The following is a 57,671-nucleotide window of genomic DNA, read 5'->3' as shown; positions in this document are numbered from 1 at the left end:
ACCTTGGGCTCATCACGGGCAGTGAACTAGCGGATCAGGTTCGTCGGATCTCTGATGTCACACGCGTTCCTCTGATTGCGGATGCCGACACAGGCTTCGGGGGCGTGCTCAACGTACGTCGGACCGTGCGTGACTACATCCGCGCGGGCGCGGCTGCCATCCAGCTCGAAGACCAGGTATCGCCGAAGCGTTGCGGGCACATGGACGACAAGCAAGTCACTGATGTCACGGAAATGGTCGAGAAGATTCATATGGCGGTGGATGCGCGCGGTGATGTCCCGCTCCAGATCATCGCGCGAACCGATGCCCGCGCCACCCACAACATGGATGAAGCCTTGCGCCGTGGTGAACGCTACCTGCGCGCCGGTGCCGATATCCTGTTCGTCGAGGCGCCGCAGACGGAGGAGGAGATGGCGCGGATATGCGACACCTTCCGCGGCGAAAAGCTGCTGGCCAACATGGTCGAAGGCGGTAAAACGCCCTACCTTTCTCCGGCCACCCTTCAGCAGATTGGCTATGCCATCGCCATCTATCCAGCGACACTTCTTTTCTCGGCCACGTACGCCATTGGGCGAACGCTGAGCCAGTTGTGCGAGGGCAGGATCGACACCGCGACTCTTGCCTCCTTCTCTCAATTCAATGAGCAGATGGGGTTGCAGGACTACTTCGCCGCGACCGATCGCATCCAATCCAACGCGCGGGAGCACGCGCTGTGACGACCCTGTTCTCGCGACTCTGGGATTCCCACCGCGTAGCGTCGCGGGCGGACGGGTGCGACCTGTTGTACGTAGATCGCCACGTCCTGCATGAGGTCACGAGCGCCCAGGCGTTCGATCAGCTTCAAATGGCGGGCCGCCGAGTGCGCGCTCCGGGTCGGCATATCGCCGTGCCGGATCATTCGGTACCCACCTTGCAAGGCCCCTCTGCTTCTGGCGGTGAAGCAGTCGACACGCTGGCCGCCAACGCAGCGGCTGCCGGCATTCCGTATTTCCCATTGCATAGCAGCCGGCATGGCATTGTCCATGTCACAGCTCCGGAACAAGGCTTTGTCGTGCCAGGCTGCACGGTGGTCTGCGGAGACTCCCATACGGCCACGCTGGGCGCATTCGGTGCACTTGCCTTCGGTATCGGTACCTCAGAGGTCGAGCATGTCCTTGCAACGCAGAGCCTCTGGGTACGGCGACCGCGCACGCTTGGCATTGAGGTGACGGGCAGCCTTGGACAGGCCGTTTATGCCAAGGACCTGGCGCTGCATATCATCGCGAAAATCGGCACAGCGGGCGCAGTCGGCTGCGCGATCGAATACTTCGGCAGCACAGTGCGTGCCCTGACAATGGAAGGTCGAATGACACTGTGCAATATGTCAATCGAAGCCGGGGGACGGTTCGGTATGGTAGCGCCTGACGAAGTCACGGTGTCCTGGTTGCGGGAGCACGCGGCGGGGCTGCGGAACGTAGCGTCCGAAAGCGTTACACAGACGTGGCTGTCCTTAAAAACAGATTCATGGCACCACTTCGACGCCAGAGTCCGCATCGACGGCAGCGCCATTGAACCCACCCTCACGTGGGGCACGACTCCTGCGGACGCGACCACAATTAGCGGCCGCGCCGGAGACCCGGATACCGCCGACTCGCGAGCCGAGCGTGACCGGATACAGGCCGCGCTGGACTACATGGGCCTGAAAGCCGGTCAGGCGGTCCAAGGTGTGCCCATCGACGTAGCATTCATTGGATCCTGCACGAATTCGCGTATCGAGGACTTGCGCGCAGCGGCTGCCATCGTCGCCGGTCGACGCGTGGCACGCAATGTGCGTGCTCTGGTTGTTCCCGGCTCCGCCGCCGTGAAGCACCAGGCCGAGAAGGAGGGCCTGGCCGACATCTTTGTCGGCGCTGGCTTCGAGTGGCGTGGCCCGGGCTGCTCGATGTGCGTAGCAATGAACGGCGATCACCTGCAGCCGGGTCAACGTTGCGCATCGTCCTCGAACCGAAACTTTGAGAACCGCCAGGGCAGTGGCGGCCGGACACACTTGCTAAGTCCAGCCGCCGTTGCCGCTTCGGCGATCGCCGGATATTTGACCGACCCGCGAGAGTTCCTACATGCCTGAGCCCATTTATGCAGCAGCCGGTCCTGCCCTGCTGCTTGCTCGCGATGACGTTGATACCGACGCCATCTATCCGTCCCGCTTCCTGGGCACGACCAAGCGCACGGGTCTGGGCGCGGCCCTCTTTGCGGACTGGCGGACAGCCCAGGTTGAGGAATTTCTTCGCTTCGAAAGCACGCCATGCATCCACGCCACGGTACTGGTGGCGGGCAAGAACTTCGGCTGCGGCTCCTCACGTGAGCATGCCGTGTGGGCTTTGGCCGATTGCGGTGTGCGTGCCATCGTTGCACTTTCGTTCGGGGATATCTTTTATTCCAACTGCCTGCGCAACGGAATCATTCCCGCAACCGTCGCACCCTTGGAGTACCGCGCAATTGTCGACGCATTGGCGGCCACTGAAACCACCGACATTGGCATTGACGTGCGCCAGCGCCTGGTGAAGCTGGCCGACGGCGCTCGCCTGCCCTTCCAGTTGGAAGCGGGCGACGCCGAACGCCTGCTCAGCGGCACCGACGAGATCGCGGCCACCTTGGCACTGCACCAGCACCTCTGTGCCTATGAACGAAGGACAGCGACGGAAACGCCATGGCTTGCCCCATGGCAGGAGACAACCTGATGCCACGCCCGGATTGCGCCGGCCCCAACTTCGCGCCACGCTATCTGATTGCCGATCCTGGGTCGGGCCACGTTCAGTTCCTGGCTCGGCGAAGGATATCAATAGGAAAATTTAGAGTTTTGCACCACGCACCAAATTGGTTCAACCCAAACCACCTCAAAGTAGGAGATTCCAATGACAGACACATCGCGCATTCTTGCCAAATCTGAAAGCTACTTCGCTAACCGCGACGATATTGCGCCAGAACAGATCGCTGCAGTCGAGGGCGTCAAGGAACAAGGCCACGTCGAAGTTCGCAAGATGCTCGTGGGCGACGACATGGTGTTCCTTCACGTCTACCGCAAGAAGGGCTTAGTTGATCCAGTCCACAAACACATGGATCACGAATCAATCGGATATCTGATCTCCGGCCGCCTGCGACTCATCATCGGTGGCAAGGAGTTTATCGCCGAGCCTGGCGCATCGTGGCTCCATCCGGTTGGCGTGGAGCACTTTAGCGAGGCACTGGAGGACTGCGAGCAGGTCGAGATCAAGTCCCCTCCGCGCAAAACGTGGGTCACACCGGAGCAACTCGAAGCTTCGTCGAAAGAATAGTCAGCCAATACGAGGGCGCCCCTTTCGCTACGACATGCCGCTCGCAGCGCGGGCCCGCGCCACCCATCACCAAGGAGATCAATAATGGCAACATGGACCAGCCTGCGCGAGCATAGTCTGACCCGCGAAAACCTTGAGGCGCTGCTTAATAATGAGATTCCAGCGATCCGCATCAAAGGTTTCGCAACCCCGGAGGAGTGTATTGCCTTCACCCAGTCCGCCAAGCGGGGGAACATTAAGTACTACAACGTCGCCAAGCGGATCGGCTACATCGGCATGGCCCAGTACGAGTATCGCTGGGACCGACCAAAGTCAGACTATTTTGACGCGGTCAAAGTTGCGAATGCCGATCTGGCTGAGGTTACAGCACGTGCATTCGATCCCGTGCAGCGGCTGATCGATATGTTGTCTTCTGTCTACGACCACAAGGTCGGAGCCGCCCAAGAGCCTGGCATGGGCCACTATTTTGCCGGCATCATCCGTCTGGCATCGGAAGGCGTGGACCTGCATGCGGATTACGCCCCCTTCAACACACCTGACTATTCAATTCGCGATATCGACGCACAACTCGGGTGGAATTTTTTTTCCGAGCAGCCGAAATTCGGCGGCATCACGACCGTGCACAACGCGCCGTGGACACCAGAGCACGTCGAGGGTGAAATTCCGAAGAGTTACGGACTCTCTCACGACATTGTGACTGGTGCGCCGGCTTTCGAGTACGCCCCCACAGCTGGCGATGTAGTCATCTTTAATACCCGCAACCCGCATGAGATAAGCGCAGGTATTCCCGAGCCCGGGGTGGATCGAGTCTCCATCGGCTCCTTTATCGGCCGCATGCCGGATCGTTCTCTCGCAATGTGGGCATGACCATGATCGTCGAGGAACGCACCTACACCCTCCATCCGGGAAAGACTCGTGACTTCCTGATGTTGGTGGAAGTCGAGGGCTTGCCGATTCAGGAGCGCTACCTGGGAAGTCCGCTTGCGTACTTCACCACTGAGACTGGCACGTTAAATGGCGTGGTGCACCTATGGCAGTTCTGCACCATGGGCGACCGGGAGGAAAAGCGGGCACAACTCGCGCAAGATCATAGGTGGATTGAGTTTACCGCCAAGGTGTTGCCGCTGATTGCGCGAATGGAGAACCGGCTGCTGATGCCCACCCGCTTCTCCCGGATCGGCAACGCGCAAGCCTGAGATGTTCTGATTACTACAACCAAGACGGATGGCGCCGCAAATAGTTCGGTGCCCGAACCACGAAGGATACTGACGCCATGACAACAACACGAGAGGCCACGCCTGCCGATGTAGCACCGGCTGTCGGGGAGGAAGCAGACGCTGCGCTGTACAGGACTGTCGCGTGGAAACTCATTCCGATCCTGTTCATAAGCTACGCAATGGCTTACCTGGATCGGGTCAATGTCGGCTTTGCGAAGCTGCAGATGCTAGGCGACCTTGGATTCAGCGAGACGGTATACGGCTTAGGTGCCGGGATCTTCTTCCTTGGCTATTTCATCTTTGAGGTGCCAAGCAACCTGGTTTTGCACAGGGTAGGGGCGCGTCGTTGGATCGCACGGATCATGATCACCTGGGGTCTCCTTTCCACGGCGATGATGTTCGTGAAGACCCCGACTGCGTTTTACGTGCTGCGATTCTTGCTTGGTGCCGCAGAGGCAGGATTCTTCCCAGGGATCGTGCTGTACCTGACATACTGGATTCCACCGAGCCGCATCGGCAAGCCCTTATCGCTATTCTTCATTGCCGTGCCTGTAGCTGGAGTGGTAGGCGGTCCTTTGTCCGGGTGGACTTTGCAGGCATTTCACGATTTCGGCAGTTGGCGTGGGTGGCAGTGGATGTTCTTGATTGAAGGCGTGCCAACGATCTTGCTGGGTCTCTTCGTCCTTTTCATCCTGCGCGACCGTATCGAAGATGCCCAATGGCTTACCCAGCCACAGAAGCAACGCTTGCTCCTCAATCTCACCGCAGAACACACAGAACAGATTGGTCACTCGGTGCGCGATGCATTCACCTTGCCAATGGTGTGGCTGATGTGCCTGATCGAACTGTGCATCGGCATGGGTATCTATGGGATGGGCTTTTGGATGCCAACGCTAATTCGTGAGGCAGGTATCAAAGGGGTGCTCGACATCGGCCTCTTTAGCGCCATTCCATATGGAGCCGCCATTGTCGCGATGGTTTGGGTAGCACGCGTGGCCGACGTGCGGCGAGATCGAAAAACGTTCCTGGCGATGTCCGCACTGGTGGGTGCCATTGCCCTGACCCTCAGTATGACTTACAGCAACCAGACCTTTTTCGCGATCGCCATGCTCACCGTCGCAACCGCCGCTATCCTGACAGCCTTCGCGCAGTTCTGGCGCTTGCCCACGCTTTTGCTCGGCGGAAAGGCCGCCGCTGCGGGTATTGCCGTCATCAGTTCGGTGGCTAACTTGTCGGGATTTGTTAGTCCGTACTTGGTCGGCTGGCTACGTGACACCACCGGCAGCGGCGCAGTCGGTATGTACCTGACGGCCGGCAGCCTGGCATTGGCTGCAGTGATTGTGATGGCTATCCCAGGCCGTTTGGTGAACCGCTAACTCCGCCCCACCAGCCACAGCGCCCTAGGGCGAAGCGCCGGCGGCACGCGCCCCACCACAAGTTTCGTGCGATGCCCGATGCCGAATGGCATTCGGGACGGGCCTCTGCGCGCGTCGATTTCCAGAAAACCGCAACCCGAAATCCCTAAGAGAGAACAACTGTGCTCCACGCCAAGCTGAAACCTTTCGCTGCTGCCGTCACGTCGCTGGCCTTGATCACGTGGGCGAGCAACGCCGAGGCAGATGTACTGCTGTACGGCCTGATCGATACCGGCGTCGCCTACGTCAATGACGTCGGCGGTCATTCCAATGTGCGCGAACAAGCAGGGGGTACCGCAGCCAGCCGCTTCGGCCTGCGCGGCAATGAAGACCTCGGCACGGGCTGGCGCGCGGTGTTCGCGCTCGAAGGAGGTGTCAATACAGATGATGGCACGCTCGGTCAAAGCTCTGCATCTGCCATGCGTATCTTCGGTCGGCAGGCATGGGTTGGCCTGTCGTCAAGCAACGCTGGCACGCTGACTTTCGGGCGCCAGTACGACTTCATGTTCGACATGAACCGATATGGGAGTAATCGATACCTCGGCGCCTACTATTTAAGACCGCTGACAGCTGGCGCATTTATCGGCGCCAACGGTAGCTCCACCGACATTGATCGCCTTGGCGGAGGTCGCGTGGATAATTCCGTCAAGTATCAGACGCCAAACTGGGGCGGTTTCACAGCCGGCGCCATGTACGGGCTCGGCGAGCAACCCGGTCAGCCTTCGGCGGGTCGCACCGTGAGCGCCACCGCGCAGTTCGATCGGGGCGACATGGCTGCACAAGGCACCTACACGATGCGCCAGGATCCGGTAACGGGCGGGAAGTATACCGTCGTCGGCGCTGGCCTTGCTTGGGACGTTACAACGGCGCTTACCTTCAATGCACTCTATACACGGAGCGAGTGGAATCTGACGACCGACAGGGTCGACGTCTATGACGTTGGCTTGCGTTATCAGGTAACTGCACCGCTTAGCCTCGGCATTGGTTATGCAAGGTATCAGCCCAATCACGGCGCTGCCAACGCCATTTTGATGGGGAAGCGCGACCAGATTGGCGCCAGCGCTCAGTACGCCTTTAGCAAACGCACCAGCGTGTACGCGTTGTACACGCTCCAATACGCTCATGACGGTGGCGCGCAGCTGTACTTCCTTTCCCCAACCGCCCTGTCTGCCCATACGCAAAGCGTCGTGCACATCGGCATCCGCCACGTATTCTGAATGCGCCGGGAAACCGGCATCCTCGACGGACCCGGCCCCGGCACGCACTCTACTGAACTGAACGGTACAGACGGTGCTGGCGGCCTTGGGGTTACCCACAATTTTTGGAGAGCGAGCCGGCGCTGCAAGCAATGGCATCAGCGCAAGCAGAGCAACGAGACGCGCAAGTCCAGGACCGACCCCGATGCCAAGCTGTACTGCAAGGGCAAGACCGCCAGCGAACTGCGCTGCAAGCGTAGAACAAAGGAAGAGTGTCACCGTTACGAGAGTGAACCAAAACGTGGGAGGCCATTTCCGTTGACTTGACCGCCGTCATAGACGGCATGACCGCGCCGTACCCGATGGGATACGGTGCGTGGAATCCGAGAGCCCATCCAGCCCGCCCGGCGCGCTGACCGTATCAGCTATGCTGGCGACGTTGCCAACCGATCGGAGTTGCTATGCGACTGATCATCGAGGCCCGCCTGGAGGGTGGGAAAACGGGTGAGACTGAAGCAACGATCGTTGCTGTGGTGGAACGAAAGGACCGGAGCGTCGCCGACCTGGGACTTACACTTGCCGAAGGTCGCGCCTTGCTTGCTGAGGTTCAATCGTTACTGGTGTCGGAGCAGACTGCCGGGTGGATGGAGGGCCAATTGGCTTGCGATCGTTGTGGCTCGATGCTGGCGCATAAGGACGCACGGTCGATCGTGCTGCGAATCGTGTTTGGCAAGGTCGACGTGCCGAGTCCGAGGCTGTGGGCGTGCAACTGCGCGGCGAAGCAAGGACAACCGCGCCGCTCAGTGAGTCCGCTGTGCAAGGCCGTTCACCAGCGTGTGACGCCGGAATTGGAGTACCTGCAGGCCAAATGGGCTGCCCATCTACCCTACCGTCAGGCCACTGAGCTGCTTCGAGAGGTCCTTCCGCTGGACAAAGGGATTTCCTTCGGTAGTACTCGCCGTCGGATCCTCGCCATCGGGAGGGCGCTGGACGCGCAGATCGAGCGCGATATCGTGTCTGGACCCAAAGCGGTCAGCGGAGAGCAGATTCGCGAATCGACCACCGTCGGCTGCGTGAGCGTCGACTCGGCTTGGCTGAGCTTCAGCAGCAGCTGTTGAAGAACGTCATTCGTGCGAGCGGCGCTCATCATTCATGGGAGCGTAGCTTTTTCGGCTCAACATTCATGCGAGCATAGTTTTCTCAATGCGAAACAATGTCCCGGTGGGGCAGTGCGTGCGCTCTTCGAAGCAGCTGACTGAAATTGCCAATCTTGTAATGACACCAGTGCCAGGTCGTTTCGACCGTGCCGGGATGCTGCATGCACATTGAAAAACTCGGATCCAGCCACTGGCGCCTCCAGAATGGCGAGCAAACATCTGAAGGATTCAGGATCAGACAGGGATAGCAATACCGTAAGCGACGTCGGTCATGGACCCACCCGATGGGCGTCTGCATGGCGACCAAGCGATCCACGCTTACGTGTGTGAGCTGTGAGAGACGCTCCAAGGTCTCAAGGGGCACAGGCGGAAACAGTAGCCATTTCCAATATGTTAGGGCTGGCATCGGGCCGATGTCGGCGTGCGACCAAAGCTGCTCGACCGTTATGGAGTACTTCCCGGCGATTCGTCCAAGCCAGCCCCCAAATGCCTCGCCGTCACACGGGCGCGGAGCAATAGGCCATGGCTTCGACCGGCTATAGCACGCTGTTCCGGGCGTGTTCGATGTGAGCGACATCGATCATTTCCTTTCCATCGCGGATCGCAAGCGCGGTTGCAGAATTCAATAGCCGCGAAACCTCACCAGTCAGACCTCCGCTCGCCGCCAGAACCGCTGCGACGACTTCTCGCCTCGACAGGTTTGAGGGCCGTCGCAAAGGAAGTATGCGCTCGAATGCCGCCAGTAGTCCTCGGAAAGCTTCCGACTCTTGCCACCGAGGCATCTCGAAGCGCGCAAAGCGACTGCTCATTTGGGAATCTGTTTGAAGTGCAATCTCTGCATCGTGCGTTCCCACAAGGACAATCGACATCTGGAGATCGTTGGCGAGAAACTTGAGCAGATTCAGTGAGGCGCGCTGCTCGCGATAATTTCCCGACAAGAGGTGATGAACTTCATCGACAACCAGCATGCGCGATGAAACTTTCCGAAGCAACCCGCGACTCAGCTGCTCCAGCACGTTTAGTCTCGCTGATGCATTGAACGGCGCTCCAAGCTCGAACAGGAGCGATGTGTAGAAGCGGTTCTGGTCGGGCGTAGGTGGCATCTGCATGGACACCACCGTTCGGCGCTCCACGCCTGCTATCTCGTCAAATTCTGGAGGATGGCGCCGTGCGAATTTCGCGATAACCTGCGTCTTTCCGATGTTCGATTCCCCAAACAGCAGCAAGCATGGCATCCGCTGCCGTGGCGGAATCTTCACCAACCTGTCCAGGAGTTCGAACGCCTGGGTGGCTCGGGGATAGTCGATCCATCGATCTCGAGCCAGGGCAAGAATGCGAACATTGTCGTCGCTCCTTGCTAAAGAGCGGACATCCGGCAGAAGGTGTGTCAAGGAAGCACCCATGGCCTGCTCACAGTTGCTCTACGTGATAGATGGGCGCCGGCTTGCTGTAGTCCACGTCCGGCGTGGGCGATGACGCATCGGGGGCTTTCGTCTGCTGACTGGATTGCCCGCGTGCCGGAAACGGTGAAGTCTCCCCTGCCCTTCCGCGTCTGTCTGCAGATCTCCGCTTTGTTGTTGCCCCTTCTATGATGCTGCGTTGCGCAGCGATCGCGCTGAATATCGCAGACTCCGTGACGTGGGATTTCCCCTGCGAGCGGAGATACTTCAGTGCTGCCTTTTGCTCCCACAGAGAGATCCGGCCACGACGCAAGTCGGCAAAGCTCGCCTCAACGTATTCCTTGCCATCAGCACTGACGAAGATTCTCGATAGGTCCTCTGGATGGTATCGCACCACAAGGCGACGATTGGCCGCGCGCCAGGCGGTGAAGATCGGATGCCAATAGTGCAAATAGAACAGCGACAAGCCGTCATCCTGGATGGTGCGCCGCTTCATCGGTAGGAACTGAATGAGGAAGCGAAGTTCTTCGGCAGCCGAGTCGGGGAGAAGCCAGGGCTTCGATGCTTCAGACAACGTCAACCACGCGGAGTATGGTGTCGCGCCGCCGAGGCCTCGATGACCACTGTGATGGTAGGTCTGTCCGATTTCATACATCAACCATTGCTCGAACTCTGGGAGGGTAAGTGCGGCCTCCGCTTCTGGCTTACGAGCTTTTCGTCCTTTCGTCGACGAACCCGTCGAGCCTGGCAGACTGTGCACTTTCTCCATGATGGTACGGTTCAATCTTTCTATATGGCCCCCGAAGTAGGGGCGGCCAGGCGGGCGATACATCAGCTCGATTCCGTACTGATTACATCCCGCTCGCAGTGCCTTACTTTTAAACTCGGCCGCGTTGTCGAGATGCAATGCCTTGGGTACGCCATGCATCGGCCAATCTACCATGACGTCCCGGCTCGCCAACCAAGGGGCCTTGGGCAGGACCACCCGCGTAAGAAGCAGAGCTACCGTCGCCGCGTTGGGGCGGTCGAAACCGACGTAGATTGCCACGACCGACCGTGTGGCCACGTCGATTGCCAATGTAAGCCATGGTCTGCCGATCGTGCGGCGAAACACCTCATCGACCAGCATGATGTCGGCAAGAGTGTGGTCGATCTGCACAATATCCAACGGGTGCCGCGCCACAAGGTGGCCCGGCGCTGCGCCCGAAAGCTTCATGCATTCTTTGTCACGGTAGTCGGCCCATCGACGGGATATCGTTGGCCGGGAAGGCGGTGTGGCGCCAACAGCGGCGCACCGCATGTGAACCTCTCGGCAAATCTCATTATGGGGATGGGCCAGATGCTTCTGGCGCGGAAGCCAATCGGATAAGACTTCCTGAACGATTGCCTCCACTTCATCCGAGAGCATGTACTGCCCTCGACGTGGACCAGACGGCGACGGTAACAGTGACTCTGTCACCGGGTCTTCCAGAAAGCGTCGGCGCAACCGGTACACTGAAGAAGAGTGCAAGCCTAATAGCTGCCCGGCAAGAGCTGCCTGCTTGCGGGTAAGTGGCGCCTGGCCGAGGGGGCGGAAAATTTGCGCCGCTGCCAGTTCGCGCTTGTCGGGCTCCTTTTTCATGGAAGGCCCCGGACGCTCGCACACCTAAAGTTGTGACTCTGGTCAATCGACACCGAGACTCGAGAAGTCCCATCAGATCAGGGCGCTGCTAGGCTCTACCTCGCTAGGTGTGTTGCCATTCCCACGGAAAGTTGTGTTCCGGGGAAGCGATTTCACCTAATGTTGTGTCTAGTTGGAGCGGGATGGAGGGCCGTAGAGTGCGCGCGAGATTACGTCTGCGAGCCCGAACCGTTGCTGCTGATGCGTCAGACGTCGAGATCAACTTGGCGACTTGGCCCGCGGTCGACGATCAAGCCTTGCCGGAGGCTCAGCGTGCCAGCTTCCGCGCACGCGTTTGCGCGGTGCGGCTTTATTTGGATGGCGCTAGTGGCAGGGACATAAGGACCAATGCGGGAATCAGCCGCGCCCAGGTGTACCGCCTGATCACTGAGCGTTGCCTTGCACCGCATCCTGACGGACAAATCTACGGCTGGCGCGGATTGTTGCCGCACGCACGCGTCCGGCCTTACACGCGTACTGCTCCTATTGCAGTGAATCCCTGGGGCGGCGGTGCAGCCGGAGCGCTTCAAGCCGTGTTCCGAAGCGCTGCAGGTCAAGGCCTGGAAGCTGAGTTTCGCCACCAGATCCTTGGTCATCGAAAGACGCTCGAGTCGACCCGACAACCTCGGGCAGTGCTCTACCGCTGGTTCCTTAACGCGTTGCGGGAACGAGGCTTCGAGCAGCGCGGTGAATGGCCGTTCAACGTTGCGAAGCAAGGTTACAAGGCCATATGCCGTTTCATCGCCGACGTCATTGCGGCCGCGCCGTTACGGACCCGTAGCGCATTACTTGGAGGCCCGGAGGCTGAGCGCAAGACACGCACCGGCGATGGGACACGCCGTCCAGCATTGCGGCTGTTCGAGCGAGTTGAATGCGATGCGCACAAGCTCGACGCGCGCATGGTGATTCTCGTCCCCTCACCCCACGGCGGTCACGAGCCGCGTGTCATTCACCGTCTCTGGGTCGTCGTGCTGATCGAAGTGGCTTCACGCGCGGTCCTCGGCTACAGCTTGTCGCTGCGGCGCGAGTGCAGTGCCGAGGATGTTTTGCGTGCCATACGCTGCGCATTGACACTGTGGACACCGCGAGACATTCTGTTCAGCAACAACGCCTATGCTAAGGGCGCCGGCTTGCCTTCATATCGGGCTCCTCGGTTCGTGGGAGCTTGCTGGGACGAATTCAGCGTCGATGGGGCGCTGGCGAACATTTGCAATCGGGTTGAAGCCGCCCTGCAAGACGTCGTAGGTGCGCGAATATTGAAGCCTCAGGATCCCGCCAGCTTTAGCCACCGGCGTAGCAAAGACGACCGCCCCTTCATCGAGGCATTCTTCCGCTGTCTGGCTGCGGGTGGCTTTCATCGCCTGGCGACCACCACCGGCAACTCACCAGATCAAAAGCGTGGCACCGACCCGGAGAAGACGGCGACGGACACTAACTTCCAATTGGAGTTTGCGCAGGAATTACTCGACGTCCTGATCGCGAACTATAACGCCACACCACATTCCGGCCTTGGGTATCGCAGTCCGCTTGACCAGCTTGAATTATTGGCCGATCAGGAAGATCGACCGTTACCCACGGCGGATCCGATTGCTGTAAGCAAAATGGTGGGTGTGCGCAAGCTCTGTACGCTACTGGGCGGCAGCCATACAGGTAGACGACCCCATTTTTGCTTCGCCAATGCCCGTTACGCCGCAGAGTGGCTTGGCCTGCGCGGGGATCTGCTCGGCAAGAAATTATGGCTGACGATAGAAAACGAGGACGATGCCCGGTTCGCCGCAGTGTCAACGCGAGAAGGACATTTTCTCGGCGTCGTTCGTGCCTCACCTCCGTGGCACCGCACCCCGCACTCCCTTTATGTCAGACAGGCTATTCGCTCCCTCGAACGCAGGCGATTGCTCTTCCTGTCCAGCGGCTGCGACGCGGTCGAAGCTTTGCTGCAATATGCAGAAGGCTCGCCCGGCAAGCGGCTCCCTCCTCACCCCGCTTATCTGGAGGCACGGCGGATCCTTCAGCAGTATGCCGAACTGGTTGCGGGAGAATCCATGGTCACCTTGGCACGCCAAGCGCTGCCGAGTGAAGTTGCCGCCGATCCCATGCCTGCCGGACCGGCGTCGCCTCTATCCCTGCCTCCGATGCGAAAGGCCCAGCTATGGTAGCGTCTACATACAACCCCCCGCCTCCCCTGGCACCGAGTCATGTGCCACGCGACCATCCTATTGTGACAAGTGATTACTCCCTTTATACCGTCGCGATTGAGGAGATGGTGAACACAGTAGCCGGTTGGATCGATGACCAGGTCGATGGCGCCACCATTTATGGCCCCTCGCGTTTTGGCAAGTCCAGCGGCGTCAATCACTGGCTACAGCGATTGCTCTCGGAGCGCTGCGGTGGCTATGTGCCGATGGTGGTTTGGAGCCACACCGACCCCGGCGGTTTGTATTCAGTCGGCAGCTTCTATGCGGAATTGCTACAAGCCAGTTCCCATTCGCTGGCGCGATTCGTGAGAAGTCCGCTTGCGCGCCACCATATGTTGCTGGAACGCTGGATCGAACTGGCCAGCCAAGGCGGTGGGCGCTTTCTGGTGCTAGTTATTGATGAAGCCCAGGGTATGTCGCAGCGAGAGTGGTTATGGCTCGTGGAGTTGCACAGTCAACTCGAGCGGCAACGAATTCGATTATGCGTAATCTCGGTGGCCTCGCTCCAGTTTTTTGACGAAGCAATCACCATGGCCTTGTCCGGCGGCGCGCATGCTGCGGCTCGCTTCATGCTGGCCACAAAGGCGTTCGATGGCATTCGTAGTGAGCAGGAACTCGCTTATGTCATGGCCGGCTATGACAGCGGCAGTGAATGGCCTCCGGGGTCAGGCCTGTCATTCACTGCGAGCCTGGTGCCCAATGCCTGGGCTCAGGGATTCCGACTCGCCGACTTCGCGGCTACGCTGATGCAGGCCATGACGGATTGCCTGCCCGCGCGGTACGCAGGCCCCATCAACTTTCCGATGAAGACGGTAACCCACGCGTGCCGCCACGTCTTGTTGCGACTGGCTTCTGGCGCGGACGTCGAGAAGGTGACTTCGCCGACCTCTTGGCGGCAGGTAGTAGAGGCATCAGGACATAGAAGGCTAATGGCAGTGGTGTCAGCCACCGCAGCGCGACAACGCAACGATCGCAGTCCGATACAGACATGACTGAGCCACCGCGTCTGACATGGCATCGCGGCAGCGTCCTTCCCTACGCGTCCTTGTATCACACGCTGCTCCGCGCATGTGAGCTCAATGGGCTCCGGCCGCGCCAGCTTGCTGCCATGACTCAAGCCCGTGATCGGCACGAGGCACCCCAGCCATTCGGGGGGATTGACCGGGAACGGCTCGCGACGTTGCTGGGCGAGCCGGCGATGAAGTTTCGGTGGGCAACCGTTGACGATGCACCGGAGTGGTTGCGGCCTGCGCTTTTCGGCTACGACACCAGGATCTGTTCACTTTGCCTGGCAGAGGGTTATCACACCGATTTGTTTGCACTCCGCTTCCTGCAGGCCTGCCCTGTCCACGCCGTCCCGCTGCGGTCGCACTGTCGCTGCGGCCGCGCGTTCATGATGATCTTGTCGGATCCGGACGGCCCGCCCGGTAGCTGTCCGTGCGATAGGCTTCGGTTCTTTACCCCAGAGCTGTGTCGCCGCCCGCGAATGACTTCAGCCAGCATGCAAGCCATGGATCAATTGGTCGCGTGGCTCGACGGCATGACATGTCTCGCCCATTCGGAAGCCGTTGCATACCAGTGCTTTTGGACGCAACGACTCGAGCCGGAGGAAATTCTGGCCCTGAGTGAGGCGATGGGACGCCCTTGCCCACCGGGCATACAGCCACATCCAACGAGGGACGCACTGCGCGTCGTGCATGGGCCGAACACAATTTTGCACAATGACAGTTGCCATCAGCAGGCGTTTGCGAACTTGGATCTAACAGAGCAAGCGTCGTCCTACTGGTCCGACGCACCAGCTTTCTCGGTCTACCGCGCCATGGCGCGACACTTTCGACGTCATGTGGCCCGGCGGGCCACCAAGTGGTTGGAGGCTCCGACTGCCGCGATCGCCGCCGAGACGCTGGCGCACCATCCCCAGGCAGCGCTGGTGATCACAGAGGGCCTGTGGGCACGAAGCGTTGAACCTTATGTGTGCCTTCGCCGTTGGCCTTATCGTGCACCACCGGCTGGCGTGTCTGCGGAGTTGAGCGATCAGGTAATGCTACATGCCTCCATCAGCCCCCCGAGTCGGGAATTCTCCGCGACTCACACCTGGATCGCATACCATGCGGCGGCCACCGCGTTGCTCCAGGTGTGGGCATACGCGGACAAGGCTGTCCACGAGATTCTCCTTGGCCGCGGGAATGCGCTGAGGCATGTCGAAATTGACGGCTGCCCGCTTCGTCCGTGGTGGGGTGCGAAGCGACGTTGTGACATCACCCGCTTTGTCGAACCGGTTATTGATTGCGGCGAGGCGTGGGGGAACATGTCGAGGACCAGCAAAGCGGCGCGCCTTTTCGGCGCCGCTCGCCGTCGCCACCGTCGCAGGCGAGCTATCGTTGCGCAATGGCATAGCCAAGGCCCCGGATTGACGTTCTCACGAGAGAGGGGCTGGACAGTCGCAACCACCTTCACCCCCGCCAACGCCGATATTCGCAAGCGACGCCTACTCGGCCAGCAGGATGCCGGCGCGATGTTCTGGATTTACCGGGAAACGGGCGGGGCGTTGGTGGCGCGTCTATGCGACGGACGCGTACAGGGGATAGGCGAGTCGCCGCGGACAGCCATCAAGGCGCTGCGAATGGCCCTTCTTCGATTGAGGTTCCTTGCCCCGCCCCATTAGATTAGCAAGCCACAAATTTAGGTGAAAGTAGATACAACTTCAGGTATGCAAGCGCCGGAGGATTTTTCCTCGTCCTACATTAGGGTCATTTCGGCGCATTCTCAAGGATGTTGAGCATCCATGCGCTGACGTTGCTTTTCGGCAACTGCTGTTGAAGATCGAGGTTGATGCGACCCGTGCTCCAAGGTTCATGCGACCGTGGCTTTTTACGCTCAGCATTAATGCGACTGTATCTTTTCAATGCAAAACGATGTCCCGGTGGGGCGTTGCGTACGCTCTCCGAAGCAGCTGATTAAAGTTGTCGACCTTATGGTTGCGCCAGTGCCAGCCCGTCGCTTCGAGCTTACCGGGATGTTGTTCACACGCTGAAAAGGACGGATCCAGCCACTCGCGCTTCCAGAATGGCGAATAGACATCGGCACGATTCAGGATCAAACAGGGATAGCAATACGGTAAGCGAGGTCGTTCATAGACCCAAGCGATTGGTGTCTGCATGGCGCTCAGGCGATCCACGCTTACGTGGGTTAGCTGTGAAAGACGCTCCAAGGTCTCGAGCGGCACTGGCGGGAACAGTAGCCATTTCCACCGCGTTAGGGCTGGCATCGCGCCGATGTCGGCGTGCGTCCAAAGCTGCTCTACCGTCATGGAATACTTGCCTGCGAGTCGTCCGAGCCAGCTCCCAAACGCCTCTCCGTCAATCGGTCGCGGAGCAACGGGCCACGGCCTCGCCTGGTTAAAGCACCGTGGTGCGGGCGTGTTCGATGTGAGAGACATCGATCATTTCCTTTCCATCGCGGATCGCGAGCTCAGTGGCAGAATTCAAAAGCCGCGAGACCTCACCGGTGAGACCTCCGCTTGCCGCCAGGAGCGCCGAGACAACTTCTCGCCTCGGCAGGTTTGACGGCCGTCGCAAAGGAAGAACGCGTTCGAATGCGGCGAGTAGTCCTCGGAAGCCTTCCGACTCCTGCCATCGAGGCATCTCGAAGCGCGCAAAGCGACTGCTCATTTGGGAATCCGTTTGAAGGGCAATCTCAGCATCGTGCGTCCCCACAAGAACAATCGTCATCTGCAGATCGTTGGCCAGAAATTTGAGAAGGTTCAGTGAGGCGCGCTGTTCGCGATAATTTCCGGACAGGAGGTGATGGACTTCATCGACCACCAGCATGCGCGCCGAGACTTTCCGCAGCAACTCGCGACTCAGATGCTCGAGTACGTTAAGCCTCGCTGATGCGTTGAACGGCGCTCCGAGCTCGAACAGCAGCGAAGTGTAGAAACGGATCTGGTCAGGGGTGGGCGGCATTTGCATAGACACCACCTTCCGGCGCTCCACGCCCGCAACTTCGTCGTATTCCGGAGGATGGCGCCGTTCAAATTTCGCGATGACCTGGGTCTTCCCAATGTTCGATTCGCCGTACAAGAGAACGCACGGCATCCGCTGGCGTGGAGGAATCTTCACCAACCGGTCAAAAAGCTCGAACGCCTGGGTGGCGCGGGGATAGTCGATCCATCGATCGCGAGCCAAAGCGAGAATGCGAACATTGTCGTCGCTCTTGGCTAAAGAACGGACTTCCGGCAGAAGGTGTGTCAAGGAAGCACCCATTGCTCGTTCACAGTTGCTCTACGTGATAGATGGGCGCCGGCTTGCTGTAGTCAACGTCCGGCGTGGGCGATGACGCATCAGGAGATTTCGTCTGCTGACTGGACCGCCCGCTCGCTGGGAAAGGTGAGTTCTCCCCTGCCCTTCCGCGTCTGTTTGCAGATCTTCGCTTTGTTGTCGCCCCTTCTATGATGGCGCGTTGCGCAGCGATCGCGCTGAATATCGCTGACTCCGTGACGTGAGCCTCTCCCTGCGACCGGAGATACTTTAGTGCTGCCTTTTGCTCCCACAGGGAGATGCGGCTACGCCGCAAGTCGGCAAAGGTTGCCTCAACGTATTCCTTGCCGTCGGCACTGACGAAGATTCTCGATAGGTCCTCTGGATGGTATCGCACCAAGATGCGACGCTTAGCTGCCCGCCACGCGGTGAAGATCGGATGCCAATAGTGCAGATAGAACAGCGTCAAACCGTCGGCCTGGATGGTGCGACGGCTCATCGGCAGGAACTGAATGAGGAAGCGAAGTTCTTCGGCAGCCGAGTCGGGAAGAAGCCGGGGCTTGGACGCTTCAGACAACGCCAACCAAGCGGAGTATGGCGTCGCGCCACCGAGGCCTCGATGGGCACTGTGGTGGTAGGTCTGTCCGATTTCATACATCAACCATTGCTCGAACTCCGGGAGAGTTAATGCGGCCTCCGCTTCGGGCTTGCGAGCTTTTCGTCCTTTCGTCGACGATCCAGTCGAGCCTGGCAGACTGTGCACCTTCTCCATCATGGTTCGGTTCAGTCTTTCTATATGGCCCCCGAAGTAGGGTCGACCTGGTGGGCGATACATCAGCTCGATGCCATACTGATCGCAGCCTGCTTGCAGTGCCTTACTTTTGAACTCGGCAGCGTTGTCGAGATGCAAGACCTTCGGCACGCCATGCATCGGCCAATCTACCGTGACGTCCCGGCTCGCCAGCCAGGGCGCCTTGGGCAGGACCATCCGCGTGAGAAGCAGAGCCACAGTTGCCGCGTTGGGGCGGTCGAAACCGACATAGATTGCCACGACCGACCGCGTGGCGACATCGATTGCCAAAGTCAGCCATGGTCTGCCGATCGTGCGGCGAAACATCTCATCGACCAACATGATGTCGGCAAGCGTGTGGTCGATCTGCACAATATCCAAAGGGTGCCGTGCCACAAAGTGGCCCGGCGCTGGGCCCGAAAGCTTCATGCATTCTTTGTCACGATGCTCCACCCACCGACGCGATATCGTTGCGCGCGATGGTGGTGTCGCCCTTGCAGCGTTGCACCGCATGCGGACCTCTCGGCAAATAGCATGCAGGGGATGCGCTAGATGCTTCTGCCGCGGAAGCCAATCGGATAGGACTTCCTGGACGATTGCCTCTAGTTGGTCCGATAACAGGTGTCGACCCCGGGGTGGTCCTGGTCGGCAGCGGACTAGTGACTCAGTTACCGGATCTTCCAGATAGCGTCGGCGCAGCCGGTAAACTGAAGAACGGTGCACGCGTAATAGCTGTGCGGCACGCAGTGCCTGCTTGCGCGTGAGCGGCGCGTCGCCAAGCGAGCGGAATATTTTCGCCGCTGCCAGTTCGCGCTTGTCGGGCTCCTCTTTCATCGAAGGCCCCCGAGGATTTTCCTCGTCTTACATTAGGCGATTTCGACCGCTTCGACGTAGTCTTATAACCCTGAGACGGGACGTCTTTTTGAAGCAACTGTCGAAAAGTGCACTTGCGCGCGGGAAAAGCTATACGAATCAGAGAATTGTGCTCGTGTTACCTGTCGCGCATACGTGCGCACGGGTCCCACTATCCTCGATCCTCAACACCAGGAGTCCGTTTGCCGCGGTTCTCAGTCACCCGTTTCACGGCGAGTGCCTTGCCGCTGAACGAGTGGGTCAGCAACCATTGCAGGGCTTTCACCCTGCCGTGTTTGCCTTCCTGTGTTGCCTTCACGATGCGCGCTTGCAGCCTTCTGATCTCGCGGTGGCATCTTGCTGTTGAAGATCGAGGTTGATGCGACCGCGCTCCAAGGTTCATGCGACCGTTGCTTTTTCACGCTCAGCATTCATGCGACTGTAGCTTTTCAGTGCCAACCAATGTCCCGGTGGGGCGTTGCGTAGACTCTTCGAAGCAGCTGATTAAAGTTGTCGAGCTTAATGTAGTGCCAGTACCAGGTCGTCGATTCGAGCTTGCCGGGATGTTGTACGCACGTTGAAAAGCTCGGATCCAGCCACTCGCGTTTCCAGAAGGGCGAACAGACATCGGCGCGGTTCAGGATCAAACAGGGATAGCAGTACCGTAAGTGACGTCGTTCATAGATCCAACCGATTGGCGTCTGCATGGCGCTCAAGCGATCCACGCTTACGTGGGTTAGTTGCGAGAGACGCTCCAAGGTCTCGAGCGGCACTGGCGGAAACAGTAGCCACTTCCAGCGTGTTAAGGCCGGCATCGGACCGAGATCGGCGTGCGTCCCCAAAGCTGCTCGACCGTCATGGAATACTTGCCAGCGAGTCGTCCAAGCCAGCCCCCAAATGCCTCTCCATCAAAGGGGCGTGGGGCAACTGGCCACGGCCTCGTCTGGTTAAAGTACGCTGTTCCGGGCGTGTTCGATGTGAGAGACATCGATCATCTCCCTTCCATCTCGAATCGCAAGCTCGGTGGCAGAATTCAATAGCCGCGAGACCTCGCCGGTCAAACCTCCGCTCGCCGCCAAGATCGCGGTGACCACCTCTTGCCTAGACAGATTTGACGGCCGTCGCAAAGGAAGAATGCGTTCGAACGCAGCCAGGAGTCCCCGGAAGGCTTCCGACTCCTGCCATCGAGGCATCTCGAAGCGCGCAAAGCGACTGCTCATTTGGGCGTCGGTTTGCAGTGCGATCTCAGCATCGTGCGTCCCCACAAGGACAATCGTCATCTGGAGATCGTTGGCCAAAAACTTGAGCAGGTTTAGTGAGGCGCGCTGCTCGCGATAATTTCCGGACAAGAGGTGATGAACTTCATCGACCACCAGCATGCGCGCCGAAATTTTCCGCAGCAACTCGCGACTCAGATGCTCGAGTACGTTTAGCCTCGCTGATGCGTTGAACGGCGCTCCGAGCTCAAACAGCAGCGAAGTGTAGAAACGGATCTGGTCAGGCGTGGGTGGCATCTGCATAGACACCACCTTCCGGCGCTCCACGCCCGCCATTTCGTCGTATTCCAGAGGATGGCGCCGTTCAAATTTCGCGATGACCTGGGTCTTCCCAATGTTCGATTCGCCGTACAAGAGAACGCACGGCATACGCTGCCGTGGAGGAAGCTTCACCAACCGGTCCAAAAGCTCGAAGGCCTGGGTTGCGCGGGGATAGTCGATCCATCGATCGCGAGCCAAGGCGAGAATGCGAACTTTGTCGTCGCTCTTGGCTAAAGAACGAACCTCCGGCAGAAGGTGTGTCAAGGAAGCACCCATTGCCTGTTCACAGTTGCTCTACGTGATAAATTGGCGCCGGCTTGCTGTAGTCGACGTCCGGCGTGGGCGATGACGCATCGGGGGATTTCGTCTGCTGACTGGACCGCCCGCTCGCCGGGAAAGGTGAAGTCTCCCCTGCCCTTCCGCGTCTGTCTGCAGATCTCCGCTTCGTTGTCGCCCCTTCTATGATGCTGCGTTGCGCGGCTATCGCGTTGAATATCGCAGATTCCGTGACGTGGGATTCCCCCTGCGACCGGAGATACTTCAGTGCTGCCTTTTGCTCCCACAGGGAGATGCGGCTACGCCGCAAGTCGGCAAAGTTTGCCTCAACGTATTCCTTGCCGTCGGCACTGACGAAGATTCTCGACAGGTCCTCTGGATGGTATCGCACCACGACGCGACGTTTAGCTGCCCGCCAGGCGGTGAAGATTGGATGCCAATAGTGCAGATAGAACAGCGTCAAGCCGTCAGCCTGGATGGTGCGACCGCTCATCGGCAGGAACTGAATGAGGAAGCGAAGTTCTTCGGCAGCCGAGTCAGGGAGAAGCCGGGGCTTGGATGCTTCAGACAACGCCAACCATGCGGAGTATGGTGTCGCGCCACCGAGGCCTCGATGGGCGCTGTGGTGGTAGGTCTGTCCGATTTCATACATCAACCATCGCTCGAACTCTGGGAGGGTTAATGCGGCCTCCGCTTCTGGCTTGCGAGCTTTTCGTCCTTTCGTCGACGATCCAGTCGAGCCTGGCAGACTGTGCACCTTCTCCATCATGGTACGGTTCAGTCTTTCTATATGTCCCCCGAAGTAGGGTCGGCCTGGTGGGCGATACATCAGCTCGATTCCGTACTGAACGCAGCCCGCTCGCAGTGCCTTACTTTTGAACTCGGCAGCGTTGTCCAGATGCAAGACCTTCGGCACGCCATGCATCGGCCAATCTACCGTGACGTCCCGGCTCGCCAGCCACGGCGCCTTGGGCAGGACCATCCGCGTGAGAAGCAGAGCCACAGTTGCCGCGTTGGGGCGGTCGAAGCCGACATAGATTGCCACGACCGACCGTGTGGCGACGTCGATTGCCAAAGTCAGCCATGGTCTGCCGATCGTGCGGCGAAAGACCTCATCGACCAGCATGACGTCGGCAAGTGTGTGGTCGATCTGCACAATATCCAAAGGGTGCCGTGCCACAAAGTGGCCCGGCGCTGGGCCCGAAAGCTTCATGCTTTCTTTGTCACGGTATTCCACCCACCGACGGGATATCGTTGCGCGCGATGGTGGCGTGGCCCTTGCCGCGTTGCACCGCATGCGGATCTCTCGGCAAATGGCATGGAGGGGATGCGCTAGATGCTTCTGCCGCGGAAGCCAATCGGATAGGACGTCCTGGACGATTGCCTCTAGTTGATCCGATAACAGGTGTCGACCTCGGGGTGGTCCGGGTCGGCACCGGACCAGTGACGCAGTCACCGGATCTTCCAGATAGCGTCGGCGCAGCCGGTAAACTGAAGAACGGTGTACGCCTAATAGCTGCGCTGCACGCAGTGCCTGCTTGCGCGTGAGCGGCGCCTCGCCAAGCGGGCGGAAGATTATCGCCGCTTTCTGTTCGCGTGTGTCGGGCTCCTCTTTCATCGAAGGCCCCGGAGGATTTTTCCTCGTCTTACATTAGGCGATTTTGGCCGCTTCGACGTAGTCTTATAACCCTGAGACAGGACGTCGCTTTGAAGCAACTGTCGAGAAGTACACTTGCGCGCGGAATAGCTATACGAATCAGAGAATAGCGCCCGTGTAGCCTGTCGCGCATACGTGAGCACTGGTCCCACTATCCTCGATCCTCAACAGTGCTCGCGGACTATATTGCACGACGCAAACGTCATTGGGCGGGGCGACCCGTGTCCTCCTACTTGTTCGTGTCTAACCAGGGCAATCGTCTGGATAGTGGAGAGATTCATCGACACTTCTATGCATTGTCCCGGCAGATCGGTCTGCGTGGCGCAGCCGACAGTCACGGCCCACGTCTGCATGACATGAGGCACGTATTTGCGACGAATACGCTTTTACGCTGGTACCGTTCCGGACAGGACCCCGAGCGCCGCCTGCCCATCCTGTCAGCTTACCTCGGTCACGTCCACATCGCGGATACGCAGTGGTATCTGAACGCCTCGCCGGAGCTGATGCGCGAGGCGATGCGCCGGCTGGAACAGCGCTGGGAGATTCAACCATGACTACTACCGCCAGTCTCGCTCCGTTGCTGGAGCGTTTTTTTACGCAACGCCTGATGCAGCAGCGCCAGGCGAGTCCCCACACGATCAGTTCCTATCGCGACACCTTTCGTCAATTCCTGAAGTTCGCGCAGCAACGTCTGCACCGGCAGCCTTCACGCATGAATTTCGAGGAAATCAATGCCCCTTTGATCGTTGCATTTCTCGATGACCTGGAGCAGCGTCAGGGCGTGAGCGTTCGCAGTCGAAATCTTCGCCTCACGGCAATTCATTCCTTCTTTCGTTACGCGGCGCTCGAGACGCCGGCTCATTCCGCTCAGATCCAGCGGGTGCTTGCTATCCCCAGCAAGCGCTTTACCCGCACCCTGGTGCAATTCCTGACTCGCCAGGAAGTCGATGCCCTGCTTGCCGCACCGGACCAGCGTACCTGGGCCGGCCGACGCGATCACGCCTTTTTGCTGGTCGCCGTGCAAACTGGCCTTCGCCTGTCCGAGATGACCGGACTCAAACGCGATGACCTTGTTCTCGGAACCGGTGCTCACGTGCGGGTGATTGGCAAGGGTAGGAAAGAGCGTTGTACGCCCATCGTCAGATCCACGCTCGCCGTACTGAAAGCTTGGCTGCGGGAACCCCAGCGCGGTGAGGACGACGTGCTGTTTCCAAGCGCGAGGGGCGAACGCCTCACTGTTCATGGCGTGCAGTATCTGCTAAACAAGCATCGAGAGACCGCGTCAAAAATTTGTCCATCGTTGAAGCAGAAACAGGTCACCGTTCACCGTTTGAGGCATACGATGGCCATGGACCTTCTGCAGGCGGGCGTTGATCGTTCCGTGATTGCACTGTGGCTCGGGCATGAATCGGTGGAAACCACGCAGATCTATCTCGAAGCGACACTTGCGATGAAGGAGCAGGCTCTTGCGAAGACATCTCTGGCTCACGGCAAGCCAGGACGCTACCGGCCGGCAGACGAACTTCTCGGCTTCCTGAATGGACTGTAGGGCCACGAAACTATGTCGGGTAGTGACGGGGGATGGCTCCACAACAAGTGCGCATCGGACGATCACGGAGGCAAATCCCTCATTACTCGATATAGTCAGGAAGGGCATATAGTGCCGCCTATATCGTGGACGATATAGAAGGCACACCGCTGCGGTCCATCTGCTGGAATCCGGTGTTGAGGTCAACGTCATTCGCGGCTGGCTCGGCCATATCAGTCTCGATACAACCAATCGCTATGCAGAACTGACATTGCGCGCGAAGTCTGAGGCATTACGTACTTGTGAGATAGGAGGAATCTCGGGGGCATCCCACACTCGTACTGCCTGGAAGGACGACAAAACCCTCCTTGAGTGGCTCAACTCTCTGTAGCCTGTTATGTGCCCACATATTCGCAGCCCGCCGCACGAGACCACCGACCCTCCGGCTAGGGCCACATAACGGTGTTGGGCACAAAACTACGATTTTGTTCCAGGGAACAAAATCCAGCAGCAGGACCCTGGGAAGGCCGGACCAGGCTTCGAAGGCACCGGCATGGCCGGCCAGGAAGCTGTCCATGCGGGCATCGAGGTAGAAGCGCAGATAAATCTGCCGCGACCACGACAGCACCATCACGAAGGCCATCAGCGGCCGGCGTGCGCGGCCGATCTGCAGATGGCCGAAGTGACCCCAATCGACTTGCCCTTGTTCACCGGGCAAGGTACGCAGACGCAGATAGGCTTCCGGCTGTGGGCGCGGTGCAGCGCGATCATGTGCCGGAAGTGGTGCTGGCTCCCGCGGTAGCCGCGTTCGGTCACCATCGCATACAGGCGGCTGGCCGTGAGCGACGGGAACTTCTTCAACGTCTCATGGATGAATGGCAGGTAGGCGTCGATCTGCGACGGCCGCTGCACGCTGCCAATCCTGGGCAGGCCGGCCTGCGCCAGCACACGCTGGACGGTGTCGCGGTGCACATGCAACTGGCGCGCGATGGTGCCGGCGCGCCATTTCTCGACGTGGTAGTAACGCTAATATCTTGCAAGATATTAGCGTTATTATTTAACGCTCCGGATTATGTCTTGTAGACATGTCGCCAAGCCTGTTTTTTTACGGTGCGCGCGTTGCTGCGGATAGAGATAATCTTGACTCCTTCCACCCGCTCCCCACGCCGGGGAAGGAGGTTATCGTGAAGTACACCATTCATGACCAGGTCACGCTCTCGCAGGCGCCAGAAGGGCCGCTTGCAGCCCATTTGATATCCTTTGCGGATGCGATCGGCGCTCAGGGATACAGTGCGCAATCCATGCAGCAGCAAGTCCGAATCGCCGCAGGCTTTAGTCGATGGCTTAAACAGGCAGGTATTGGTCTAAAGGACATTTGCGACGACCATGCGATACTGTATCTACGCTATCGCGCTCGGCATGTTAAGCCTTTCCCTGCAGATCGAGCGGCGCTCCGGCGTCTCATTGATTTTCTGCGTAGTGAGGGTGTGGTCGCTGGCGAGAAGATCGCAGCACAGCGGCTGCTACCAAGCGAGATCTGTGCACAGGCATACACGGAGTATTTGCGTGACGCCCAGGCTCTCACTGAAGCAACGGTCAGAGCTTACCTTCCATTCGTCCGCCAATTTCTCCACCATTGTTTCGGTGATGGGAGGGTCACGTTATCGCGACTACGTGCCGCAGATGTCGTGAGCTTTGTCCAAATCAGAGCGCGACGTTTGCATCTGGCGCACGCTAAGCTCATGACCACCGCCCTGCGATCGTTTCTACGCTATGTGCTCTATCGTGGCGACATTGCACTGGATCTGGCTTCAACCGTTCCGGTCGTCGCCAACTGGTCGATGCAGTCAATTCCTCGTGCGATTTCTGCCGAGCAAACGCGACAGTTGCTAGCAAGCATCGATAGACGGACAGCAGTCGGGCGTCGCGACTACGCCATCCTGCTCCTGCTCGCGCGACTGGGGTTACGCGCTTGTGAAGTGGCTTTTCTCGAACTCGATGATATCGACTGGCGTTCGGGCCAACTGAGCGTCCGCGGCAAAGGCGGGCGACGCAACGAGCTACCGTTACCCGCTGACGTCGGCAAGGCAATTGCCACATACTTACTGCACGGGCGCCCTCATAGCAGCAGTCGCCGCGTATTTTTACGTGTAGAGGCCCCCATCACAGGCTTTCGTGGATCAAATGGCATCATCACCCTCGTCCGGCATTCGCTTCAGCGCGCTGGCATAGACGCGCCCACGATGGGTGCTCACCAGTTTCGCCACGGCCTGGCCACCCAGATGCTGAGCCATGGGGCTTCGCTCTGTGAGATCGGCGAGGTGTTGGGTCATCGTCATTCACAAACTACGACTATCTACGCGAAGGCAGATATCAAGGCATTACGCACACTCGCTGTGCCATGGCCAGGAGGTGTGTCATGAACACGCTTCGTCAAGCCGTTCAGGACTACCTCGAGCTGAGGCGCAGCCTGGGATTCAAGCTGAAGGTGGCGGGCAGGATGCTGCCAGATTTCGTCGGGTTCATGGAACGGCATCGCGCTTCCTACGTTACGCAAGCGTTGGCTCTCGACTGGGCTCGACAACCATCAAATGTCCAACCCGCGTACTGGGCGCAACGACTGAGTTTCGTGCGCGCTTTTGCCCGCTATCGCAGTGCCGTCGATCGTCGCACCGAGATACCAGCACAGGGCTTGTTACCATTTCAGCCCAAGCGGGCTCGACCGTACCTATATTCGACCACCGAGATCTGCGCACTATTGCGGGCTGCGCTTGAGATGCCGTATCGTAACGAACGCGAAGCGCTTCTGCCGTCGACCTATCATTGCCTGTTCGGATTACTGAGCGTGTCTGGCATGCGTCCGGGTGAAGCACGCAATCTCGAGCTGCAGGACGTGGATCTGACAGCGGGGATATTGACGATCCGCGGAGCGAAACTAGGCAAGACGAGATTGATTCCTTTGCATGCCTCGACCTGTAAGGTGCTCGCAGACTATATCGAACGACGTGAGCATCATTGGGCGGGACGGCCGGTATCTTCCTACCTCTTTGTTTCAAGCTGGGGCAACCGGCTGGACAATTCCCGAATTTACCGCGCCTTCAACGCGTTATCACGGCAGATCGGCTTGCGCGGCACATCCGACAGTCACGGCCCACGTCTGCATGACATGCGCCACGTTTTCGCGACGAACACACTTGTACGATGGTACCAGTCCGGACAGGATCCCGAGCGTCGTCTACCAATCTTGTCGGCCTACCTCGGCCATGTGCACGTTGAGGATACGCAGTGGTATTTAAGCGGCTCACCCGAATTGATGCGTGAGGCGATGCGCCGACTCGAACAGCGCTGGGGGGAACGGCAATGACTACTTCTGCCACCTTTGCTCCACTACTGGAACATTTCTTCACGCAGCGCCTGATGCAGCAGCGCCAGGCGAGCCCTCATACCATCAGTTCCTATCGCGATACCTTTCGGCAACTTCTAAAGTTCGTGCAGCAGCGCCTGCATAAGCCCCCGTCCCGGCTGAATTTCGAGGACATCGATGCGCCTCTGATCGTCGCGTTCCTCGATGAACTTGAGAAGCACCAGGGCGTCAGCGTTCGCACTCGCAATGTACGCCTCGCGGCAATCCATTCCTTCTTTCACTACGCCGCTCTCGAAACACCGACCCATTCCAGCCAGATCCAGCGAGTCCTTGCCATCCCTAGCAAACGCTACACCCGTACGCTGGTCCACTTCCTGATGCGCCCTGAAGTCGATGCTTTGCTAGCCGCGCCTGATCAAGGCTCGTGGTCTGGCCGGCGCGATCACGCCTTTATGTTGGTCGCAGTACAGACCGGACTTCGCCTCTCCGAGATGACCGGGCTCAATCGTGAGGACCTGATCCTCGGCGCCGGCGCTCACGTGCGGGTGATCGGGAAAGGTCGAAAAGAGCGTTGCACACCCATCGCGAGATCCACGCGCGCCGTCCTGAAAGCGTGGTTGCGAGAACCACAACGTGGTGATGGCACGGTCCTGTTTCCCAGTGCGCGGGGTGAACGCCTCAGTGTCCATGGCGTGCAGTACCTGCTAAACAAGCACCGCAAGACCGCGTCTGAAGTTTGCCCGTCATTGAAGCAGAAACGGGTCACTGTTCACTGTTTAAGACACACCATGGCCATGGACCTTCTGCAACAAGGCGTTCGTCGCTCGGTCATCGCGTTATGGCTCGGGCATGAATCTGTGGAAACCACGGAGATCTATGTCGAAGCGACTCTTGCGATGAAGGAAGAAGCCCTTGAAAAGGCCACTCCGCGACCCGGAAAGCCTGGACGCTTCAAGCCAACAGACGAGCTCCTTGACTTTCTGAACAGTCTTTAGCGGCTGCAAATTATGTTGGGTAATCGCCTGAGGACATCTACTTTACGACCCAGAAGCTTTGGTCGATCGACGGAGCTAAAGCGATTACCCGACATAATCCGGAGGGTTAAATAATAACGCAGGATCTGGGCTTCAAGTTCTACTCCAATAGTCATGGGTCGTGTCCTGTGCGGTCAGTCGTACGAACATCACGGAAGACCCGACGACGCAGTGGTCCGAGGCGGACAAAGCCCGAATATGTGCAACGGCAGAAGTGGCAATGCTCAGGCACAGGGGTTGAGGCGCCAGCGGGCGCCGGTGCTCTGGCCGGCGTCGTCAAGGTCAGCGGCAGTAGAGCATCGGCGGCCTGCGCGGCGGAACCGTGATGCGTCACTTTCTTTTGGCGACAGCGGTAGCGGCGCATCCGCTCCGCGTGGGCCAAGCGGCCGCGGCGGCTGCGTTGATAGCGCTGAGCGGCCTCGCGCAGGCTGGCGCGGCGCGCTGTTTGCGAGCAGCCGCCATTGCAGTAGATCTGACCGCGGTCGCAGCGGCGGCAAACAATGACCTGCGCGCGGCAATGGGCGCACACAAAGAGGCGGCCCGTGGCCGGCATCGGCAATCCCCCCGTTATGCCGAAGCGGCCTCGACGGGATGGGCGAGCCGTGCCATACTGGCCCGGCACGCGCGCCCTTGGCACGAGTGGGGCACGACATCGGGATGAACTTGGCGGTTTGGACCGGTGTCGTGCCTGTTTCTTTTCGGCGGTAAAGCCAACCTTTTACCGCATCCCTACTGCGACGTCACCACCTTGCGGAATGCCGGCACCGGGCGCGTCTGCACTCGCCCTACGGGCTCGCTCCGACGCGCCCGGTGACAACCTTCAATATCAAATCAGAAGACCTCGAGACAGTCCTGCAATTCAGGAGTTGCTCCGCATCTTTAAGCCGCGCCGCCGTACAACCGTTCACAACAGTGCCGGCGCGGTCGAGCGCGCGTCGATGGAGGACAAGAGCCATCGCGGCACCCTAACCGCCGCCTTCGTTGCGTGCTCCTCAAGCCAACGTTATGCAATCCCTCGGTGGAGACCATCAAGCGGTTTAAGCAGTGCTGCGTGCTTTCTGTCGTGCTCCGCCCGCTGCTCATGGGAAAGCGTCAGGCTCCCATAACTCTGCGTACCGGCGGTAGCCGGCAGTTACCTGGCTTGGCGCCAAGGTAGCGCCATGGATTTCAAGCAACCCCGTGCTGCCAACACTATAACCGTCGCCAGATTGCGGGCGCTCAAGTGAATTTCATGTTGACCTGTGCCCGACACAGGGTGCGTCCGCGTAGTTAGCAAAGGATGTGGCCTGCGTTCTCAAGCAACCGGACCGCAGTGGGTAGATCGGAGTCTTTTATGAGAATGTGGTCGCCGTCGAAAGTCGAAACGACAAATACGCCCAAGCCCCCCTCTGACAGCGGGCGCACAACAGACAGCACGATGCCGGTCGTGCCAAAAGCAAAAGGTCCAACAAAGCGCAGGCAGCTCCAGTTTCCTTCGGTGTGCGTACCTGCCGGAACGCGCTCGGCCGGGCAAACGATCGACAATTCCGAAGCTGAGCGACTAATCGTGACAAACCCCGGGCCATCCGCCCAAGGCGGTATCGCAGCATTGGGAGGTAAGCGGCTGACGGCATACTCATTCGTTGCTTTCTCCAGGGTGATCTGATGAATTTCTTTGGTTGCCATTTGCCTTTCCCTTTGTCCGACAGAAAAAATGGAAATGATCGGGAACCATGCCTCGAGGTTCTCCAGCTTGGGAACCATGCGGATGGCTTTAGAGAAGTTGGCCAAGTTCACCGAGGTTTTGGTAACGATCTCGTGCAGCTTTTTTACTTCCCTCACGCGACGCGTCAGTGTGCAAGCGCACGGCGTAGCTCACTTCGTCGTAACCAGGATTAACGCCCTCATCCAAACCGGGGAAGCCACGCAGGTCCAGCTCACCGTCGGTTTCGATTTCAAGGCTGTGGACCGTGATCCCCATCGCTGTGGCGTTGACGTAACCAACTGACAGGCAAGCGTTGAGCGCACCCATGAGCAACTCTTGAGGATTTGGTGCGGAGTTCTGTCCCAGCAATTCAGTAGGCTCATCTGCAGCAATTTCGTGCCGCTGGTGCTCGACCCCACCCAAGGAATAATGGCTTACCGTCGCCACACTACGGGTCTGGTGCGCCCATTTCGTCTTGACATTGAAGCGGGCGCTTCGCTTTGAAATATCCCCGGCTACGCCTACGCCTGCTGCAAATCTGTGCAAAGCGCTACGTCAATACCATTAAGGTTATCGTTCCTCGGATTAGATCCTCTTGAAAATGCGCTATTGCGCTCAAATATCCATCCCTACTAGTAGATAGGGGGGAAAAGTAAAATAAAAGACCATGCCGGTACGGCATGGTCCTGCGAGCGTTAAGGGTAACGAAAATCAGTTGCTAATCATTGAACCCCGTCACGAGTCGAATAAAATCCCAATCCAGCGACTCGCCTTCTTTCAGCGCCCAATTAATAAAACTTGCCCCTTCCAGGGCACTCAAGAGCTGGAAAGCCTTCTGCCGGGTGCTGGGGATTGACGGTATTTCTCCATTAGCGACCCCTCTATCGAGAATCTTTGTCAGCCACTTCAATTGAATATCGAAAAAACGATGCGTGAGCCTTTGTAGGCCCACCGGTAGAGCGGCCATTTCGGCGGCGAGAGCACCGCAGAGTGGAAGCAAGCCACGTTCACTACTTGCGCTGAAGGCCAGGAAGAATGCCTTCAGGCGACCTTCCAGGTCTTCATGTACCAGCTCGATGTGCTGAAAATCGGCAAGTACTCTCTCGATATAAGCTTCCACGATAGCTGTTCCCAAATCCTCCTTGGTGGGGAAGTGGTGATGAATACTTGCCTTTTTGATGCCGACGGTTTCGACAAGGTCTGCATAACTGAAAGCAGCATACCCCTTTGAGCGCATCAAATTCTCCGCCGCGTGAATCAGTGCTTCCCGTGTTCCCATTCCCATTTGCCCACTTAACCGTTACATAGACTGCCCAGACTGTTTCCGGTCATCACTATAATTCTACCTACTAGTTGGTTTGTTGTCAAGTCACTACGGTGGTTCGGAACAGGGACTGCCTCGATCTCCGAGAAGAGTTCCGGGTGTCCCCCAACTTGCACGCACAAGCTAAGCCCGCGCTTGCAGATAGACTTCACCTCAGCAGATGCCTGCCCCCGGGAGCTAATCCCCATGATGCCTCGGCGCAGGCGATGATGGCTCTCGCCTTTGCGTACGGCGTGCACGCGTCCTGGTCGCGGCAGTGCTGAGACAAGTCGGAGTGGTGCCCATTGCTAGCGCGACGCACCACGAAGGGAGCGCCCGGCCCTAAAACTCAACCCCCAACATCCTACGCTGATAGGAACAAGACTGCACCTACTGCGTCGGTCAGGAAGAGAAGGACGAAAATCTTCCAGTACAAGAGAAAGAGATTCACGTGAAATCCCTTCCAGCAAGCAAACAAGGCCGCGTCGGCCGGCCATTGCTGCAAGGCCGACGCTGTCCCGTATAGGTCAGATCCAGAGCGGCTCTTTGCCGTCTCGGTCGAGCCCTTGTATATTTACCGGCGATTGCGATGGGGCATAGTTACGACCTTATGGGACAGAAATCGCCAGTGTGGTTAGCGTCAATCGGTCTGCTTGAGTTCAATCAGCAAGTCCTTTGCGGCCACCCGGTCGCCCTGCTGCACATGCACGGCCGCGATTTCGCAGTCGCGGTCGGCGGCGATGTGGGTTTCCATCTTCATCGCCTCCAACGCCAGCAGCGTCGTGCCCGCGGCCACGCGCTGGCCCGGCTGCACTGCCACCGTCACGATCGCGCCCGGCATGGGCGCCGCGATATGCAGCGGATTGTCGGGTTCGGCCACCGGACGGCTCGATCGCGCCGCCGCCGCTTGAGCGGTGCTGCGCTGCTCGACCAGCGTGGTGCGCGACTGGCCGTTCAGCTCGAACTGGACCTTGATCAGGCCCTCTTCCGCATCGGGGTGCGTGCCTTGCAGCGAGACCAGCAGGGTCTTGCCGGCGGCGATGTCGATGGCCACCTCTTCCTGCGGCTGCAAGCCGTACAGGTACGCCTGCGTCGGGACCACCGAGGTGTCGCTGTAGTTGCGCACATGCGCGTGGTACTCGCCGGCCTGCTTCGGGTACATCAGGTACGAAGCCAGCTGGCGGTCGTCGAGCGGCTGCTCGCACGCCGCTTCGGCCGCGGCGCGCGCCGCGTCGAGGTCGACCGGCGGGATCTGGTCGCCGGGCCGGTACGGCACGGGCGGCTCGCCGCGCAGCACCTTGCGCGACAGTGCCGCCGGGAAGCCGTCGGGCGGGAAGCCCAGTTCGCCCTTGAACAGCGACTCCACCGAGTCGGGGAAGGCAATCTCCCTGGCCGGGTCGCAGACGTCGGCGGCGGTCATGTCATTGGCCACCATCATCAGCGCCATGTCGCCGACCACCTTGGAGGTCGGCGTCACCTTGACGATGTCGCCGAACATCTGGTTCACCTCGGCATACGCCTGCGACACCTCGGTCCAGCGGTGCTCGATGCCGAGCGAGCGCGCCTGCTCGCGCAGGTTGGTGTACTGGCCGCCAGGCATCTCGTGGCGGTACACGTCGGCGGTGCCGGCGCGGATGTCGGACTCGAACGGCGCGTAGTAGCGGCGCACCCCTTCCCAGTACATCGACGCTTCATGCAGGCGTTCGAGGTTCAGGCCGGGATCGCGTGCGCTGCCGGCCAGCGCCGCGGCGATGCTCGACAGGTTCGGTTGCGAGGTCAGCCCGCTCATCGCGTCGAGCGCGCCGTCGACCGCATCGCAACCGGCTTCGATCGCGGCCAGTGCCGAAGCGGCCGAGATCCCGCTGGTGTCGTGGGTATGGAAATGCACCGGCAGCCCCGTTTCTTCCTTGAGCGCCTTGACCAGCGCGGCCGCGGCTTGCGGGCGGCAGATGCCGGCCATGTCCTTGATGCCCAGCACATGCACGCCGGCCTGCTGCAGTTCGCGCGCGATGCCGACGTAGTACCTCAGGTCGTACTTGGAGCGCTTCGCGTCGAACAGGTCGCCGGTGTAGCAGATCGCGCCTTCGCACAGCGCGCCGCTCTCGCGCACGGCATCGATCGCCACGCGCATGTTGCGCACCCAGTTGAGCGAATCGAACACGCGGAACACGTCGACGCCGGCGCTGGCGGCTTGGCGCACGAAGAAGCGCACCACGTTGTCCGCATAGTTGGTGTAGCCTACCGCGTTCGAGCCGCGCAGCAGCATCTGGAAAAGCACGTTGGGCACGCGCTCGCGCAACTGCTCCAGGCGCTGCCACGGGTCTTCCTTCAGGAAGCGCAGCGCCACGTCGAAGGTCGCGCCGCCCCAGCATTCCAGCGAGAACAGCTGCGACAGCTCGCGCGCATAGAACGGCGCGATCGGCAGCATGTCGGCGGTGCGCATGCGCGTGGCGAACAGCGACTGGTGCGCGTCGCGCATGGTGGTGTCGGTCAGCAGCACCTGCTTCTGCTCCAGCATCCAGCGCGAGAACTTCTCGGCGCCGAGCTCGCGCAGGCGGTCGCGCGTGCCGTAAGGCAGCGGCTTGCTAGTATCGACGGCGGGCAGCACCGGCGAGGGCAGCGGCAGCGGCGGCAGCGTGCGACCACTCATCTCCGGATGGCCATTGACGCTGACCTCGCCCAGATAACGCAGCAGCTTGGTGGCGCGGTCCAGGCGCCTGGTGAAGGCCAGCAGTTCCGGCGTCAGGTCGATAAAGCGCGTGGTGACGTCGCCGGAACGGAAGGCGGGATGATTGATGACGTTCTCGAGAAACTGCAGGTTGGAGGCGACGCCGCGGATGCGGAACTCGCGCAGCGCACGGTCCATGCGCCGGATCGATTCGGGCGCGGTCGGCGCCCAAGTGGTGACCTTGACCAGCAGCGAATCGTAGTACGGCGTGATCACCGCGCCGCCGTAGGCAGTGCCGGCGTCCAGGCGCACGCCGAAGCCGGCCGCGCTGCGGTAGGCGGTGAGGCGGCCGTAGTCCGGCAGGAAGCCGTTCTCCGGGTCCTCGGTGGTGATCCGGCATTGCAGCGCGTGACCGTTGAGCGAAATCGCTTCCTGCACTGGCACGCCCGCGGCGCGCACGACGATCTCGCCGTCTTCATTGCGCGTGTTCTCGGTCATGCCGATATGGCCGCCTTCAGTCACGCGGATCTGCGCCTTGACGATGTCGATCCCGGTGACCATTTCCGTGATCGTGTGCTCGACCTGGATGCGCGGATTGACTTCGATGAAGTAGAACTGGCCGGAATCGGCATCCATCAGGAATTCGACCGTACCGGCATGCGTGTAGCCGACCGCGCGCATCAGCCGCAGGGCCGATTCGCACAGCGCGGCCCGGCCGGCATCGTCGAGGTAAGGCGCGGGCGCGCGCTCCACCACCTTCTGGTTGCGCCGCTGCACGGTACAGTCGCGCTCATAGAGATGCACGAGGTTGCCATGCGTGTCACCGAGCACCTGCACTTCGACGTGGCGCGCGTTGCGCACGAGCTTTTCTACATACACCTCGTCGTTTCCGAACGCGGCCAGCGCCTCGCGCCGCGCCGCCGCTAGCGAACCTTCCAGATCTTGCTCGCTCTCCAGGATGCGCATGCCGCGTCCACCACCGCCCCAGCTCGCCTTAAGCATCAGCGGATAGCCAATGCCCGCGGCCAGCCTCTTGCACTCTTCCAGGTCATGCGGCAGCGGGTCGGTGGCCGGCATCACCGGCACGCCCGCCTCGATGGCCGCGTTGCGCGCGGCCACCTTGTTGCCGAGCTTGCGCATGACTTCGGGCGACGGGCCGACCCACCGGATGCCCGCGTCGATCACGGCCTGCGCGAAGTCCGGATTCTCCGACAGGAAGCCGTAGCCCGGATGGATCGCATCGACCTTAGCCTGGCGCGCGATGCGCAGGATGTCGTCGACATCGAGGTAGGCCGCCAAAGGCTTCTTGCCTTCGCCGACGAGGTAGCTTTCGTCGGCCTTGAAGCGATGGAGGGCAAGGCGGTCTTCCTTGGAATAGATCGCCACCATCCGGATATTCATCTCGGCCGCGGCACGCATCACGCGGATCGCGATCTCGGAACGGTTGGCAACCAGCAGGGATTTGATAGAGGTGTAATCCATAGGTAGCACAAGAGGACAAATGCACCATGTATCGGACTCGGCATGGAACAGTTGCCAACGGCGCATCGGATCAGTTGCGTCCGGTCAGCGCGGTAGATGATCGATTTGGGTAATGGGCGAGGTTGCGCTCGTGATCTGACCGGTCAACCGCATGTTGGAATGGCGGCACAGTGTCCCCGTGGCGCAATTCGGAAACAATGATCTCCACACCACGCTTCGGAACCTGGAACTGGACTGTTTGAGTACGCCTGCCCGACACTCGGGAATAAGAACATAAAACAAGGTACTCTCCATAACTACCGCCGCCTAGCCGAGATCGTGGTTAGCGCCACTCCAATCAACACTACAGCGGCCGCCGCCGCGCTCTTCGCCGTTATTGACTCATCGAGCACGATCATGCCGAGCACCGCGCTGAGGACAGGCACCGACAACTGCACGGTTCCGGCGCTGATGGCCGTCATCTGTACACGGACCCAGTACCAAATCACATAACCTATAGCCGAAGTTACGCACCCTGAAAGCGTCGCGTACATCAGGCCGAGAGGGTCCACGTGGAGCTGATGCCGCCGAAACCACACAAGTGCTAAGGCCAGCGGAACAGCCCAGAAAAAGCTACCAGCCGTGCTAGCAACAGGAGAGGCCTTGACACCCCCGAGCAGTGAAAACGCACCCCATGCAAGTCCCGCGACCATCATCAGTGCAGATGCGCCCAGCGGCGGTGGCGAATCCGAACGCACTAGGAAGGCAACCAAGCCCGCCAACGCCAACACAACACCAACTGGATTGCTTTTTTCACCTTTGGCGTAGCCGTAGCAGATCATCAGCAACTGCGCCGACGCAAACATCACCAATGCGCCCGAGCCCGTATCCAATCGGCGATAGGCAAACGCAAAGGCTGCGGCATAAATGAACAGGAACGCAGCTGGCAGCAAATTCGCTCTCGATACGCCGCTTTCCTTGCCACCAATGGCGGCGATGAGTCCCAACACCAACGCACCTGAGGCCAACCTGGCGGTAGTCAGCGAAGCTGGGTCGATGGATGTCGTCTGCAACGCCAATCGGGTGAGCAAAGAGTTTGCGGCAAATGCCAGCATGGTCAACGCCGCCAATACAATTACCCGCCAGGGTAGGTCTCCCAGCTGCCATGCCGTGGCTCCTTTCATTCCACGCCTCGATATCTCAATGCTTCCTCCGCCAATCGGCAGTGACTCGCTATCCCACAGTTAGGGGTTTCGCTCCGGCGTCGACGAGCTTCCGGTTGCGCACGATCAGCGCGTGCGCCCCGTCGAGGACCTCAAGAGCAGATCGTCGCGGCGGTCCACCCAGCCCGGCTCATACCGCAGGTCGAAGCGGGAGAGTGAGCGCCTGCACCGCGACAGGATCCATAAACTCGCTGATGCAGATGCGCTTCATCATGCCGACTCGTGGATGCGGGTCAGAACGAACTCACGGTGGCCGAGCGCCTCGGCTGCCGTCCAGCGGCCGTTGATGGTCGCCAGCATGCATTCCAGCAGCTTGTCGCCTGTCTGGTCGAGCGTCTGTTCGCGCTGCAGCAGGCCGGAGCAATCCACGTCCATGTGCTCGCTCATCAGGCGGACGGTACGCGGGTTGGCGCACAGCTTGATGACCGGGACGATCGGGTTGCCGATCACATTGCCCTGGCCGGTCGGGAAGAAATGCACCACGTAGCCGGCGGCGGCGCACAGCGTGACCATCTCGGCGGCGGCAGAGGACGAATCCATGAACCACAGGCCCGGGTGGGTCGGCTCCTCGGCCTTGTCGAGTACGCCGTCGACGGTGCACTTCTTGCCGATCTTCTGAATGTTGCCCAGCGCCTTCTCCTCGATGGTGGTCAGGCCGCCGGCGATATTGCCCTTGGTCGGCTGCGACTCGGACAGGTCCGAAGTCTTCCAGCGGTCGATCATGCCCTGGTAGCGCTCGAACATCGCCATGAACTTGTGACGCACGTCGTCGTTCGCGCAGCGGGCCGCGACGATCTGCTCGCCCCCAGTCAGTTCGGACGTTTCGCCAAACACCAGCGTGGTACCGAGCGGATGCAGCTTGTCGAAGGCGTTGCCCACCGTCGGGTTGGCACCGCAGCCGGAGGTGGTGTCCGACTCGCCGCACTTCGTCGACACCCATAGCTCGCTGATCGGGCACTCTTCACGACGCAGCGCGGTGGCGTACTGCACGAATTGCTTGGCGGCCTTCGAAGCACGCATGATGGTGTCGTGGTCGCCGTGGCCCTCGATGCCGAAGCCGACCACCGGCTTGCCGGTCTTGGCAATGCCATCGACGACCTTCTTGGTCCAGCCGTCCTCGATGCCGATCACCACCACGGCGGCGACATTGGGATTGCTGCCCGCGCCGATCAACGTGCGGAAGTGCAGGTCCAAGTCCGGACCAAACTGCAGGCGGCCGTACGGATGGGGAATCGCCATGGTGCCCTTGATCGCGACGGCGACAGCCTCGGCGGCGGCATTGGACAGGTCGTCCAGCGGCAGGATGATGACGTGGTTGCGGACGCCGACGCGGCCATTGTCGCGACGATAGCCGCGGAAGGTGGTGTTTTGGTCAATCACGGACATGGAAGTGGCCCTCGGATGCTTTGATGGATGGGGTTGCGATGGAGGCGTTGGTGCGGCTTACCAGCGCTTAGTCTTGATGTTGTGTACGTGGGCGTGTTCCCCGGCCTTGATCGGCGCGACCACCTTCCCGATGTCGATGCCGTACTTGTAGACCGTCTCGTTCACGTCCATGTCGCGCAGCGCCACCTTGTGACCAATGGGAATCGGCTGCAGCGCAGTAACGGTCACAACTTTGTCCTCGTCCATGATCCAGGCGTTCAGCTTGGTACCCGGCTCAATCCCCTCGACCACGGCCACCGCAACGGTGTCCTTAGCGTCATGCAGTACTACGTGAATCATCTTTGTCTCCTTCATGTGGGTCGTCGTTGAAATCATATTAGGCAACAGATTCATACATGTCAACCAACTCATATATATGACTATGTTTAAAAAAAAGCTCTGCTTTTGCGGGGCCTAAACTTTCAGACGAGTTCGGGAATTAGCACAACCTTCCCGGCTGCAACCCGACCGGCGGCAAGATCAGCAAAGGCTGCGGGACCGTCGGCCAGAGAGCGTGTTTCCACCCAATTCAGCGAACCAAAGCTGCCTTGCTCCAGCGCCCGAACGGTGGCGTGCATGTCGGCCATCGTGTAGGTGTAGGTGCCCAATAGAGTCAGTTCGGCAAGGGTCAGTTTGCGCATATCGATCTCGGTAGCCCACGCCTGCAAGCCGATATGCATCACCACCCCTCCGGGCCGCGTCGCCGCGATGGCAAGATTCCTCGTTGGAGCAGCGCCAACAGCGTCGATCACAATATCGAAGGAGGACTCAGACGGCGGGCTGACGCCGGGGTCGACCACTTCGCAGCCGAGATGCCGGGTTACCGACGCCTGCCGAAGTGCGTTGGTCTCGGCGACGCATAGACGCTTGCAGCCATATGAAGTCACCAGAGCTCCCGTCAGCATGCCGATCGCTCCACCGCCGATGATCAGCACGCGTGCCTCAGGCAAGGGCCGGCTCATTGCACGCATGGTGAGGTTCACGGCATGGAGTGCAGTGGCAGCCGGTTCGGTCAGCGCTGCACTGACGCTGGGTAGCGTGTCTGGGATCGGGATGGCACAGCGAATCGGGATCGCGAGATATTCGGACAGAGCCCCGGGCCGGCTCATGCCAACCATGCCCCGGTTGGCGCAGAGGTTGTCGCGTCCTTGGAGACAGTAGTCGCAGCGATCGCAAGTAACTAGCGGGTTCGCCGTGACGCGCTGCCCCACGGGCATGGCGGCTTCATCGGACGAAGCCACCACAGTACCCGCGAATTCGTGGCCGAGGACCAAACCCGGGTTGCGGCGCGGATCATGGCCATGGTAGGCGTGTAGGTCCGACCCGCAAATGCCGCTGGCATCAATGCGCAATAGAATCTCGCTGGGCTCAAGGTCCGGTATGTTGCGGTCCAGCACCGCGACGGCGTTAGGCTGGGTATAGACGATTGCTTTCATGGGGGTGATCCTGCAATGGTGGCGCGCTTATGGCGCTTCTTTCGGTACAAGGCGGTGGCCTGCCGCCCCGAGTTGCCGGTTGCTTACCGAGCCGTATAGCCCCCATCTACCATGAAGGTCTGGCCCGTGATGTATGCAGCCATATCGCTTACCAGGAACGCGACCAGTCCATGCAGGTCCGCTAGTTCGCCGTTGCGACCAATACAAGTACGACTAGCGTGATACTGCGCGAGGCTCGCGTTCTCGAACACCGGACCTGTCAGCGCCGTCGGGAAGAACCCGGGACCGACCGCGTTGCAAGTGATCCCGTGGCGAGACCATTCCTCGGCAATGGCTCGCGTGAGCTGAACAATGCCTCCCTTTGCCGCGCCATAGGGCGCACTGTTAGCGAAGGCCCGGTATGACTGGAGTGAGGCGATATTTAGTATGCGTCCCCACCCCTGAGCCTGGATCGCAGGTGCCAGCGCCTGCGTGAGAAAAAATGGCGCCCCGAGATGAGTGTCGAGTTGCAGCCGCCACGTCGACGGAGTAACGCTTGCGAATGTCTCCCGCAAGTTCATTCCCGCCGCATTGACTAGGATGTCGATCGTCCCATGCCGTTGTTGAATGGTATCCGCCCCGGCCGGAATGGCGTCGAGATCCGACACATCACACACGTGCGTAGCGACCGCGATTCCCATGGCGTCAAGCCGGGATGCCGCGGCATCGAGTTGGGCCTGTCGTCTCGCCGACAAAATCACTCGCACACCGGCCTTGCCTATCGCGATGGCGATGGCCTCTCCGATACCGGAACTACCGCCTGTTACGAGTGCCTGCCGTCCCGCAAGATCCGCCGCAGGCCTCACTGCATTTGGTTGTCCGGTCATCGTTACACTTCCACCGGCGTGCCCATTTCGAAGGACGCGTTCGGGAAGTACTTCGCCATGCGGTCATCCGCAGTGCGGGCATGCGCTTCCATGCCTTCAAGCCGCGAGATGCGAGCCGTCACCTGGCCAATCTGGCGCGTCGCTTCACGCGTCATCTTTTGCCATGTCAGCGTCTTCATGAACTTATGCACGGAGAGGCCACCGGAATAGCGCGCTGCACCCTTGGTCGGAAGCACGTGGTTGGGTCCGCTGGTTTTGTCGCCGAACGCTACAGTCGTTTCCTCCCCGAGGAAGAGCGAGCCGTAGCAGGTCAGATTGGCCAGCCACCAGTCAAGATCCGTCGTGTGGACTTCCAAATGCTCGGAGGCATAACGGTCGGAAATCTCCACGACCTCTTCACGGGTGTCGCACAGGATCACCTCGCCATAGTCGCGCCACGCGGCGGTAGCAGCATCGCCGGCCGTCGGGGGAAGCTTGGCTATCAGTTCCGGCACCAGCGCCATGACACGATCCGCCAGCAGGCGCGACGTGGTGAACAGCCAAGCAGGCGACTCATGGCCGTGCTCGGCTTGTCCGACGAGGTCGCTAGCGACGATGGCGGGGTCCGCCGTCTCGTCGGCAATGACGGCAACTTCCGACGGACCGGCGAACACGTCAATGCCGACTTGGCCATAGAGCGTCCGCTTGGCCTCGGCCACGAACTTGTTGCCCGGGCCGACCACCACGTCGGCCGGCTTACCAGTGAAGAGACCGTAGGCCATCGAGGCAATCGCCTGCACCCCGCCCAGCGCCATGATTACGTCGGCGCCGGCCGCCTGGAAAGCGTAAAGCACGTGCGGATGGATACCTTGGCCGCGAAACGGACTTGAGCACGCCACTACAGTCTTGACACCAGCGGCCTTGGCGGTCGCGACGCCCATATAAGCTGATGCAATGTGCGCATAGCGCCCTGCCGGCGCGTAGCAACCGACCACGTTGACGGGCAGCACTCGTTGTCCGGCGGTGACGCCTGGATGGAGCTCGACGGAAAACTCCTGCAGCGATTCGCGCTGCGCCAATGCAAAATCAGTTACCTGGCGGATGGCAAAGTCGATGTCGGCACGTACAGCGGCCGGCACGTCGCGAGTCTGCTCCCGAATCTGATCGGGCGTCAGGACGATGTCGCCACTCCAGCCGTCAAGTTGTTTGGCGTACTGACGCACGGCATCTTCACCGCGCGCCTGGATCCCTGCAAGCATCTCCGTTACAACCTTTTGCGCCGTCGCCGTTTCGGTTTGTGGCGTCTTCTCTGCTTTTTTCAGATACGAGATCATTCTTGATTCCTTGTGTCGGGTAAAGGTATGTAAGCGCTATCATTTTTTGGCACGTTGCGATACGTTTCCGTGTCTAATTCAATGGAAGCGCTTTCATTGTGAGAATAGCGTGTTCACCACTGTTCGCAAGAACGGGTATACCCTTAACCTGTCACGCTTTTGATGTTTGTCCACCCCTGCAGCGGCACCGGGGCACCCAGATTGGGTGACAATAGGCATTCGACGGAGAGGAACGAAGTGCGGAAAGCGAAACTTGAAGATGTAGCTCGACTTGCCGGGGTCTCCATGGCGACGGTGTCTCGGACCCTCTCCTCGCCTTCCCTGGTACGCGATGGAACGTTGGCAAAAGTGCGACATGCCATACAAGCACTAGGATATGTCCCGGATGCTTCCGCACGGACGTTGGCTTCCGGTCGTTCACGAACCATTGCCGCGGTCGTGCCCACGCTGGATAACGCCATTTTCTCGCATGCAATTCAAGGGATGCAGGGGGTCCTCGCCGCAAATGGCTACCAGCTTCTTCTAGGCTCCCACAACTATGATCCCGAAACCGAGACAGATGTTGTCCGAGCGTTGTCCGAACGTGCCGTTGATGCCATGGTCCTCGTCGGCGCGGAACACGCACCTGAAACGCTGTCGCTCCTGCGACAATCTGGCACCCGGACTATCTTCACCTGGGCGTTGTCCAACGAGAGTCCCTGTATCGGGTTCGATAATTTTGAGATTGGAGCGCTTGCGGCTAGATACTTGTTCGACCTCGGGCATCGCCACTTCGGCATGATTTCCGGGATTTCGCGGCACAATGATCGCGCACGGCTACGCACTGAAGGATTCATCAATACCCTGCGAGCGCTGCGTGCCGAAATCCTATCTGGCGCCGCATGCGAGCAGCCCTATACGTTTGCGGGAGGTCGCGCGGGATTGCGTGAAATTTTACGCAGTGCGCCAACCAACCCTACGGCGATCTTTTGTGGCAATGATTTGCTAGCGCTCGGATGCCTATTCGAGGCAACCGCGCTGGCCCTTAAAGTGCCTGATCAGCTTTCGATTGTCGGCTGCGACGATCTTCCAATAGCGGCAGAAGTTACACCCGCGCTGACAACCGTAGCCTTGGAAAGCAGCTTGTTGGGAAAAAAGACTGCGGAAGCTTTGCTGCGATGGCTACAGGACGGTATAGAGCCTGGTCGTACGGAAATGCCAATTTCCTTGATCCAGCGTGGAACCGCGGCCCCGCCCTTGTGAAGCTGTGGCTGCCTTCAAGTGCCTTGTAGCATCACCCAATAGTTGGCGGCATCAAGACAGAAGTCGCGGTCTTTCAGAGAGTAAGCGTTTAATTTCCTCCTTGTGAAGGGTTGTTACTACGCCTATCCCGCTGGAATTGTCGCGTTTGGGCTGGCGAAGAACATTCTTTGAGGAAGGCAACCGCCAGGGGCAGCGATGCGACGTACTGGGCTATCGGCCATCGAAGCGTTCGCTCAGCGGCGGCGCGAACGAATCTGAGAGGCAGCATAGCGTAAAGCGGCCCCAGGCATGGCGGGAGATCGCGGAGGTCCGATAGGACGTCGTGAACCTCTGATCCGCCCCCCAAACGCAAGCATGCCCATCAGCTGCTGCGGGGCTCCGGTCTGGAACAACTGCCCGGCCGATTAGTTTGAGATCCTTAAAGAAATGGCTCGTCAGCGAAATCTGTGGGTGAATCGAGGCACGGTCAGGCGTTCGGCGACCGATTCAGATACTGGTAGAGCTTTCGGCAGGTTGCATCAAACGAATTCTGCTCAGACTCGGAGATACGTGGCCAGATGAGGGGGCCGCCGTCCTCCTCGATGAGGTTGTGCAAGAGGGTCACCACGGGCATGGCAAGCGCGTCGGGATCCTCGTAGCGTCGCCGGATCATTTCGCCGCCGAGCATCCAGAGGTGATCGCGGTGGCGAAGTAGTGTCTTGCGTGCGTATCCCAGGGTCAGCAGATGCTCGAGAAAAGGCGTGAATATGGCCACGATTGCCTGTCCTGGCGGGATATCCCTGTCTTCGACGCGCCACGATGCAGGCCATTCCTGCAGGTCGGGCACATATCGCACCAGTGTGTCCGGATCCTGCGCGACAATAGCCGGTTTGCCCTTGCCGCTCGCGGCCTTGCTAGCCATGTTGCTGACCCGCCTGCTCAATGCTTGCCATCATGTTCCCGGTTTTGTTTACGAAGGTGCGCGGCTGTGCGAGGCAACCCAGTCCATCGAAATCGACGTACGTCCGCGCAAGGGTTCAAAGGCGATCTGCTCATGCTGTAGTCGGCCCGCCCGGGGCTACGACACGCTCGCACAGCGCAAGTTCGAGTTTATCCCGGTGTGGGGCTTTGCGGTCTTTCTGCTCTATGCCATGCGCCGCGTCGACTGCCGCGATTGCGGCGTGAAGGTTGAAGAGGTGCCGTGGGCCAGCGGCAAGCACACGTTGACGAAGGCTTACATGCTGTTCCTGGCGCAATGGGCTCGCAAGCTGTCCTGGAAAGAAACGGCACGAAGCTTCCGGACCAGCTGGGAGAAGGTCTTCAATGCAGTGGAATGGGTGGTGCAGTGGGGACTGGCCCATCGTGAGCTGGGCACGATCCGCGCCTTTGGGGTCGACGAGATCCAGTATGGCCGTGGACATTAGTACCTCACGCTGGTCTACCAGATCGAGGCCGGCTGCACGCGGCTGCTCTGGGTCGGGCAGGAGCGCACGAAGGAAAGCTTCGCTCGATTCTTCGGCATGATCGGCGAACGGCTATGCGAAAGCGTCGAGTTTGTCTGCTCCGACATGTGGCAGCCCTACCTCGACATGGTTGCAAAACACTGCCCCAATGCGCTGAACATCCTCGACCGTTTCCACATCGTGGCGAAGATGAACAAGGCGATCGACGAGGTCCGTGCTGACGAAGCCCGCCGCATGAACCGCGACGGCTATGAACCGGTGCTCAAGAAGACTCGCTGGTGCCTGCTCAAGCGGCAGGAAAACCTCACCGGAAAGCAGCGGCTGCGCCTGCGTGAGCTGTTGCAGTACAACCTGCGTACCGTGCGCGCCTGGCTGCTCAAGGAGGAATTCCAGCAGCTCTGGGAATACGTCTCGCCGGTCTGGGCCGAAAGATTCCTCGATCAGTGGTGCACCCGGGTCATGCGCTCGCGCATCGAGCCGATGAAGAAATTCGCCCGTACTGTACGCGTGCACCGGCAACTGATCCTCAACTACTTCCGCGCGCGCGGGCAGTTCTCCAGCGGCATCGTTGAGGGCTTGAACAACAAGGCCAAAGTCACCATGAGAAAAGCCTATGGTTTCAAGACCTTCAAAGCGACGGAAATCGCGCTATATCATGCACTTGGGTGCGACACGTGTCGCCGTCAGCCGCGCGTCAAGCGGCATGCAGTTGGCGGTAAAGCTCGTTTCTGTCTTGTCACGCACAGTCTGACGTGCCGTGACCTGCTGTACGGCCAGCAGTTGCCTACTTGGACAGGCGCGGCGGGTAACTGCCGGGTCTGAAGCTCCAAAGACAATGTACTCGTCGAAAGGCACCACGACTCGGCGACGATATGTGGTGACGCTGCGAGCCGCAATGCGGCGTAGAGGCTAGGCAAGTTCCGCATGCGCAACAGATGTGAATCGTTGATAAACCCCGTAAATGATGATGGGCCGAAGCGGCTAATGGGCCCAAACCAAAAGGTACGCAGCCGGTTGCTCCCTTCCAAGTTTGGAGTACGCCGTCAGAAGGCTGCCGGGGAAGAGACGAGCGCTAAACGGACAGGCCCGTGGTCATCCGGGTCGGCAGAAGCGGGAACGTGGTAAGCCCGATCCTCCGCCACGATCTCGGACTATTGAAATCGTGGCAGGTACGCCGTAAGGCAAGCTGTTGGGGGAGCGGGTATGAGAACGCGGAAAAAGCGAATGCCGGGCGGTAATAGCTCGTATAGGGGTTCAAGATTTGCCCCGACCTGAAAGGGTGCAGACTTCCGCGAAGTGTGGCTGTCGCAAACCAGTATCTGAGGTTCGACGTGGGGGAAGCTTGGAAGAGGCTGCCTCATGGCAGTTCAGCGCCCTCGTCTCAGTAATGAGATGGACCAACGATATGACGAATGCGAAGGGCCTGTGCAGGACGACAAGCCCGGTATCACCAAGTTGATGCTTTAGCTGTGCTTGAGCCGTTTGCGGTGAAAGTCGCTCGGGCGGTTCTTTGGGGAGGGAGCGGCGGTAACGCCGTTCTCTTACCCGCTAAAACTCCCTGAGCCGCCGACAACCCACACTTTTTACTGACGAACCAAAGAAATAGACTGACCCTGTGAAAACGAAGAAGCATTGCGTAAGCTTTCCTACATCCACAAGAAGTAGGCTAGCTCCGCGATAATTAAAGGAGCGAGGACAATGGTGGCGTAGCGTACTCCTTGGCAGTACTCCTGATGCTGCCCAGACGTAATCATATGGGCGCCCCAACAACCACCAACTATTACTCTGTCTTGAGCGTCATCGCTTGATGAGCGCTCACGACATGTATCGAGCCTTCTAGCCATCGCCGGGGCCGGAGTCCTCACAGTCAGATCTCGGTGCAGCAGTGAGGACGAATAATACATCCACAGGTTTCCGCATTTCCATAGAACTCGCATAATCCCACCCTGGTGCAAGGACGCGCTGTGCTGCAACTAACACAACAACGGCGCTCAACGGAAATGATAGAAGGCCCCGCTGCCAAATCCACTAGTGTTAGCCCTAGCGTCTAGTTAAGTGGATGAAAAGGCAAATGAGCAAATGGGAATCTCAGGGAGAGCCACGCTCACACCTCGCCAATCCCGATGTCAGAATTGCGAAAGTGGGCTATGTCTACGGACACAGCCCAGTCACTCCAGCCGGAACACCGCGATCCCTTCGCCGTTAGGACCGCCGCCACATCGCTCAGCTGCCGCCCGGTGCGCACGCAATCTCGAGCCCAATGAACGTCGACGCTGAACATGCGGTCGCCGGTGCTCCGCTGAGTGTGAGGTGTGCGGTTCGATTCACATCAGCACGGCCTCGCCTTTTTCAAACTGTTCATTCGGGAAGTACTTCTTGAGGCGGTCGTCCGCGGTGCGCGCGTGCGCTTCCATACCTTCCAGACGAGATATGCGCGCTGTCACCTCACCGATGCGCCGCGCAGCGTCGCGCGTCATGCGCTGCCACGTCAGCGTCTTCACAAACTTATGCACGGAGAGTCCGCCGGAATAGCGCGCCGCACCCTTGGTCGGCAAGACGTGATTCGGGCCGCTCGTCTTGTCCCCGAACGCAACCGTCGTTTCCTCGCCGAGGAAAAGCGAGCCATAGCAAGTGAGGTTCTCCAACCACCACTCCAGGTCAGCAGCTTGCACCTCGAGATGCTCTGACGCATAACGGTCCGACACCTCGACCACTTCCTCGCGCGTGTCACAGACAATGACTTCGCCGTAATCGCGCCACGCGGCGGCAGCTGCATCGCGCGCGGTCGGCGGGAGGTCCTCAATAAGGCGCGGCACCAGCGCCATCACTTCGACAGCAAGCGCCTTTGATGTCGTGAACAGCCACGCAGGCGATTCGTGCCCGTGCTCGGCCTGACCGACGAGATCGCTCGCGACGATCGCGGGATCGGCGTTTTCATCTGCGATCACGGCGACTTCCGACGGCCCTGCAAACACATCGATTCCAACCTTGCCGAACAACGTACGCTTCGCTTCCGCAACGAACTTGTTGCCTGGGCCGACGACCACGTCCGCCGGCTTGCCGGTGAACAGGCCGTACGCCATCGAAGCGATAGCTTGCACGCCGCCGAGCGTCATCACCACATCCGCGCCCGCCGCGTGGAACGCGTATAGCACGTATGGATGAATGCCGCCTCCACGGAACGGGCTCGAACATGCGATCACCGTTTTTACGCCTGCCGCCTTCGCCGTCGCCACCCCCATGTACGCCGATGCGATATGCGCGTACCGGCCCGCGGGTGCATAGCAGCCTACTACATTCACTGGAATCACCCGCTGCCCCGCGATCACGCCCGGATGGAGTTCGACCGAGAACTCCTCCATCGAACGGCGCTGCGCGACCGCGAAATCGTGAACCTGCTTCACTGCGAAGTCGATGTCGTCGCGAATATGCTGAGGAACCTCCTGCGCTCGTCGCTCAATCTCCTTGCGCGGAACAATGATGTCCCCTTCCCAGCGGTCGAGCTTTGCGGCATACGCGCGCACGGCTGACTCGCCGTTCGCCTCGATCTCGGCCAGCATCTCCGTGACGACACGCTGAGCGGTAGCGGTCTCACTCTCCGGGGTTTTTGCGGCCTTTTTAAGATAAAGCACTGTCATGTCTGCTTCCTGAAGTCAATGTATATCTGTTTGGAAATGCAAGCGGTTGCATTTCTGGTCGATAAGTGAGCGGGCGACTGTTTTCCGGCTCTCGCAGTAGCATGCGGTCTGTGAAAGGGATTGCCCTTTCGCCAGGTTCTTCTTAACTTGCTACCAGGACAGTTCTTGATCCTGGCTTCCTAAGCGAGAGCACCGCCACGAACCCAAGTACTTCACAGACAACTAGTGCGAGTGAAATCGGCCATGTCCCGTAGTGAGGAAGCACCGCAGTAGCGAACATTGGAACTAGACCACCAATGATCGTTGACGCTTGGCTGCCAAACGAAATCCCTGTATATCGAAGTTGCCCGGGAAACGTTTCCGAAAAGAATACTGGCAGAACGGCAAAGGTACACCACAGCGGGATGGCAACCAAAAACATGGCAAGCCACAGGTAAAGCACATTCGCCGTGTCCGTCAACCAGAATACTGGGTATGCAGCAAGCGCCATGAAGAAAAATCCGGCATAGAGAACTCGCTCTGTTCCGATTCGGTCAGATAGCCGTCCCACAAAAATGATGACGATACTCATGATCGCATTTGCCGCAACCACGCCCATAAGAACGTCGGCCTGCTGCATATGCAGAACAGTTGTTGCATAGTATGCCAAGAATACCCAGGCTACGTAGAACGGGACCGTTGAGGAGGCGAGGTACACAAGCGCTGTGCATACCAACTCTTTCATGTGGCGTCGAAACAGTTCTACGATGGGAAAGTTGACAATTTCGCCGTGCTGCACCAGCTCCTGAAAGACAGGAGTCTCGGCGGTCTTGGACCGAATGTAAAAGCCGCAGAAAAAAAGGACGATACTCACCAAAAAGGGGACTCGCCATCCCCACGAAAGAAACTCCGCTTCGCCGAGCAGGGAGGACGAATAATAAAACATCAAGGCACCCAATGCTAGACCAGCTGGGCAACCAACTTGCACGATGCTTCCGTAAAATCCTTTAGTACCTTTTGGGGAATACTCTACTGCCATGAGTACGGCCCCGCCCCACTCTCCCCCCAATGCCACCCCTTGGATAAATCTACAAAGGATAAGGAGGACCGGCGCCCAAATTCCAACGTGGCTATATGTCGGCAACAACCCAATGAGGAAGGTTGATCCTCCCATCAAAGCCAACGTAGTAATTAGCATCTTTTTTCGACCGATTCGATCTCCAAAGTGGCCAAATATGGCACTTCCCAACGGTCGCGCGACAAAGCCTACAGCCAGGGTTGCAAATGATGCAAGCGTTCCTACTAAAGGCGAGTATGACGGGAAAAACAACTTACCAAAAACGAGTGCTGCCACAAATCCAAAAAGGAAAAAATCGTACCATTCCAAGATGCTTCCAACCATACTCGCCACTGATACACGAAGTGGCGAAACCGGTCCTTGGTTGTGCGCGACAGATGACATGCTTCACTCCTGCAAAAATGAGTAGATCAAACAATATGCTCTTCGCTATATGTAAAATGCAAGCGCTTACATTTCAGATTTAAAAACAAGCCGGACATCACTTCCGGCCGCTTAGTGTGTGCGTTTAATGCAAGCGCTTGCATGTATAATAGATGCATTGCGCGGGCCTTGCATCGGGGTTGTTACCTAGAGGCATTGATATCGTCGGCCCAGGGCTTCATACAATCGCTACTGACCGAATGAACGACGGGCCCTTCATGAATCTACCCGAACGCCCCCGGATCGCCGATGTCGCGGCACTTGCCGGCGTATCGACCGCCACCGTCTCGCGGGCGCTGTCAAATCCCGAGATGGTGAAAAAACCAACCCGCGAGCGCATCCTGCGAGCGGTCACAAGTCTGGGCTATGTTCCGGATGGCGCGGCGCGCGCCCTCGCACTCGGCCGTGCACGCATGATCGGCGCGATTGTGCCCACGCTCGACAACGCTATCTTCGCGCGTGCAGTTCAGGGCATGCAGAACACGCTGCAGAATGCTGGTTATCAGTTGCTGATTTCCGCACACGAATATAGTCTCGCCGCCGAAACTGAAGCAGTGCGCGCACTGCTCGAACGCTCCATCGATGCGTTGGTTCTAGTCGGCGCCGATCACGCGCACGAAACGTGGGAATTGGTTAGCGCCAGTCGAGTACCGCTGCTCATCACATGGACCAACGCCGCGGCGACGAACGAATTTCTCACTACAGCGCCGCACATCGGTTTTGACAATCGGCTCGTCGGCAAGCTCGCAGCGGAGCATTTGCTTTCACTAGGCCATCGCGCGTTTGGCATGATTTCCGGCCTGACAAGGCATAACGACCGCGCCAGGCATCGAGTCGAAGGATTCCGGACGGAGCTGATGCAGGCAGGCATGCGATTGCCCGAAGCCAACGTGGTCGAGCAGCCCTTCGGTTTCGACGGTGGACGCGCGGGCCTGAAACATCTGATGCAACTGCGCCCGCGCCCGACCGCCGTCTTCTGCGGCAATGACGTGCTCGCCCTCGGGGCGCTGTTCGAGGCACAATCGCTGACAATTGATGTCCCGGGCGAACTCTCGATTGTCGGTTGCGACAATCTGCCGATCTCATCGCAGATCACGCCCGGCTTATCCACTGTGCTGCTCCCCACGTATGAACTCGGTCAACACGCCGCACTCGCGTTGCTCGATTGGCTTACGACGGAGCGCCCACCGATCGATGCCTGCCTTCCCATTGAGCTCGTCGTGCGTGGCACGAGCGGACCGCCGCCATCACTGGGCATTCAAAACTAGTTCGCGCGAATTTGCCTGCCTCGCCTTCCATGTCAACTCCGGTCAGGATTCTGAATAGGCGCTAGACAGGGCCTGAGACGCTTGGCGTAGCGCAACAATATGGCGTTGGCTCTCCTCGGGTCCACTACGTCCCGCCGGCGCGTTGACCGACACGGCGGCACGCATTCGACCTCTTGCGTCGAACACGGGTACAGCAGTTGCGATCAAGCCCTTCACATACTCTTGATTGTCGTAGCCGATGCCCTCCATTCTTATCTTTTCGAGTTCTTCTTGGAGAGCCTGCGGATCGGTAATTGTATTCTCTGTGTAAGCTTTCAGATGCGCGGTGCGAACAAATCGTTCCCTCTTCTCTTTGGGCAGGTAGGCAAGAAATAATTTTCCTCCGGAGGTGCAATGGAGAGGAACTCTCGAGCCTGCGAACAACTGCAGCCGAAGAGGAGACTCTGACTCAACACGATCGAGAAAAACCAATTCGTCGCCTACCATTATCGTCAGGCTGCACGTTTCGCCGGTCTCATCAACAACGGCACGGAGTACGCTACGCCTAACGGCATCCTCTCCCGACGACAATGTAGCGTTCAACGCCAAGCTAAGCAGCCGTGGCCCTACAACGAGGCCTTTGGCAAGCGGATCCCGTACTAACATGCCCATACACTCCAGGATCCGGCAGATTCGATGAGCGGACGGTTTCGGTACTGATAGAGTTCGGATCAATTCCGAAACCGACACAGGCCGGCCGCTTTGAGCAACGAACTCCATGATTAACGAGCACCGCTCAAGAAGCGAAGAAGCATCACTAGCCTCCTTCACCATTTCTATAGTTCCATCTTCACTCATCTCGCCCCCTGCTCGCCTCGAAAATGAGACTCATTCTATAATACAAGAAACACGCGGGGATAAAAAGCGGGGTCGCACCAGACTTGCCCCCTGACACCACTTCTCTTCTCATTTTATCTCGAGCGCGCGGCTTGGGCATTGAAGAGGATGTGGACTGGGGAGCGTGGAACATACCCTATGACAGCCGCAGATATATTCGCTACTGCTTTTCCTGCTCTAAAGCACCTCATTACACACAACTCCTGGCGGCTGGTGCTCCGCAGAAAGTCGTTTACGGTCAATGACATAGCGGGTGGGGTTGTAAACTCTTTCGGATTGTCGTTCACTCTTGCATTTTGGGCGGCACATGAAGCGAGAGGCAACGAGTTGGGCAGCGGCAGAATTCAAGGACATTGACTTGGGCGACCAGCGCCTGAACAAGCGGGCGGTGCTGCTAGCGGAGCGGCTCGCAGAGAAGCCGGCGGCAAGCATCCCCAGCGCATGCGGCGGCTGGGCGGAAACGGCTGCGGCATACCGCTTCCTGGCTCAGGATGAACTGGACTGGCGCGATATTCTGGCTCCCCACTGGCAGAACTCAGCCGAGCGGATGCGAGCTTGCGAAGTGGTGCTATGCATCCAAGACACCACGGAGCTGGACTTTAACGGCCAGGCCATCGCCGGCTTGGGACCGCTGTCGTATGAGGCGCAACGCGGGCTATATCTGCACCCGACATACGCGGTAACGCCAGCGCGCGAACCGCTGGGCGTGCTTGACGCCTACATGTGGGCACGCGAGCCCAAGGGTGCGGATGGCGTGCGCCCCGGCATCAAGGAAAGTACCCGCTGGACCGAAGGATATGAGCGGGTCGCCGAACAGGCGGCCGCACTGCCTGCCACGCGACTCGTCTATGTGGCTGACCGGGAATCGGACATCATGGCGCTGATGGTCAAAGCAAAGGAGTTGGGCCACCCGGCGGATTGGTTACTGCGCTCGCAGCACAATCGCACCTTGCCTGGCGGCGGCAAGCTGTGGGACCAGGTAACCGCGGGTGAGCCAGTGGGCAGGATTCACTTTACGCTGGCAGCCCGTCAGGCTCAGCCGGCGCGCGCAGTACGGCAGCAGGTGTGGGCGCAACGTGTCGCGTTGCCTGATGCTGCAGGCGGCGTGGTGAGTGCCACTTGTATCGTCGCCCGGGAGGTCGACCCGCCGGCCGGCGTCAAACCGATTGAATGGCGACTGCTGAGTAATCGCGAGGTGGGCGACCTTGACGCAGCGGCGCAGCTTATTGACTGGTACCGCGCGCGTTGGGAGGTGGAACTGTTCTTTCACGTGCTCAAGAACGGCTGTCGGGTCGAGGCGTTGCAACTCGCATCGATGGCGCGGCTTGAGCGTGCCTTGGCACTGTTCATGGTGGTGGCATGGCGCATCGCTCGGTTGATGCGACTGGGCCGAACTTGCCCGGACCTGGATGCAGGACTGCTGTTCGAGCGGGATGAATGGCGCGCGGCATTCATTCTCAACAAGAAGAAACCACCGAAGACGTCACCGCGTCTGAACGAAGTCGTGCGCTTGGTCGCTATGCTCGGTGGCTTCCTGGCGCGCAAAGGCGACGGCGAACCCGGAGTCAAGACTATCTGGCAAGGCCTGCAGCGAGTGGTGGATTTCGCCGCAGGCCTCAGGTACGCGCGTGAACTTGACGACTGAGATGTGTGTAATCAAATGGCTCTAAAGGCGATGGCTGAACGAGTATCAATAGGCCTCAACAAGCAGAAGCCTCTTAGGCAACCGGCAACGGAAAAAATTCTGTGAAATCTTTCAGTAAACGAATGCGAGACAGGCTATTCCATCGGATGGAACAGAACCAGTCTCGCAACAAATTTAACTCAGCTGACTGCGATAGATGCAGCATTCGAGCCGTCATATAGTGTCGAAGCCAGCAGTACCAATCGCTATATAAGAAAGCTCATCATGGCCACCACTTGATGCATCCAACGCTTCTTGACTGTTGCCACTTGGGCCATGATGTATGGTTCAATAAGCTTTCTTCATCAGTCAAATGTCCAGTACGAGGACAGAGCTCTTTGAGCGGGAACAACAGACAAGCAGATTGTCACGCTTTTCCTCATCATTAAGAATATAGTCGCGATGATCAGGCTCACCCTCCAAAAAGCGAACCTTGCATGTACCGCAAAGGCCTGTCTCACACGAACTGGGTACCTCGTGCCCATGAGCACGGAGCACCTCAAGAATCGTTTTGTCGGGAGGGACCGACCAGCTCTCACCGGTACTTGCGACCTTCACTTCAAACCCGACTGGAATCGCACAATCGTTCGACGCTTCATCGGAATTGAATGCAGAAGAGTATAAATCTCCTAACGGTGGAGAAAAACTCTCATAGTGAACATTCTCTTGCGGCCAATGAGAGGCTGCATGGCGAGCAGCCTTCAAGAACCCTGCAGGACCGCACAGGTACAAATGCGTGGCTGGCTCGTGTTCACGGAGGATCTCGGTTAGGTTGGCCCCCTTCTCGGGGTGGCCCCCATCATGATAGAACTTCACCCGTTCCGGACCGCCCAAGCTTGCAAGCTCATCACGGAACGCGGTTCGTTCACTGGTCCTGGTGCAGTAGTGAAGTTCAAAATCAGCTCCAGAGCGCACGAGAAATTTCACCATTGCTACAATCGGTGTAATGCCGATCCCGCCCGCTATGAAGATGTACCTTTTCGCGTCACTAACGATTGGAAAATTATTTCGCGGCTCTGATATGACCAACGTACGACCGACGTGAATCTTTTCAAAGATAGCCTTTGATCCACCTCTACCCTTCAAATCGCGCTGAACAGCGAACACATAGCGGTTCCTTTCACGTGGATCGTTGCAGAGCGAATATTGTCTAACACGACCGTCGCGAAAATAGAGGTCTACGTGAGCGCCAGGATCAAACTTCGGCAGCTGCTCACCGTCGAAAGGAACGACTTCGTAGGCGTTAATATCATCGCCCTCGTACGTGATAGAGCGTACGCGTACTTTAAGCGAATTCGGCCTACGCTCCAAAAGCTCCGAAGGCGTAAAAACCGGCATTGTAGATAATGTCGTCATGGTAACCTCGACCAATACTTGGGTTACAACGCAGCTGCGTCACGCTCGAGCTCCTCGAGGCATGAGATGATGAAGTCTCGTCGCTCGGTGCCGGCGAGCGTATCTGCTTCGGCTGTTATGTCGACAATACGTCGTCCCACCTTCCGTAGGATCTCGCGCTCCTCTTCGGGATTGCTACGCGCGGGGATTTTGAGCACCGTATTTTGCGTATAGCAATAGTTTTGCAAGCCGTTGTTCGCTCGCTCATTCATGCGCTCGGGAGACGCGGCAGGAGTCTTTCCCGTGATGGCCTCTCGAACAAGCTTCCGGAACAAGTAGACACCAACGTCGCTCTCAATCGGGTTTTCAAGTGCGTGTACCGCGATTGGTCGCTGACTCTTGATAATTTCCCAGTCGCCCGGCAGGCGCTGACCCTCTTCGTAAGTCCGATCACCGACCTGGCCGTCCAGGAAGTCCATCTTGTCCCAGCCTACTTTGCTCTTATCGCCCTTACCTTTGGGGTCGATAACTTTACCGAACATTCTCCAGCCATAGATGATGCAATGCGTGTCATCGACAGGCACATACCATCGGGACATGCTCACTCGATGGAAGAGACGACGTTCTGCGCCGTCTTCGAAGAGTGACGCGTGTTGGCTAATGTTCGGGACGATTAGATCGTTGATCCGTACCCAAACCATCTCTTCCGAGACCCGGCGGCTGGCAATAAACGCCATCCCGGTTCCCTTCCGTACTGGAACATAGTCCATCACGGGGACCGAAGCGAAGTAAGTCAGAGCAAACGTCTTCCAGTCTAGATCACTCGGAATGTTCCCCTCGAACAGGAACTCCGGATTATGCAAGAAACTGGTGTGCATCTGATCAGCGATGTTATCAATCGTCTGCAGCCAATTACAGGGAAAAACATTAGAGAACGGCACTAGCTCGAGGTCATCGTCCTTCTGATAGGCGTCGTACTCAGGAAAGGCAGGCTTGAGTTCGGGAGGCCCCATGTACGCGAAAACCAAACCATCGCGTTCAATTGCCGGGTAGGCGCCTTGCGATAGCTTCTTGCAGATCCTCGCCCCATTGTCCCGTTCTCCGGGAGCAGAAAGAATCTTACCGTCTTCAGCAAAATGCATTGCGTGGTACGCACATCGAATTCCCTTCTGCTGGATGATTCCATATTCCAGCGATGCCCCGCGATGAACGCAGTGTCGATGCAGAACACCGATCGTGCCTTCCTTATCCCGATATACAACAAGGTCCTCACCCAGAATTCTCACTGGGTGCGGCACATCGGTCAGTTGTTCAGTCATGCAAACAGGCTGCCAGAAACGCCGAAAATATTCGCCGAGAGGAGTACCGGGGCCAGTTTGGGTGATCTGTGGATCGGCTGGCGGCACTGCGGTCTTGTAATAGCCGCAGTATTCCAGCGGACGCTCCTGACTTCCCCCGCTCACACTCACATTCTTGTCCATAACTTGTCTCCTTATCGATCGTCGAGGTTCTGGGAACTCTGTTTCGGTGGACTTATTATTGTTCGAGCCTTTTGGAAACGCAAGTAGAGTCTCACCCTAAGATCTTTTATGTCTCGTTTTATGAGACTTTTGTGTTTTAAGAGATGTAAAAGGCATGTAAAATGGCGTCAACTCCAAGTTGAGTAGCGTAAGGATCTGTTGCAGATCGTGGTTGGCATTTCACGAGGGGCCCCGGCGAGGTGCCCGGTGGTGCACATGTCGAGGTACCTGCCGGCCGCTCCGTGCGAAGATTTTCATTCCGTTGACGGACGCGTCGCGCCGACGTCACCGGCAAGAGCCGGGTGGGAACGCCGGACCACCATGACGCAACATTGCGAGCGACCGAAAGCGGGATACACCGCGTGATGGGCTCAATCGGTTAATCGGCCGCATGACAAGAGCGCTGGTCGAAACGATGGCCACCTTGAATCTCGACGAGCGATTGCAACTCGGGCGCGTGAACGCGCACGCGTTCCGCCATATCTTCGGTAGCCAATCGGGTCGCAGGGGATGTTCCGATCGATGTCGTGCAGAAGGTCTGGGTCATGTGTCGCTATTCGTGGGGCGGCTTCGAAAGCCTGGCCATGCAGGCCGATCCACGCAAGCTGCGCAGCGCGACCACGTGGTAGGATGAAGGACACCTGATTCGCCTGCACATCGGGTTGGCAGACCCTGCCGACCTGATTCTGGACCTCGAGCGCGGTCTTGAACGATTTGCCGCTCGTGCACGGATGAGCCGCGTTGCAGTAAGCCGGTGAGCGCCGCCCTATAATGCCTGTGACCGCCAGGGGTTACTTTCAAGTCAATCCAGGCGTAGCCGGACGGGGACCGGGCGTCCAGGTTCTTTGCGCAATGTCACTGATGGGGCGGTTTCCATGGATGCACTTTCGGATCTCATTCGCCGCGCGCACCTCGAAGGGGCCGTTTATCTATGCGGCGATTTCACTGCGCCTTGGCG

44 protein-coding genes and 7 pseudogenes (2 of these 51 only partly in view) are annotated in these 57,671 nt (G+C 58.9%); 23 read left to right on the top strand and 28 right to left on the bottom strand.

Annotated elements, in window-relative coordinates; genetic code table 11:
* The 9 genes from ACIGJB_RS32020 to ACIGJB_RS31980 all read left to right on the top strand — a co-directional run.
* On the top strand, positions 1-716 hold the 3' portion of the coding sequence (locus ACIGJB_RS32020) for an isocitrate lyase/PEP mutase family protein (RefSeq protein ID WP_140949005.1). Its footprint begins 187 nt before the window's first position; 716 of the gene's 903 nt are visible here — the last part of the coding sequence; its start codon lies beyond the left edge, outside the window; it ends in the stop codon at positions 714-716.
* The gene (gene leuC / locus ACIGJB_RS32015) at positions 713-2,104 is read left to right on the top strand and encodes a 3-isopropylmalate dehydratase large subunit (RefSeq protein WP_483734896.1); all 1,392 of its coding nucleotides are present in this window, start codon (positions 713-715) and stop codon (positions 2,102-2,104) included. Before ACIGJB_RS32020 ends, leuC begins: the two co-directional genes overlap by 4 nt.
* Entirely contained in the window at positions 2,097-2,717 is a 621-nt protein-coding gene (gene leuD / locus ACIGJB_RS32010) for a 3-isopropylmalate dehydratase small subunit (protein ID WP_483734895.1), read from the top strand. Before leuC ends, leuD begins: the two co-directional genes overlap by 8 nt.
* A 174-nt stretch (positions 2,718-2,891) precedes the next feature.
* Positions 2,892-3,311, top strand: a complete 420-nt coding sequence (locus tag ACIGJB_RS32005; protein WP_140949002.1) for a cupin domain-containing protein — start codon at positions 2,892-2,894, stop codon at positions 3,309-3,311.
* 84 nt (positions 3,312-3,395) lie between these two features.
* A complete protein-coding gene (locus tag ACIGJB_RS32000) occupies positions 3,396-4,178 on the top strand; it encodes a 2OG-Fe(II)-dependent halogenase WelO5 family protein (RefSeq protein WP_483734894.1) in 783 nt (260 codons plus the stop codon).
* Complete coding sequence (locus tag ACIGJB_RS31995) at positions 4,175-4,507, top strand: NIPSNAP family protein (RefSeq protein WP_483734893.1); 333 nt, start codon at positions 4,175-4,177, stop codon at positions 4,505-4,507. The genes ACIGJB_RS32000 and ACIGJB_RS31995 overlap by 4 nt, the downstream gene beginning before the upstream one ends.
* A gap of 77 nt (positions 4,508-4,584) precedes the next feature.
* On the top strand, positions 4,585-5,904 hold the full coding sequence (locus ACIGJB_RS31990) for an MFS transporter (protein WP_483734892.1): 1,320 nt from the start codon (positions 4,585-4,587) through the stop codon (positions 5,902-5,904).
* A 161-nt stretch (positions 5,905-6,065) separates the two neighbouring features.
* A complete protein-coding gene (locus ACIGJB_RS31985; RefSeq protein ID WP_483734891.1) occupies positions 6,066-7,160 on the top strand; it encodes a porin in 1,095 nt (364 codons plus the stop codon).
* A 440-nt stretch (positions 7,161-7,600) separates the two neighbouring features.
* Entirely contained in the window at positions 7,601-8,257 is a 657-nt protein-coding gene (locus tag ACIGJB_RS31980; RefSeq protein ID WP_483734890.1) for a hypothetical protein, read from the top strand.
* A gap of 82 nt (positions 8,258-8,339) precedes the next feature.
* Here the strand turns inward: ACIGJB_RS31980 and ACIGJB_RS31975 are convergent, their stop codons facing one another.
* From ACIGJB_RS31975 to ACIGJB_RS31965, 3 genes are read right to left on the bottom strand one after another with little or no spacing between them, the layout of a single operon-like run.
* Complete coding sequence (locus ACIGJB_RS31975; RefSeq protein WP_483734889.1) at positions 8,340-8,873, bottom strand: TniQ family protein; 534 nt, start codon at positions 8,871-8,873, stop codon at positions 8,340-8,342.
* The gene (locus ACIGJB_RS31970; protein ID WP_483734888.1) at positions 8,833-9,699 is read right to left on the bottom strand and encodes a TniB family NTP-binding protein; all 867 of its coding nucleotides are present in this window, start codon (positions 9,697-9,699) and stop codon (positions 8,833-8,835) included. Before ACIGJB_RS31970 ends, ACIGJB_RS31975 begins: the two co-directional genes overlap by 41 nt.
* Positions 9,700-9,706: 7 nt before the next feature.
* Positions 9,707-11,317, bottom strand: a complete 1,611-nt coding sequence (locus ACIGJB_RS31965; RefSeq protein WP_483734887.1) for a transposase — start codon at positions 11,315-11,317, stop codon at positions 9,707-9,709.
* Between the two features lie 263 nt (positions 11,318-11,580).
* Here ACIGJB_RS31965 and ACIGJB_RS31960 point away from each other — a divergent pair, with 263 nt between their 5' ends.
* Both ACIGJB_RS31960 and ACIGJB_RS31955 read left to right on the top strand, forming a co-directional pair.
* Positions 11,581-13,512 carry a hypothetical protein gene (locus tag ACIGJB_RS31960; RefSeq protein ID WP_483734886.1) on the top strand — a complete coding sequence of 644 codons (1,932 nt, stop codon included), beginning with the start codon at positions 11,581-11,583 and terminating at the stop codon, positions 13,510-13,512.
* 41 nt (positions 13,513-13,553) lie between these two features.
* Entirely contained in the window at positions 13,554-14,543 is a 990-nt protein-coding gene (locus ACIGJB_RS31955; RefSeq protein ID WP_367395306.1) for an ATP-binding protein, read from the top strand.
* A gap of 1,910 nt (positions 14,544-16,453) precedes the next feature.
* Here the strand turns inward: ACIGJB_RS31955 and ACIGJB_RS31950 are convergent.
* From ACIGJB_RS31950 to ACIGJB_RS31920, 7 genes and pseudogenes are all read right to left on the bottom strand, one after another.
* Positions 16,454-16,990: a TniQ family protein gene (locus tag ACIGJB_RS31950; RefSeq protein ID WP_483734885.1), complete on the bottom strand. Its 537-nt coding sequence runs from the start codon at positions 16,988-16,990 to the stop codon at positions 16,454-16,456.
* A complete protein-coding gene (locus tag ACIGJB_RS31945; RefSeq protein ID WP_483734884.1) occupies positions 16,950-17,816 on the bottom strand; it encodes a TniB family NTP-binding protein in 867 nt (288 codons plus the stop codon). The genes ACIGJB_RS31950 and ACIGJB_RS31945 overlap by 41 nt, the downstream gene beginning before the upstream one ends.
* A 7-nt stretch (positions 17,817-17,823) precedes the next feature.
* Complete coding sequence (locus tag ACIGJB_RS31940; protein ID WP_224000030.1) at positions 17,824-19,029, bottom strand: Mu transposase C-terminal domain-containing protein; 1,206 nt, start codon at positions 19,027-19,029, stop codon at positions 17,824-17,826.
* A 607-nt stretch (positions 19,030-19,636) separates the two neighbouring features.
* Positions 19,637-19,855: pseudogene (locus tag ACIGJB_RS31935) on the bottom strand (reverse transcriptase N-terminal domain-containing protein); the annotation flags it as partial.
* Positions 19,856-20,399: 544 nt separating this feature from the next.
* On the bottom strand, positions 20,400-21,266 hold the full coding sequence (locus ACIGJB_RS31930; protein ID WP_483734883.1) for a TniB family NTP-binding protein: 867 nt from the start codon (positions 21,264-21,266) through the stop codon (positions 20,400-20,402).
* Positions 21,267-21,273: 7 nt separating this feature from the next.
* Positions 21,274-22,479 (bottom strand): transposase, encoded by a 1,206-nt coding sequence (locus ACIGJB_RS31925; RefSeq protein ID WP_483735188.1) that lies wholly within the window; start codon positions 22,477-22,479, stop codon positions 21,274-21,276.
* A gap of 180 nt (positions 22,480-22,659) precedes the next feature.
* A pseudogene (locus ACIGJB_RS31920) lies at positions 22,660-22,884 on the bottom strand (helix-turn-helix domain-containing protein); the annotation flags it as partial.
* A 209-nt stretch (positions 22,885-23,093) separates the two neighbouring features.
* Between ACIGJB_RS31920 and ACIGJB_RS31915 the strand changes: the two are divergent.
* From ACIGJB_RS31915 to ACIGJB_RS31905, 3 genes and pseudogenes are all read left to right on the top strand, one after another.
* Positions 23,094-23,477, top strand: a complete 384-nt coding sequence (locus ACIGJB_RS31915) for a tyrosine-type recombinase/integrase (protein ID WP_483734882.1) — start codon at positions 23,094-23,096, stop codon at positions 23,475-23,477.
* A complete protein-coding gene (locus ACIGJB_RS31910; protein ID WP_483734881.1) occupies positions 23,474-24,472 on the top strand; it encodes a site-specific integrase in 999 nt (332 codons plus the stop codon). The genes ACIGJB_RS31915 and ACIGJB_RS31910 overlap by 4 nt, the downstream gene beginning before the upstream one ends.
* A 151-nt stretch (positions 24,473-24,623) precedes the next feature.
* Positions 24,624-24,842, top strand: a pseudogene (locus ACIGJB_RS31905) (tyrosine-type recombinase/integrase); the annotation flags it as partial.
* Positions 24,843-24,953: 111 nt separating this feature from the next.
* Here ACIGJB_RS31905 and ACIGJB_RS31900 read toward each other — a convergent pair.
* Positions 24,954-25,477, bottom strand: a pseudogene (locus tag ACIGJB_RS31900) (transposase); the annotation flags it as partial.
* A 158-nt stretch (positions 25,478-25,635) separates the two neighbouring features.
* On the opposite strand from ACIGJB_RS31900, the gene ACIGJB_RS31895 reads away from it, so the two are divergent.
* The 3 genes from ACIGJB_RS31895 to ACIGJB_RS31885 are packed head-to-tail and all read left to right on the top strand — an operon-like array spanning position 25,636 to position 28,810.
* Positions 25,636-26,874, top strand: coding sequence for a site-specific integrase (locus ACIGJB_RS31895; RefSeq protein WP_483734880.1), 1,239 nt, complete (start codon positions 25,636-25,638; stop codon positions 26,872-26,874).
* Positions 26,871-27,815 carry a tyrosine-type recombinase/integrase gene (locus ACIGJB_RS31890; protein WP_483734879.1) on the top strand — a complete coding sequence of 315 codons (945 nt, stop codon included), beginning with the start codon at positions 26,871-26,873 and terminating at the stop codon, positions 27,813-27,815. The genes ACIGJB_RS31895 and ACIGJB_RS31890 overlap by 4 nt, the downstream gene beginning before the upstream one ends.
* Complete coding sequence (locus ACIGJB_RS31885) at positions 27,812-28,810, top strand: site-specific integrase (protein WP_483734878.1); 999 nt, start codon at positions 27,812-27,814, stop codon at positions 28,808-28,810. Before ACIGJB_RS31890 ends, ACIGJB_RS31885 begins: the two co-directional genes overlap by 4 nt.
* Before the next feature lie 1,308 nt (positions 28,811-30,118).
* Here ACIGJB_RS31885 and ACIGJB_RS31880 read toward each other — a convergent pair.
* The 10 genes and pseudogenes from ACIGJB_RS31880 to hpsN (ACIGJB_RS31835) form a co-directional block, all read right to left on the bottom strand.
* A complete protein-coding gene (locus ACIGJB_RS31880) occupies positions 30,119-30,514 on the bottom strand; it encodes an ACT domain-containing protein (protein ID WP_483735187.1) in 396 nt (131 codons plus the stop codon).
* Between the two features lie 48 nt (positions 30,515-30,562).
* Positions 30,563-31,156, bottom strand: a pseudogene (locus ACIGJB_RS31875) (OsmC family protein); the annotation flags it as partial.
* A gap of 95 nt (positions 31,157-31,251) precedes the next feature.
* Positions 31,252-31,818: a TetR/AcrR family transcriptional regulator gene (locus ACIGJB_RS31870; RefSeq protein ID WP_483734877.1), complete on the bottom strand. Its 567-nt coding sequence runs from the start codon at positions 31,816-31,818 to the stop codon at positions 31,252-31,254.
* 658 nt (positions 31,819-32,476) lie between these two features.
* Entirely contained in the window at positions 32,477-35,986 is a 3,510-nt protein-coding gene (locus tag ACIGJB_RS31865) for a pyruvate carboxylase (protein ID WP_483734876.1), read from the bottom strand.
* A gap of 296 nt (positions 35,987-36,282) precedes the next feature.
* On the bottom strand, positions 36,283-37,080 hold the full coding sequence (locus ACIGJB_RS31860) for an EamA family transporter (RefSeq protein ID WP_483734875.1): 798 nt from the start codon (positions 37,078-37,080) through the stop codon (positions 36,283-36,285).
* Between the two features lie 318 nt (positions 37,081-37,398).
* A complete protein-coding gene (locus ACIGJB_RS31855) occupies positions 37,399-38,574 on the bottom strand; it encodes a UxaA family hydrolase (RefSeq protein ID WP_483734874.1) in 1,176 nt (391 codons plus the stop codon).
* Between the two features lie 57 nt (positions 38,575-38,631).
* The gene (locus ACIGJB_RS31850; protein ID WP_317925576.1) at positions 38,632-38,913 is read right to left on the bottom strand and encodes a UxaA family hydrolase; all 282 of its coding nucleotides are present in this window, start codon (positions 38,911-38,913) and stop codon (positions 38,632-38,634) included.
* 122 nt (positions 38,914-39,035) lie between these two features.
* Complete coding sequence (locus ACIGJB_RS31845; protein ID WP_483734873.1) at positions 39,036-40,049, bottom strand: galactitol-1-phosphate 5-dehydrogenase; 1,014 nt, start codon at positions 40,047-40,049, stop codon at positions 39,036-39,038.
* 83 nt (positions 40,050-40,132) lie between these two features.
* Complete coding sequence (gene hpsO / locus ACIGJB_RS31840) at positions 40,133-40,915, bottom strand: (S)-sulfopropanediol 2-dehydrogenase HpsO (protein ID WP_483734872.1); 783 nt, start codon at positions 40,913-40,915, stop codon at positions 40,133-40,135.
* Positions 40,916-40,917: 2 nt separating this feature from the next.
* Positions 40,918-42,228, bottom strand: a complete 1,311-nt coding sequence (gene hpsN / locus ACIGJB_RS31835) for a sulfopropanediol 3-dehydrogenase (protein ID WP_317925593.1) — start codon at positions 42,226-42,228, stop codon at positions 40,918-40,920.
* A 162-nt stretch (positions 42,229-42,390) separates the two neighbouring features.
* Here hpsN (ACIGJB_RS31835) and ACIGJB_RS31830 point away from each other — a divergent pair, with 162 nt between their 5' ends.
* Complete coding sequence (locus tag ACIGJB_RS31830) at positions 42,391-43,470, top strand: LacI family DNA-binding transcriptional regulator (protein ID WP_317925591.1); 1,080 nt, start codon at positions 42,391-42,393, stop codon at positions 43,468-43,470.
* Positions 43,471-43,936: 466 nt separating this feature from the next.
* On the opposite strand, the gene ACIGJB_RS31825 is transcribed toward ACIGJB_RS31830, so the two are convergent.
* Entirely contained in the window at positions 43,937-44,371 is a 435-nt protein-coding gene (locus ACIGJB_RS31825; RefSeq protein ID WP_483734871.1) for a hypothetical protein, read from the bottom strand.
* On the opposite strand from ACIGJB_RS31825, the pseudogene ACIGJB_RS31820 reads away from it, so the two are divergent.
* Positions 44,370-45,578 (top strand): annotated as a pseudogene (locus ACIGJB_RS31820) (ISL3 family transposase); the annotation flags it as partial. The gene ACIGJB_RS31825 and the pseudogene ACIGJB_RS31820 sit on opposite strands and share 2 nt — an antisense overlap.
* Positions 45,579-47,236: 1,658 nt before the next feature.
* Here ACIGJB_RS31820 and hpsN (ACIGJB_RS31815) read toward each other — a convergent pair.
* Together hpsN (ACIGJB_RS31815) and ACIGJB_RS31810 are read right to left on the bottom strand one after the other, a co-directional pair.
* Positions 47,237-48,550, bottom strand: a complete 1,314-nt coding sequence (gene hpsN, locus ACIGJB_RS31815) for a sulfopropanediol 3-dehydrogenase (RefSeq protein ID WP_317925589.1) — start codon at positions 48,548-48,550, stop codon at positions 47,237-47,239.
* Positions 48,551-48,692: 142 nt separating this feature from the next.
* Positions 48,693-49,991, bottom strand: a complete 1,299-nt coding sequence (locus tag ACIGJB_RS31810; RefSeq protein WP_483734870.1) for an MFS transporter — start codon at positions 49,989-49,991, stop codon at positions 48,693-48,695.
* 257 nt (positions 49,992-50,248) lie between these two features.
* Between ACIGJB_RS31810 and ACIGJB_RS31805 the strand changes: the two genes are divergently transcribed.
* A complete protein-coding gene (locus tag ACIGJB_RS31805) occupies positions 50,249-51,298 on the top strand; it encodes a LacI family DNA-binding transcriptional regulator (protein WP_317925587.1) in 1,050 nt (349 codons plus the stop codon).
* A gap of 42 nt (positions 51,299-51,340) precedes the next feature.
* Here the strand turns inward: ACIGJB_RS31805 and ACIGJB_RS31800 are convergent, their stop codons facing one another.
* A complete protein-coding gene (locus tag ACIGJB_RS31800) occupies positions 51,341-52,135 on the bottom strand; it encodes an IclR family transcriptional regulator (RefSeq protein ID WP_483734869.1) in 795 nt (264 codons plus the stop codon).
* A 346-nt stretch (positions 52,136-52,481) separates the two neighbouring features.
* Here ACIGJB_RS31800 and ACIGJB_RS31795 point away from each other — a divergent pair, with 346 nt between their 5' ends.
* Entirely contained in the window at positions 52,482-53,819 is a 1,338-nt protein-coding gene (locus ACIGJB_RS31795) for an IS4 family transposase (protein WP_483734868.1), read from the top strand.
* A gap of 348 nt (positions 53,820-54,167) precedes the next feature.
* On the opposite strand, the gene ACIGJB_RS31790 is transcribed toward ACIGJB_RS31795, so the two are convergent.
* From ACIGJB_RS31790 to ACIGJB_RS31780, 3 genes are all read right to left on the bottom strand, one after another.
* Entirely contained in the window at positions 54,168-55,214 is a 1,047-nt protein-coding gene (locus ACIGJB_RS31790; protein WP_317925584.1) for a PDR/VanB family oxidoreductase, read from the bottom strand.
* A 23-nt stretch (positions 55,215-55,237) separates the two neighbouring features.
* A complete protein-coding gene (locus tag ACIGJB_RS31785) occupies positions 55,238-56,674 on the bottom strand; it encodes a Rieske 2Fe-2S domain-containing protein (protein WP_317925583.1) in 1,437 nt (478 codons plus the stop codon).
* A 418-nt stretch (positions 56,675-57,092) separates the two neighbouring features.
* Positions 57,093-57,260, bottom strand: coding sequence for a hypothetical protein (locus tag ACIGJB_RS31780; protein WP_483734867.1), 168 nt, complete (start codon positions 57,258-57,260; stop codon positions 57,093-57,095).
* Positions 57,261-57,267: 7 nt separating this feature from the next.
* Here ACIGJB_RS31780 and ACIGJB_RS31775 point away from each other — a divergent pair.
* Positions 57,268-57,471, top strand: a pseudogene (locus tag ACIGJB_RS31775) (cystathionine beta-lyase); the annotation flags it as partial.
* Between the two features lie 117 nt (positions 57,472-57,588).
* Positions 57,589-57,671, top strand: the beginning of a protein-coding gene (locus ACIGJB_RS31770) for a cupin domain-containing protein (RefSeq protein ID WP_317925581.1). The gene runs 571 nt beyond the window's last position; only the first 83 of its 654 coding nucleotides appear in the window; the start codon lies at positions 57,589-57,591; the stop codon falls past the right edge of the window.

This window comes from Cupriavidus sp. C2SS-8b, from assembly GCF_057073745.1.
This window is presented reverse-complemented; position numbering and strand designations above follow the sequence as displayed.

Bases quoted from the DNA above. Each gene is read 5' to 3' on its own strand.
- leuD (WP_483734895.1), top strand. From the start codon at position 2,097: ATGCCTGAGCCCATTTATGCAGCAGCCGGTCCTGCCCTGCTGCTTGCT.
- ACIGJB_RS32005 (WP_140949002.1), top strand. From the start codon at position 2,892: ATGACAGACACATCGCGCATTCTTGCCAAATCTGAAAGCTACTTCGCT.
- ACIGJB_RS32000 (WP_483734894.1), top strand. From the start codon at position 3,396: ATGGCAACATGGACCAGCCTGCGCGAGCATAGTCTGACCCGCGAAAAC.
- ACIGJB_RS31995 (WP_483734893.1), top strand. From the start codon at position 4,175: ATGACCATGATCGTCGAGGAACGCACCTACACCCTCCATCCGGGAAAG.
- ACIGJB_RS31990 (WP_483734892.1), top strand. From the start codon at position 4,585: ATGACAACAACACGAGAGGCCACGCCTGCCGATGTAGCACCGGCTGTC.
- ACIGJB_RS31980 (WP_483734890.1), top strand. From the start codon at position 7,601: ATGCGACTGATCATCGAGGCCCGCCTGGAGGGTGGGAAAACGGGTGAG.
- ACIGJB_RS31975 (WP_483734889.1), bottom strand. From the start codon at position 8,873: ATGTCGCTCACATCGAACACGCCCGGAACAGCGTGCTATAGCCGGTCG.
- ACIGJB_RS31970 (WP_483734888.1), bottom strand. From the start codon at position 9,699: ATGGGTGCTTCCTTGACACACCTTCTGCCGGATGTCCGCTCTTTAGCA.
- ACIGJB_RS31965 (WP_483734887.1), bottom strand. From the start codon at position 11,317: ATGAAAAAGGAGCCCGACAAGCGCGAACTGGCAGCGGCGCAAATTTTC.
- ACIGJB_RS31950 (WP_483734885.1), bottom strand. From the start codon at position 16,990: ATGTCTCTCACATCGAACACGCCCGCACCACGGTGCTTTAACCAGGCG.
- ACIGJB_RS31945 (WP_483734884.1), bottom strand. From the start codon at position 17,816: ATGGGTGCTTCCTTGACACACCTTCTGCCGGAAGTCCGTTCTTTAGCC.
- ACIGJB_RS31940 (WP_224000030.1), bottom strand. From the start codon at position 19,029: ATGAAGCTTTCGGGCCCAGCGCCGGGCCACTTTGTGGCACGGCACCCT.
- ACIGJB_RS31930 (WP_483734883.1), bottom strand. From the start codon at position 21,266: ATGGGTGCTTCCTTGACACACCTTCTGCCGGAGGTTCGTTCTTTAGCC.
- ACIGJB_RS31925 (WP_483735188.1), bottom strand. From the start codon at position 22,479: ATGAAGCTTTCGGGCCCAGCGCCGGGCCACTTTGTGGCACGGCACCCT.
- ACIGJB_RS31910 (WP_483734881.1), top strand. From the start codon at position 23,474: ATGACTACTACCGCCAGTCTCGCTCCGTTGCTGGAGCGTTTTTTTACG.
- ACIGJB_RS31890 (WP_483734879.1), top strand. From the start codon at position 26,871: ATGAACACGCTTCGTCAAGCCGTTCAGGACTACCTCGAGCTGAGGCGC.
- ACIGJB_RS31885 (WP_483734878.1), top strand. From the start codon at position 27,812: ATGACTACTTCTGCCACCTTTGCTCCACTACTGGAACATTTCTTCACG.
- ACIGJB_RS31880 (WP_483735187.1), bottom strand. From the start codon at position 30,514: ATGGCAACCAAAGAAATTCATCAGATCACCCTGGAGAAAGCAACGAAT.
- ACIGJB_RS31870 (WP_483734877.1), bottom strand. From the start codon at position 31,818: ATGGGAATGGGAACACGGGAAGCACTGATTCACGCGGCGGAGAATTTG.
- ACIGJB_RS31865 (WP_483734876.1), bottom strand. From the start codon at position 35,986: ATGGATTACACCTCTATCAAATCCCTGCTGGTTGCCAACCGTTCCGAG.
- ACIGJB_RS31860 (WP_483734875.1), bottom strand. From the start codon at position 37,080: ATGCTGGCATTTGCCGCAAACTCTTTGCTCACCCGATTGGCGTTGCAG.
- ACIGJB_RS31855 (WP_483734874.1), bottom strand. From the start codon at position 38,574: ATGTCCGTGATTGACCAAAACACCACCTTCCGCGGCTATCGTCGCGAC.
- ACIGJB_RS31850 (WP_317925576.1), bottom strand. From the start codon at position 38,913: ATGATTCACGTAGTACTGCATGACGCTAAGGACACCGTTGCGGTGGCC.
- ACIGJB_RS31845 (WP_483734873.1), bottom strand. From the start codon at position 40,049: ATGAAAGCAATCGTCTATACCCAGCCTAACGCCGTCGCGGTGCTGGAC.
- hpsO (WP_483734872.1), bottom strand. From the start codon at position 40,915: ATGACCGGACAACCAAATGCAGTGAGGCCTGCGGCGGATCTTGCGGGA.
- hpsN (WP_317925593.1), bottom strand. From the start codon at position 42,228: ATGATCTCGTATCTGAAAAAAGCAGAGAAGACGCCACAAACCGAAACG.
- ACIGJB_RS31830 (WP_317925591.1), top strand. From the start codon at position 42,391: ATGTTTGTCCACCCCTGCAGCGGCACCGGGGCACCCAGATTGGGTGAC.
- ACIGJB_RS31825 (WP_483734871.1), bottom strand. From the start codon at position 44,371: ATGGCTAGCAAGGCCGCGAGCGGCAAGGGCAAACCGGCTATTGTCGCG.
- hpsN (WP_317925589.1), bottom strand. From the start codon at position 48,550: ATGACAGTGCTTTATCTTAAAAAGGCCGCAAAAACCCCGGAGAGTGAG.
- ACIGJB_RS31810 (WP_483734870.1), bottom strand. From the start codon at position 49,991: ATGTCATCTGTCGCGCACAACCAAGGACCGGTTTCGCCACTTCGTGTA.
- ACIGJB_RS31805 (WP_317925587.1), top strand. From the start codon at position 50,249: ATGAATCTACCCGAACGCCCCCGGATCGCCGATGTCGCGGCACTTGCC.
- ACIGJB_RS31800 (WP_483734869.1), bottom strand. From the start codon at position 52,135: ATGAGTGAAGATGGAACTATAGAAATGGTGAAGGAGGCTAGTGATGCT.
- ACIGJB_RS31795 (WP_483734868.1), top strand. From the start codon at position 52,482: ATGAAGCGAGAGGCAACGAGTTGGGCAGCGGCAGAATTCAAGGACATT.
- ACIGJB_RS31790 (WP_317925584.1), bottom strand. From the start codon at position 55,214: ATGACGACATTATCTACAATGCCGGTTTTTACGCCTTCGGAGCTTTTG.
- ACIGJB_RS31785 (WP_317925583.1), bottom strand. From the start codon at position 56,674: ATGGACAAGAATGTGAGTGTGAGCGGGGGAAGTCAGGAGCGTCCGCTG.
- ACIGJB_RS31780 (WP_483734867.1), bottom strand. From the start codon at position 57,260: ATGACCCAGACCTTCTGCACGACATCGATCGGAACATCCCCTGCGACC.